This is a genomic window from uncultured Paraglaciecola sp. (genome assembly GCF_913058035.1).
Lineage (GTDB): Bacteria > Pseudomonadota > Gammaproteobacteria > Enterobacterales > Alteromonadaceae > Paraglaciecola.
The window spans coordinates 1-55,128 of record NZ_CAJXPA010000008.1; the positions used below are offsets into that span (position 1 = coordinate 1).

Consider the following 55,128-nt stretch of genomic DNA (forward strand, 5'->3'; position numbering starts at 1 on the left):
ATTTCGTACCTAGTTTTAAATCGGCTTATCCTGAAGTTAATAGTACTAAGCAGTTTAGCCAATTTCTTAAAAATAATTGTCACAAGCTAAGTGATGAAGTTAGTCAAGCCTTCAATTGTGGGAGGCTGTGGCCTAAGTTTGTTAAAGTGAATTATTACTTTGGCCTTATTCTGGTTAACCAAGAGCAACGTTTTAACTGGGTGAAGGTGACTTTTTTGGCGAAACTGTTTAAAAATTATAAAATTAAATTCGTGGTTTAAGAAAAAAACTGTTTATGAATTAACTGCCATTGTTCGGTAAAATTTTCGGTAGGCCTTTTAGTAAATTCACTGCGGATAAACTGATTAATACGCCCGTCGGCAAAACAGATTAACATGTTAGCAATTATGCTTTCGTCAGCAGGTAAGGTTTTGCCTTCGCGCAACTTACGTTCGCGTAACACTTGCTTCAATTGTGTTTCTAAGCGTTCAAATAATTGGGCGATACGTTGTCTTAATCTATCTTGTTCACCCATCAAAGCATCACCATTCAAGATACGCGTAATCCCTGGGTTTTTTTCAGCAAAACCCAATATAAGATGCAATATAAGTTGGCAGCGAGTAGCAGTGTCTTTTTCTTCATTTATAATTTTATTGATCCGGGAGAATAAAGTTTCTTCAATGAATTCAATCAAACCCTCAAACATTCGTGCCTTACTTGGAAAATGACGATACAGAGCCGCTTCAGATACACCAACATGTGCAGCTAGTTTGGCTGTAGTGATACGTTGTCCTGGATTTGTTTGCAACATACTCGCCAGTGCTTGAAGGATTTGCGCTCGGCGATTTGGACGTTTTGTAGCTGGCATTGTGGATTCCTAGGCGAAAGTGGCGTCAGCCGTTAGTGTCTTCGTTATATCTTTGGGCTACTAGTCGCATTAACTGACTTGCTAATAATTGTTTATCGGCAACATCTAGCTTTTTTTCACCCTTTGACCAAAATACTGTTAGCGCATTCTGTTCACTATTAAAACCGATTGTACTATCAGATACATCGTTTGCAGCAATCATACTCAGTTTTTTACGCTGTAATTTGCTTAACGCATGCTCGCGCAGTTTTTGTGTCTCTGCCGCGAAACCTACAGTAAAAGGAGCATTATCTAGATGTGCCACATCACTAAGAATATCAGGGTTTTTAATAAAAGTAAGTGTTAACTCACTTTCAGATTTTTTAATTTTTTGATTGCTTTTTCGTTGTACTCGGTAATCGGCTACTGCAGCACATCCAATGAAAATATCGCAATTATGAATAGTTTGCATCACAGCTTCGTGCATTTGCTGTGCACTGGATACCGATAATGTGTGTATTTTTGCCGGTGGAAGCAAATTAACAGGGCCACTGATTAAGGTGACTGTTGCCCCTAGTTGTTGAGCCGCGATAGCTAAGGCGTAACCCATTTTTCCAGAACTATGGTTAGACAAGTAACGCACGGGGTCAATTTCTTCACGAGTGGGACCAGCAGTGATAGTAATTCGTTTTCCAGTCAACAATAATTCGATCGTTTCTTGTTCCAGTAAATCTGCGATATCTTGTGGCTCAAGCATGCGTCCTGGGCCAACATCGCCACAAGCTTGTTGCCCTTGAGCAGGGCCTAAAAACTGTATCTTACGTTGCTCTAATATTTTTAAATTAGCTTGTGTTGCATCTGCAAACCACATCTGCTGATTCATTGCTGGAGCTATAATTATGGGTGCTGGTGTTGCGAGGCACAACGTGGACAGTAAATCGTCTGCTAATCCATGCGTTAGCTTAGCTATAAAATTTGCTGTTGCAGGTGCAACTAATAATTTATCTGCCCAACGTGCTAGTTCAATATGACCCATGGCAGCTTCTGCATCTTTATTTAACAAATCGTCAGAAACCATGTTGCCTGAAACAGCCTGTAAAGCTAATGGACTGACAAACTCCTTAGCCGACTGGGTCATGACCACACGTACTTTCGCGCCTTTAGCAACAAGTTTACGCACTAAATCTGGGGTTTTATAGGCTGCAATGCCGCCAGTAACGCCTAGGATAATATTGGTGTTTTTGAGTTGCATGGGCTCTTTTGGGTTTGTTGCTGGGCTCATAAAATACATTATTGGCTGGAATAGCATCTATTTGCTAGGCTTATTTTGAAGTTTGCACAGTATTAACGTCAAAACTGCAACTGATAATTAACATTAAGGCATGGATGCATGAAAATTACAGATTGGCCCAAATATGAACGTCCCAGGGAAAAGCTCTTAGCAAGAGGTGCTGATACACTTACTGACTCAGAACTTCTAGCCATCTTTCTGCGTACGGGTGTAAAAGGTTATAGTGCCATTGATATTGCTAGAAATCTACTCTCGGAATTTGGTAGTTTGCGAAGATTGCTAGGTGCTTCTGAACATGATTTTTGTCAGACAAAAGGTTTAGGTCAGGCTAAATTCGCTCAACTGCAAGCTTGTTTGGAAATGAGCCAACGATATATGGCTGAAACACTCGACAAAAGCGATGCATTTAACTCAGTAGAGCAAACTCAAGCATATCTAATCGCTAAATTAAGAGATGAACGACATGAAGTGTTTGCAATGTTATTACTCGACAGTCAACATCGACTCATAAAATATCGCCCAATGTTTCATGGCACTATTGATAGCGCATCTGTTTATCCACGTGTTTTAGTACAACAAGCATTACTAGATAATGCCGCGGCGGTAATACTCGCTCATAATCATCCTTCTGGTATCGCAGAGCCAAGCAAAGCCGACAAAAGTATAACCAAACGAATCATTGACGCCTTTAGTTTAATGGATATTAAAGTGCTTGATCACTTTGTGATTGGCGACGGAGTTGCGGTGTCGTTTGCGCAGAGAGGTTTGTTATGAATTAGTGGCTATTTTTAATAAACAGGGTCGTAGTGAGAAAATCAGCACCTCAATTTAGCTTGTTGCTCATTACTCCCAGATACAGTGAGATGATCATAGAACCTTTCAGTTAGATAGATAGAGGAATAGCGACACAGTATATATCAAGTATTAATATTTCATTAATCTGCATGTTTTAATATTATTTTTTAAACCTATTTGAACATCTTGCAAATAATCAAACTTAAATCTCTAAATTCAGTGATTTTACGCAAATACCATTTTGAGTCTTGACTTACAGTTAGGCTGCGTCGTTTTGATTTTTTATGCGGTACAAATTGAGTCTGTAGATGACATTAATGGCTTCAGAATGATTTGAAAACTCTTATTCTGGCTAAAAAATTGTACAATTATACAAGTCAGATGCATGTAATTATAAATATTTTAAAGTGTGATGATGCAGTTAGGTTGATTATTTAAGAGCTCAAACAGCGAATATTGGAAATGACAGAAAGTCTACATTGCCACAATAGTCTGATTGATAGGTGGAGAGACTTGCAGTATGCAGCGAAATCTTTTAAGAACTGACCTTACATTTTTACTGCAACAATAATCGTTCCGCTGTCCGGGCTAGAACATAAGTAAAACGGTTTGAGCATTTGACATTTTTATCATCAGGGAAGAGCTGCTAAATAATACCTACATATGGAAGTTGTATTCAAATTCACCAAGATTAAACAACTTTGGCGTTATACTAGATTGGATAAATCCACTATCAAGTAAATGTTTTTTGAATCAATGGACAATGGACAATGGAAATCGAAGAACCTATGATAGATACAGTCTAAAACCGGTGTGAAAATTATTAGTGTAGTTGGTGCTAAAATCAATTAAGGATGCCAATAGAGTTTGGTCGGTTTGAGGGTATTCAACATTGGTAGAAAAGTAATATTTAGGGATTTAGATTATAGCCTTATTCGTTCGAAATGAGCTTAAAAATAGTTAGTGATATTAAAATAAAGGCTATCGTAAAAAATCAAAAAAAAGTCAAATACTTATGTTGTAAAAACAAGCATTTTTCTATTTTAGAAACAAACAATAGACATCAATTTTAATTATGCGTAAGTAAATTTTTTTTTGAGGAAAACGCTACAAAGTCGAAAAAACAATGAATAGATAGCCTATTTGAGCTGTTAGGTACAAAAGAGTTGTTTTTCCGCACTTTATTCTTGAACTCACCCCTCGTTTACTGTATAAAATGCGCCCTCTTGTTAATAGCGTTAGCTGACACATAGATTGGTTAAAATTGATTGTGAATCAGAGCTAAATTTTTTTAGATTGTTTGGAGACAAAGGCCATGGCCAAAGTATGTCAAGTTACAGGCAAGCGTCCAGCGGTAGGTAATAACCGCTCTCACGCTAAAAATTCGACTCGTCGTCGTTTTTTGCCAAACCTTCAGTCCCACCGTTTTTGGGTTGAGAGTGAGAACCGTTTCGTGAAATTGCGTTTATCTGTTAAGGGTATGCGTATTATTGATAAAAAAGGCATTGATACAGTATTGTCTGATATGCGTGCCAACGGTTTCAAAGTTTAAGGATACAGATTATGCGCGAAAAAATAAAATTAGTGTCTAGTGCTGGTACAGGCTTTTATTACACTACAGATAAAAACAAACGTAATATGCCCGGAAAAATGGAGATCAAAAAGTTTGATCCTAAAATTCGTCAGCATGTTTTGTTTAAAGAAGCCAAAATCAAGTAAATTATTGTTTTTGTCTCCTTAAGAACCCGGCACCTGCCGGGTTTTTTGCGTTTACACCTTGTGTCATAATCCCATTACTTATTTATTGGGCTTTATTTTTTCATGATTAGGTTATCTCAACGAGCTTGGAACAATGTCATCATTGTCAGTATGTTAATACTGATTATGCTATTTAATTTCAGCAGTCATTTTTTAAATAATGGAAGCAATGAAGTGCTAAATTTGTCTTCTCTTGTGCCTGCCAATACGACCATTACCATCATGGAGTTTGACCGAGAAAAAGTTGAACGGATAGGACAAGGCTGGCGCACAATATCTGGGGTGTATAGCAATGAGAGGATTGCTAGCTTAGTCGAACGTTGGGGCAACGCAGAAGTTAGTTTATTTGAGCAAGGTCCTAATTGGCAGTCGCCATCACCATCCTCAACGGTAAAGCTCTGGTTTGCTGGGCAAGTTTTGCCCACCGAGTATCAGTTTATTCAACTGGTAGATAAAACCTTAGTGAAAATAGATAAAAAAATGTATCACTTAATTAGCCCCAGTTATCAAATGTTAACCATATCAGAGTAAAACATGCCTGAATTACCGGAAGTAGAAGTGAGTCGATTGGGTATTAGCCCCCACCTTGAAAATCAAATTATTCAAACAATCATTGTTCGAAAACGACAACTACGTTGGCTTATTCCAGAGGCCATACATCAAGCTGAAGGTTTAATGATCAACTCAATCCGTCGCAGAGCGAAGTATTTATTGTTAGATACATGTAAAGGCAGCATTGTTTTGCATTTGGGCATGTCGGGTAAGCTATGTGTGGTGAATTGCGACACCGAAGTAAAAAAGCATGATCATTTAGATATTGTTATGCAAAACGGGGTATGTCTGCGTTTTAATGATGCGCGAAGATTCGGTTCTTGCTTATGGCAAGGGTGCAATGAACCTACACTAAGTCTATTAGCGTCACTTGGTCCTGAACCGTTAACTGAAGAATTTGATGGGAACAGACTGTTTGAATTATCACGCAGTAAATCCGTAGCTGTAAAAAAATTTATAATGGATAACAAAGTGGTAGTGGGGGTGGGTAATATTTATGCTAACGAATCTTTATTTATTGCCGGTATAGATCCGAGAAAATCTGCTAATAAAGTGACCAAAAAGCGTTATTTGCAACTTGCAGACGTTATTAAAAAGGTTTTGGCTAGCGCTATCGAGCAAGGTGGTACTACTCTTAAAGACTTTGTGCAGGCAGATGGACAGCCCGGCTATTTTTCGCAACAACTGCTGGTCTATGGCCGGGCGGGTGAAAACTGCGATGCCTGCCTGTCACCCATTAAATCAGTGACCATTGGGCAGCGTAATACTTTTTACTGTGACACCTGCCAGCGCTAATAAAAGGCTCTTAGCGCTGTCTAGTTATTATGTAGTTTTTGTTGTAGGGCATCTATCACAGCTGGGTGACAAAATTCGTTTACACGGCCTCTGTGCAAAGCTACTTCTTTAACCAAGGTGGATGAAATAAACGAATTTTCTTCAGCAGGTGTCATAAATACACTTTCCAAATCTGGATTAAGCCTTCTGTTCATATTCGCTAGTTGAAATTCATATTCAAAATCAGAAACTGCGCGAAGACCTCGAATTAAAACACTCGCACCTTGACTCTCTGCAAAATCAGCCAGTAATCCTTTAAAACCTATTACTTCAACATTATCCAAATGTGCGGTTACTTGTTTAATGAGTTCGACTCGTTCTTCTAAGCTAAACAAAGGCTGTTTACTTGGATTAGAAGCCACGCCAACAATCACTTCGTTAAACATTTTGGCTGCGCGTTCAATTAGGTCTGCATGACCGTTAGTAACAGGGTCGAACGTACCTGGATATATCGCTTTTCTATGCATAATTGACCTTATTGCTTAATTTCTTTTAGGCTAACCCGATTAGGATGAATTTTGCTAATTTATTTGTATTAATGGTGTATATCAAAATTTGCAATAGCCTAGCTTTTTTCGCATTTTAAATTGTCGTAATGAGCTATGTGGTTTAGTTATCGACTCTGCGGATAGTGATTGGATTATTTTCTTTGCAACATCTAATACTCTGGCTGAAGACTTGTCATCAAAATTAGCGCGTATCAAGCTAGTATTATATTTGATTTTTTCTAACAATGATTGGGCTGCTTCAAAGGCTTTTTCCATTTAAAGCCATAGAACACAAATACTTTAACGCCTGAAATAAAAAAAGGCGCTAGATTACTAGGTGTAACTACTGCTCGAGGTTTTTAATCCATTTTTTGAGTTATGTTATCTAGAACACGTTCATTTGGATAAAAATAATCGAGATTGAATTCGTTACTTTTGACAAGCCAAGATACGTCATCCAAACGCCGACGTATTTCTTGTTGCAAAGGGTGTGAAATTTCAAAGTCGTAATTGTGAGCAATTTAAAATAGATAGTGCTTCATATTGTTTCCTTAATTATTTCAATAACTTCAGTGGTTGAAGTGGAAGGTATAACGCTTTACAGTATTCGTTTAAATGGTCAAACCAACTTTACTAGGCATCACCCATGAGCAAAATACCAGCATTTTTTGTGTCAATATATTCGGGTTTAAATCCATTTATCCTCGACGAATACTTCGTCAACAAACTTCAGTGAAGAATTATTTCCAATCGACTTTTTAATGAATAAATAGGTTATCAAGTCTTACAGGTTTATTAAACCACTACATCTACTATTAGATGGTTTTCTAATGATCTTGCGTGCTTGGGCATTTGATATAATCGGTGTGTATTGCATCATATGTATGGAATGTTATGACTCTACTCACTGCTCACCTATTTATTGATAAACTGACATTTTATTAAAGCCTTTACTTAGGCTCATTGTTCTTAGCATTCGTGCAATATATTCCGTATGATATCGGTTAGTTAAAGATTAGTAAAAGCCGCGGTTCGACAATGACTGAGTGACTTATATACTTGGTCATTTAATCAGTATGTTTAAAGATCGGTTATTTGCATGGGCAGTGCCCAAGAAAAAAAGATATTTTATTGGGGATAATGTTGATAAAAGTTAGGCAGGTACATCTTTACTGTTTTTATATTTGTATATTATGGTCAATTAAGGGGTGGTGTTCTCCTTGGATTGGTACACTTGAACCGCATTTGCATCAAGACTTGCAAGTGTTAGTGGAGTGGGAGGTGTTAGATGCATCAGTAAGCAGTTATCCTGTTCCTTGGAAAGGCATTACGGAGCAGTTAGAAAAACTCCAGGTACAAACTCTTCCTAGTATTCCTGCCATCTCCGCGCAGCGATTGAAGCATTATTTACAAGCCCTTAAAAAACAAAAAGGTCAGACTGTTATCAGCCTATATGGCGCAACAGACGACAGCAGATTTGTTGGGTTAAATGGTGTTCAAGCTGAAAAAATCAAACTCAATGTAACTAAAGAGTTTTATGCTGGTCGTTGGGCTGGGCAAGTATCTGCTAACCATGAACGGAGCGGAAAAAGTCACTTTGACCAAAGTTTTCTAGCTTATCAATTTGGTGATTGGAATTTACGAGTGGGCTCATTGAACCAGTGGTGGGGGCCAGCAAAATCTAGCAGTCTTATTATGTCTAATAATGCTAGACCGGTTCCCTCAATCAACTTTTCACGTTCCCAAGCCATACGTTCTGAAAATGAGTGGTTGGGGTATCTCGGCCCTTGGTTTCTGACTGCGCAAATTGGACAGTTAGAGAGTCAAAGAGCTGTGCCGGATACTAAGTTGTGGATGACGCGTTTTAATTTCAGTCCCATGTCTGGTTTAGAGCTGGGGTTGTCTTGGAGTGCAATGTGGGGCGGTAAAGGGCAACCTCATTCCATTAGTGATTGGTTTAAAGTGGTGACCTTTCAAATAGAATGTGAAAACGGTGCGGCGACTTGTGATAATGCCTTAGATTCTAAACTCGGTAACCATCTTGCAGGTTTGGATTTCAAATACAGCATGATGATGTTCGATCGGCCTTTTAGTATTTATGGACAACGTATTGGTGAAGATGCGGTTGATTATTATCGTGTAACTGATAATGCTAATTTGATTGGTCTATCAACCTACCTATGGGGCAATAAAGTGTTTATCGAGTCTAGTGATACCAATATCGCTTGCTCTAATGTCGGCACTAATGAAAAAAGTTGTTATTATGAGCATGAGACTTATCAATCAGGCTATCGTCGATATGGCCGCGCTATAGGCAGTAGTTTTGATAGTGATGCGAAGATGCTTACGTTAGGTATCAATAAAAACTTTCACAATGGCGCTCTTTTTGAACTGATTCTTAATCGCTTAATACTCAATAAAGATAAAGGCTCGCCTTCACCGGTGTTAAGTGGTCTGAGTGAGGAAGTGCTCAGGTTAAGCGGATTTTATCAAGCAGCCTACGGTGATTGGTTAGTCAAATTAGGTGCAAGCATTGAACATGGAAAAGTAGACGATGCTGATTCTAAAACCGATGTATTAGTATTTACTGAGATTAAATATCGACTTAATTAGCCATTGCCGCTTCGTTATAGGCAGATATTAGTATTTGCCAATCGGCCAGTTGCCAATAAATATTACGTAATCGTTTTTCTTTTTCAAACGATCGCTTTAAACGCGCCATGTTTGAGTTTTTCCAATTACTGCCTTGTCTAATTCCGCATTTATCAAAATCAATTAACCAAACCTCGTTTTCTATACCGAGCATAATGTTGTGGATATTTAAATCGTGGTGATAAATCTGATGATGATGAAATTTGGCAATGGTTTGCCCAATTTTTTTCCATACATCAGCGGTTAAGCTGTTTGCTAGTAAAATATGATGTAAGTCTTTAGCGCTGGGAATTTTTTTTGAAATGATATCGGCTTGGTAATATAAGCCTGTCTTCTTCAACATCGCTGCGATCGGAGTTGGACAATTTAAATCCATATTTTTCATGTGCTGTAGTAGCTTAAATTCTTGCCATGCTCGTGATTTTTCAATACCTGTATACATATATTGATCACTTAGTACTTTTCCAATCAAGCCACCGCGACGATAGTGCCGTAACACATATTCATTTTTGTTATGTTGAAAAAAATAGGTGGTGCCACGGCCGGTTGCTTGTCCTGTTATGGCATTTTGTGTCTTCCAATATTGACCCGTAAACATTTTTGGGACAGGTACAGGGAAATGGCCTGTATCAAACAACATGATGTGGGACTCAACTGCTTTTTGTTGTATGTATGCCATGTAACAATTTTGACTCAGAAATAATATGCGTATTGTATACATAATACTTAGGTAAGTGCAGATTCAGATAGCAGTTTTGTGTGTCAAAAAATTGAATAACTTTCAACTATGAATGGTCGTGTTTTTAGAAAACCACAGCTAGGCTGAGTTGGAATAATTATTAAAAACCAAAATTCGACTCGAAGCAATCGATCTGAAATAAAATAATTTTATTTTTAATCTTTTCAGCATGCTTCCTAGTCTAGTTTCATATCATTTTAATATTCAAGTTAGGTAAGAATTTTAGTAAAATAAATATCCTTTGATTTATCTTCAAGGGCATCTATTTTTGGCTTAAACGGATATTACTACGCACTTTAGACAATCGAGAATTTTCAGTATAACGTCCTTTTGTAACATGATGAATATGAAAAACACCATCAATATGCTTAGGCTCACCATCAGTGCCAAGTAGCCAGCGAAAGGCGGTGTCTTCATAGGTTTTACGCCAACGGTCAGATTCAGTTTGAAATATTGACAGTTTTTCACAATAACCGATAGCACGAGCAACGTCACCATGAACAATTTGAAATGGGCCGCGTGCTTTATCACGGGATTTACCACGCTCGTATAAACTGAAATTTTCTGTTTCTATATCGATAACTTGTGGTTGGGCATCATTTGACAATAATGGGTCATCATCTTTTAACATCTCAGTGATTTTTTCTTCTTTAGGAAAAAACAATGAACCTTTCTCGCCTTGTAAACTATCGGCGAGTGAGTCTAAGCAGTTCTCATGAAAGATAATGTCGCAATCTGTAAACCATATCCAGTCAGCTTCTGTTGACCGCGCAGCCATATTTCGGCCTATGCCACGTCTAAAGAGTTTTCCCTTGGAAAGTGGGTGGAAATTCCAAGTGATATTTGGCATGGTTATTTGACTAAAGAAGTCCAATGTAGCCTTTGTTTTAGTATCTTCTTCAGCATAAAAAACGGTCACAGTTAAATTTAGTTTTGTTGGTGGATAGTTTACAAACGAACTTAATTGATAGGTTAACATGTTGGCATAACCCCAACAGTGACTAACAATTTCTAAATCAAACCTTCCCTTTACTGCCTTGCGATCTACTTCAGCAGGTATTTTATCGCGAAACAATGACTGTGGTAAAATACGACCAAACACTAAACGATAAGCTTGTATAGCAAAGCTATTACAGCCATTTGGTGAAAATGTTTTTGTTTCTATCATGATAAATAAGTAAGCCAAAAAAAGGAATCTATTCTGATAAAAGGATACCATATTGCTTAACATTACTGCCAATCGAACTGAGCGTAGCGAGGACAATCGTGCCATGTTATCGGGATATTCAGCATGAGGGGTAGCAATAACTCCACAAATAAATGAATCTTGCTGCGAAGGTGCTCAAAGCTGAGTTAGATCCCAAGCCTAGTAGATTGTTTAAGGCAGTACGAATGCGTTATGGAAAAAGATAATGTTTGCTAGAGCAATAGTAAGTAGTATATGTGTACATAAATTAAAGTGTAGTAAATCTTGATGGCTAACAAGGTACTCATATTTTCCAAGCGTGTTTTGCCTTTGTCCAATACCTTTGTGGCGGCCCAAGGAAATAACCTTCCTAATTTTAAACCTATTTACATTGGGTTACGGAGTAACAAAAGCGGTATCGATTTAATTGATGGTCAATCTACCTGCGTGCAAGAACAATACGAAACACTTCCGGTTATATCAAGATTAATGCTTGATGGTATGCAGCATTTAATGCCTGCCTGGAAAACCGCACTTACCGATTTATCAGCAAACCTTATTCATGCTCATTTTGGGAAAGGGGGGTATTATTGTAGTCCAATCGCAGAGAAGTTGAACCTACCTCTTATTACTACTTTCCATGGTTCTGATATCACTCAAAGAGATAAATTTTCATATAATAAAAAGCACCGCAAGATAGTATTCCAACAGTCATCAAAAATAATTGCCGTGTCTAAGTTTATTGAAAACAAGCTATTAAAAGCAGGATGCCCACCAGAAAAAATCATCCAGCATTATATTGGCATTGATACTCAGTATTTTTCATCAGTGGGCCAAAAAAGTGAACAGCCGACTATTTTATTTGTTGGCAGATTGATAGAGCAAAAGGGTTGCCAGTATTTGATACAAGCAATGAAAATAGTTCAAGCACAATTACCTGAGGCTGAACTAATCATCGCGGGTGATGGCAACTATCAAGAAAAACTAGTGACATCAAGTGCGGACCTTAGAAACATCACTTTCTTAGGCGCGCAAAACAGAACTCAAGTAAAAGCGTTGATGTCTTCAGCTTGGTTAACTTGCTTACCTAGTGTTAAAATGGACAGAGGCAATGAAGAAGGAATGCCAACTGTTTGCATGGAATCACAGGCTATGGGAACTCCAGTGGTAGGGTTCGATACAGGTGGTGTAAGTGAAGGTGTCGAACATGGCGTTACAGGGCTATTGTCCCCCGAAAAAAATATCGAGCAATTAGCAAAAAACCTATTAACGTTATTGAAGTCAAATCCACTAAGAACTTCGTTTTCTAGTGCGGGTGTTGAACGCACAAACAGATTGTTTAATATTAAATGGCAGTGCCAAATCTTAGAGAGTATCTACCAAGAACTCTGTTAAACCGGTCTAGGGTTAAATAATTGACTGCGCCAAAGAAGAGAACACCGTTCTTATAAAAGTCTTCGTTATCACTTACGATTGCTGTCAGTTGAGTAGGGTATATTAGGGCCTTATTACCATTGAATATTAGGTTTTTTTCATTTGTACTCAGTTTCTAATAGACTTTTAATTAACGTATTAGGTGCCATCGACAAAATCATCCTAAATTTTTCAACAGGTGTTAGCGACGCTTTATAATAGCTAAAACATAGGTAGTCATATTTGTTGGTATTCTTTCATGTTGTGATTTTACTCTGAGGAATTTCTATTGATGAATAATCACGTTTTTTGTGAACTACACTCAGACGAAGTTATATTAATTATCGGTAACTCAAGTTCAAACTTTTCAGGTATAACATCGACTATGTTGCAAGTTATGTCTTATCAAAAAGAGCTGCTCAAGCTTTAGCTATCAGTTTTTGGCAAACAGCAAAAATGTGAAGAAAAATGGTAAATAGCTTATTTTTCATGGCCGCCGCGAAGATGAGATGGTCCAATATTTGTTACTAAAGTATTTTTAAGAGTGAAAATCAAGCTAGTGTTTAGTTCTGCCGCGCAACGTAAACATTCTGTGTCAATTGTATCGTTAACTCGAAAAATGGATGTTGTAATTGCAGTCAATAAAAGGTCAGGCGGGTTTTTGTGCGATCCCCTAAACTTAGTCAATCCTCATGGCGTGCAAGTTAATGATTATTTACTTGCCAAGGATAAACAACAAGCTTGAACCGATTTAGGCTTCGATGGTAAATATGGGGTGAGTATTTTAGGCCGTGTTAGAAAACAAAGAAGGGTGCATTTATTTATTAAGTCGTGTTCACAGTTGTTTGACAAGTACCTAGATTACCACTGTGTTGTGGTTGGCTCGATATCACAAAGCAACAAAGAATTTGTTGAGCAGCTAAAAGGGCAAGCCGCAGAGGTTAATATGACCGTTTGGATTATTTTTACAGGTGAGTTGCCATTTGAACAAATACCTAAAATATTTAGTGCTCTGCCTTTGGTGTCAGCACTGAGTGATAACGAGGGATTTGGTTTAACTGTTTTAGAAACTATGGGCACTGGCGCAGCAGTTTTGGCTACTAATGCCGGCGCTTGGGAAGAAATTATTCGACCTGCAGTAGATGGTTATATTGTGGCAGTAAATGTTCAGCAAGCTGTTATTTGACCATCAACGGCAAAAAAATGTGGATAGAGGGGCGAAAGCGAGTCGAGACCAATTATCGCGAAAAAGACGAAGCTACACGTTTAATTGAATTTTTTCGTACTTTACAATAGGGACCCACTAAGGTGTGAGTTAGGCTCGCTTTAAGGTTTATGAAATGAACTAAGAATTTCCAACGTTTTTCGTATGGCACCACTGTTGTGTGCTAATACATGTTTACCAGCATTAGCAGCATGCCTTTTCTGTTCAGGGTTATCTAACCACTTCTTACAAGCTGACTCAATTTGCTGAGCGTTTGACACTGTTAGCAAAGCGCCTTCGCCTGCTAAGGCATGACAAATAGCGGGATTATTATAAATCGAATTACCCATTAAAATTGGTACCCCCACGGCAGCAGGCTCTAGAGCATTATGGCCTCCCTTATCAGCGATACTTCCGCCTACAAAACTGATGTCTGCTAATGCATAGATTGAACGTAGTTTGCCCATTTGATCGCATAGTAGTACCTGAGTAGAAGGTCGGCATGACGTTGCTTCACTCATTAAGATTGTTTCAATATTCTGTTTTTGTAAAAGCTGATAAACCTTTGCAAAGCGCTGAGGATGACGAGGTACAATAATTAACAACAAGGTTGGATAAACTTCCATCAAAGCCAAGTAAGCGTTCAATAAGACCTGTTCTTCTGGTTCATGAGTGCTACCTGCTACTATAATTAAGCGTTGTTCTAAGGTGAAGTTTGTTTTTATGGATTGGCTAACTGCTAAATCATAATCAGAAATCGTCAAATCGAATTTAATGTTGTTAGTTAATGTCAGCTTATCAGGGTTAACACCCAGGGTAAGGTAGTTTAAGTAATCTCTTTGATCTTGAGCACAGACTGCGGTTATTTTTTCGAACATAGGTACAAATAAAGATGGGAACTTTTGATAAGTTTTAGTCGATTTTTCACTCATTCTACCATTTATTATAAAAACAGGAATATTCGAAAGCCAGCATTGATGACATAAATTTGGCCATAATTCCATTTCATTAATGAGCACCTTAGTGGGATGCTCTCTATTCAGAAAAAGCTTCAAAAAAAGTGGGAAGTCATAGGGAAGGTAAGTATGATGAACATTATCAGCAAACAATAATTTTACTCTATCAGCGCCTGTGGTGGTATTGGTGGTGATGGTGATACGTTGCTTAGTGTTTTGTCTTAATAGTTGTTCAACTAAATTTTGTATTGCCACTACTTCACCCACTGAAGCGCAATGGATTAGTAGGCCACTTTTCTGATTATTCTGATTTAGTGTGAAACCATAACGAGATAGACGGGTTTTTGTATATCCTGGTTTGCGCCTTATAAACTGGTAAATAAAGTGACAAAGGGCAAAAGGAATAACCGATAGCCATAATAATGAATAGCCAAGTAATACAATTTTTTGCTTAGTATTTGGATGAAAATCTGTAGTCATGGTTTATCGGGTGCAGGTTAGGGTAAGGAAGACGTAAGTCACTGTAGCAGACTTTACTAAATCACGAAGTAACATTAGTTTAATCTAGACTATAGTGTACTGAATCTAACGGACTGTATCGTAATTGATTTCTATTAAATTGTGGCCTTTTTTAAGCTCATTTATTATAAAAATCACCCCAACGGAGTTTGGTTTTGCATAAAATTTTTCAATCTTTTCGCCTGATTTTTCGAATATTTCTGGGCTGTTTATTATTTTTTGCCTTTTCGGCTGGTAGTCAGGTGCCTGCAGTGCTGGTTGTGGTGAATCCTTCGGTTGAGTCTACCGATGTTAGCGTTGCAAAAATTCGTAGAATTTTTTCTATGCGTCAAACCTTTTGGTCTAATGGTCAAAAAATTACTGTTTACGTTCTTTCAAATCGACACCAAACACACCAAATTTTTAGTACCAAAGTATTGCGTTTGTTTCCTTATCAATTAGATCGTATTTGGGATAAATTAGTGTACTCAGGATTAGGTGAGAGCCCTATCAAGGTGCAAAGTGAGAAGGAAATGCTTGAGCGTGTGAGTCAGAAGCCCGGCGCTATTGGGTACGTTATGCAGCAGTTTAATAATGCCAGTGTCAATGTTATTAAACTGTCGGAGGAGTAAGCAGATATGAAGCTTTTAACAACATTTATTTGCCTAGGGTTAGGATTAATATTTCAATCGGATTATGCAAATGCTAAATCTCTAAAAATAAATGGTTTTGTTGCACAGGGCATTATTCAGGCAAAAAAATCTAACTTTGTGACGGATGATGGTGATGTGTCTTTGAAGCTTACGGAAGTTGGGGTCAATAGTGCTTATCGGATTAACTCTACATTCAGAGTGGCAGGTCAGGCAGTCTATTTAGAAGGTGGGAATCGATACCCCGATGGTTTTAGAGTTGATTATTTATTTTTGGAGTGGCAATTATTTAATAGTCCTTATTGGCGTATTAAAACTCAGATAGGACGTAACAAAAATTATCATTGGTTGTATTCATCAACACGAGATGTGCCTCATACTCGGCCTACTATCGTTCTGCCTCAATCTTTATATTTTGATATTTTGCGTGACGTAGCCTTAGGTGTTGATGGCATAGCGTTGATAGCACAAACGCATAATAAGTTAGGAGAATGGGATCTTAATTTTAGCTACGGTAACTCAAGAATAAGCGCGGAACAGAAAAAGAATTTAGTAGGTCCCAACGCGACTGGAAAGTTGAAACATGATTTTGACACCCAATTTAGCCTATATTGGAGGCCTAAATTAACAAACTTTCAATTTGGCTTTGCTCTGTTAGACGCAGATTTTAGTTACCAACGTGGTGATAACGACACGTTGTTTAGTGGTGATGAAACATCACAAAGATTAATGTTTAATTTTTTATATCAAGGACAACATTGGGAAATTGCTTCAGAAGTGATGCGTGAGCGAACAATTGGCGAAAACATATTATTCTCAGGGTTCTATAGTGATATCACGGCAGAAGGTGGGTATCTTCAAGCGAGGCACTTTTTGTCTAATCAATTAACAGTGCTTGCCAGGTTGGATATATACGACCGAGATAGACAGAACAGAGACGGCCAGAATATTGAAACCTTAAGCCAGGGTTCAGTGCCAGGTTATTTTGGTCTTATGGATCAAGCGACGTTAGGAATTACTTGGAAACTGACTAAAAACACACAGCTACAAGCTGAATATCACAGAGTTAAAGGAACGGGTAGATTAGCACCTATATTTACCCCAGACACAATATTGAATAATAACAAATACTGGGATATGTGGGCTATGCAGCTTATGTACTGGTTTTAATCAGTGCGTAAATTTGTCAGCTTATCTACTAAAATAATGGGCGTTTTGATTGCATTCTTGTTATTTGCGAGTGTTTCAATAACTTATTTGTGGGTAAACAAAAATAATCAGGATTATGCTGTTCAACGACAAACATTACTGGATCAGGATCAAAAACAATTTGGGTTCATCCGAGGCCTTTTGCGGGCCAGAGTGGAGACTTGGTTTGAATCCTTTATTCACTTTCAAGCAAGTTACGCTGACAATATTGAGGCTACTGCTTTATTCTTCGAAAGTGAATTTGATTACTTGCAACTTAACTGGCAGATCAACAATTTATGGTTGTTTGATAACGATAATAAGTTACGTTTTAGTACAACTGAATATACTCAAAAATATGTTTTTGCAGATGTCGCAAAGGTCATCAACTCTCAGTCGTCAGTCTCTCATATTCGTTGTTATGAAGATTGCCAGCAACAAATTAGTATGCCGATTTTATCTAATTCAGGCGAAGTTGTTGTGTTATCAGTCAGTAGCTCGTTGTTGGAGGTCTTAGCGGCAGTCAATCGTTCTACATTTGCTAAGTTAGCAATTTTAAGTGCCAATAAACTAGCGTCTAAAACTTTAAACGTTCAAAGTTTAAAGTTGAAACCACCTATTAGCCTTGTAAATAAACAATTTATGCAAGAAATCCTTGCTGTTTTACCCAAAACTCTTCTCCTATCACAAATGCTTGATTCAGGTTATCGATTAGCAGTGAGGGATAACGTATATTTATTGAACTTATTACCTATCGATCCACATCTTGAAAGTTCAATTTACTTGATGTTTGTGCATGATATTAGCGAAGTTTCTCTAGCACATAAACAATATCAGACGCAGGTATTGGTGATATCTATTATTGTTGTCGTGCTATGTATTATTGCTTTATTTCTAATCACATGGCAATTTCGCCGCCGCTTGCTGCTAGTGGCTGAGCAGTTACCTCTTCTGGCACAAAAAAAATATCAAGAATTTCGTCTTCGTAAGTTTACAAAAGGTCGTTTCTTCGTCGATGAGATTGAACTATTGCAAGATTCTGCAACTCTGCTTAGTGAAGAGTTGGAGTTATTAGATGGAAGGATTGAACAGAATACTCGAGAGTTAGAAAATATTGCCATGTATGACCGCCTAACGAATTTGCCCAATTGTAATATGCTGAACTATCAACTAAAAAAATTATTGGCATCTATAAAACGAGATTCAAACAAGTTAACGCTTATGTTTCTGGATTTTGATAGGTTCCGTAAGGTTAACGACACCCACGGCCATGATGTTGGTGATGCATTTTTGATCAATGCAGCACAAAGAATACATGGATGTTTACGTGACTCGGATATGTTGTTTCGTTACGGTGCTGATGAGTTTGTAGTGATGTTTTTAGAAAAAAGTACTAGTGAAGGAGCACCTGTATTAGCAACCAAATTAATTGATAGTTTCATAGAACCAATTGCTGTCGACGACTTATTATTTTATACCTCTAGCAGCATAGGTATTGCAAGTACTGAAGACGCATCAATGTTAGTGGATGACTTGATCAGACAGTCAGACATGGCAATGTATGCCTCCAAAGATGCTGGGGGCGATAGGTACAGCATTTTTAGTGATGTTATGCAGAAGGCCGTATTACGTAAAGTTGAATTAGAAAATGAAGTACGTGACGCTCTTGAAAGAGGTGAGTTTAGTTTTGCTTTACAACCTCAAGTAGAAATTGCATCGGGTAAACTATTTGGATTTGAAGCACTTATTCGATGGTTTCACCCCGAACGTGGTTTTATTCCGCCAGATGAATTTATCCCACTGATTGAAAATACAGAAAACATGTTAAAAATAGGTTACTGGGGACTTAAAAAAGCATTCGAAATATTACAGCAATTAGATAAATTGGGCTTTGATAACCTAAAGGTAGCTGTGAATTTATCTGCGAGTCAGTTTTTGGATCCTGACCTTTTGCCATTCTTACGTGAGCAAGTCAAAATATTTAATCGTGACCCTTCACAAATTGAATTAGAGCTAACAGAGAGAACTGTGGTAATTGATATCGAACAAACACTTGATACCATGCGACAGCTAAAGGAGATGGGTTTTATATTTTCAATTGATGACTTTGGTACGGGCTACTCGTCGTTAGCTTATCTAAAACAGATGCCTGTTGATATTATCAAAATAGACAGAAGTTTTGTTTCTGGTATGAGTGATAATAGCGCCGATATGCAAATTGTCTCCTCGACGATTGCGATGGTACAAAAATTAGGTATGCAAGTGGTCGCAGAAGGTGTTGAAACCTCAGCACAAATGGAGATGCTACGAGGTTTACAATGCGAAATAGGGCAGGGCTATTTTATTTCTCGCCCAATACCTGAAAGCGAACTTTATTCTATCTTACCAGAGAAGCTACTAGGTGGTGTGTGGGACAAACTAGACCAATTACATACTAAATCTTAATTGGATTCGTAGTTAAGGTGTACAGTAAGATTTCCACCTGTGTATTACCTTCTGCTGTTAAAATTATCTTTCATCATATTGAATATATATGATCCGTTTTATTTAATTCTCATTCATAGGACTTCTGATGAAACATCACTTTTATAATCGTTTAGCTCAGCAAATTGAAGATACAAAAGCTCAAGGACTTTTCAAAAATGAACGCATCATTACGTCAAGCCAACAAGCTGATATCGAAGTTGAGCATAAGCAAAAGGTACTTAATTTCTGTGCTAATAATTACTTGGGATTAGCTAATCATCCAGAACTGATAAATGCGGCAAAAGCGGGTTTGGACAGCCACGGTTTTGGTGTGGCGTCGGTACGTTTTATTTGTGGTACACAAGATATTCACAAAGAGTTAGAAGCAAAGATAAGTGACTTTTTAGGTACCCAAGAAACCATTCTTTATCCTTCGTGTTTTGATGCAAACGGTGGGCTATTTGAAACTATTTTGGATGCTAATGATGCCATTATTTCTGACTCACTTAATCATGCGAGTATTATAGATGGGGTTAGACTGTCAAAAGCTAAACGTTATCGTTACGCAAATAATGATATGCAAGCTCTAGAAGCCCAGCTTATCCAAGCCGATGCAGACGGTGCGCGAACAAAGCTTATTGCCACAGATGGAGTGTTCTCTATGGATGGTGTAATTGCAGATTTGGCATCAATTTGCGATTTGGCAGATAAATATCAAGCTTTGGTCATGGTAGACGACTGTCATGCTACTGGATTTGTTGGTGAAAATGGTCGGGGTAGTCATGAATATTGTAATGTATTGGGAAGAGTTGATATTTTAACTGGCACTTTGGGTAAAGCACTAGGTGGGGCTTCTGGCGGATACACATCGGGTAAAAAAGAAGTGATTACTTGGTTACGCCAACGCTCTAGGCCATATTTGTTTTCAAACTCCGTGGCTCCGCCAATTGTTGCCGCATCCTTGAAAGTATTTGAAATGATGCAGGACGGGGAGCCACTACGTAAACAATTGGCTGCAAACGCAGCACATTTTCGTAAAAGAATGTCAGATGTTGGTTTTACGCTTTCAGGCAAAGATCATGCGATCATTCCTGTGATGATTGGTGACGCGCAGTTGGCTAGCGATATGGCGGATAAAATGTTACTTAAAGGGGTCTACGTAGTGGGATTTTCTTTCCCAGTAGTACCCAAAGGACAAGCACGTATTCGTACCCAAATGTCCGCAGCCCATAGTCTTGAACAAATCGATTTAGCAGTCGATGCTTTTATTGACGTTGGCAAAGAATTAGGAATTATTTGATGAAGGCATTAGCCAAGTTACATTCGAAGAAAGGCATCTGGATGACGGAGTGTGAAAAGCCCGCTGTTGGTCATAATGACTTGTTAATAAAAATCCATAAAACAGCAATTTGTGGTACCGATATGCATATTTACCAATGGGACGAATGGGCACAAAAAACTATTCCAGTGCCCATGGTTGTAGGGCATGAGTATGTTGGCGAGGTGGTTGACATGGGCCAAGAAGTCCGTGGTTTTTTAGTTGGTGACCGAGTTTCTGGTGAAGGACACATTACTTGTGGTCATTGCCGAAATTGTCGAGCAGGTCGTCGCCATTTATGTAGGAATACCACAGGAGTAGGTGTAAATAGGCAAGGTGCTTTTGCTGAGTACCTAGCTATACCTGCATTTAATGCTTTTAAAATTCCACACAATATATCCAGTGATTTAGCTGCTATTTTTGATCCATTCGGTAATGCAGTTCATACCGCTTTATCTTTTGATTTGGTTGGTGAAGACGTATTAATTACAGGTGCTGGCCCTATTGGTATAATGGCTGCAGCTGTAGCACGTCATGTTGGCGCAAGAAATGTCGTTATTACCGACATAAACGAATATCGTCTAGATTTAGCCTCTAAAATGGGCGCTACTCGTGCTGTGAACGTATCTCACATGGTATTGACAGACGTGATGAATGAATTGGGAATGACTGAAGGTTTTGACGTCGGCCTTGAGATGTCAGGTGTTCCATCGGCATTGCATGATATGCTCGACAAAATGAATAATGGTGGCAAAATTGCGATGTTAGGCATTCCAGCTAGCGATGTTGCAATAGATTGGAATCAAGTGATATTCAAAGGTCTGATGATAAAAGGCATTTATGGCCGTGAAATGTTCGAAACATGGTATAAAATGGCTAGCCTGATCCAAGGTGGGTTAGATTTGAAGCCTATGGTGACGCATCAATTTGCCATTGACGATTTTCAGCAAGGTTTTGATGTTATGGGATCTGGTCAATCTGGTAAGGTAATACTCAATTGGCAATAGTATTAAGATTAAATTTATGAGGAGAGTCGTCTAGATGGAGCAATTTGCCCATATATCAGTTCAAGAGACACAACAAAAACTGACTGAAGATAGTGTAAGAGTTGTCGATATTCGTGACGACGCAGCTTTTGCTGCAGGACATATTAAAAATTCCATACATTTAACTAATGGGTCATTGCATAGTTTTATGGCGGATGTTGAATTTGATATGCCCGTAGTTGTCTGTTGTTACCATGGGATAAGTAGTCAACAAGCAGCGCAGTTCTTAATTCATCAAGGTTTCGAAGAGGTATACAGTTTAGATGGTGGATTTGAAGCTTGGCGTAAAGAGCAGTCCTTTGAGGTTTCACAGCCTGATCTTTGAAACAATATAGGAAGTAAAATACGTTTGTCTACCCTGCTTAAGTTAGTCGCTTTTTCTAAAGAACAACCAGCAAGATTACTCACTGTTTACCTTGTAGAGCAAGGTATTCATGCAGAGTATCAATATTCAGCTAATGAGTATGCACATACTGTTATGTTACAGGAGTCATCTGATCAGAATGAAGCCAAAAAGCTAGCAGAAGAATTTGTGCTCAACCCAAGTAATACAAAATATCAAACATCTGCTTGGCAATCTGGTGAGACGGTGAAGTTAATTCCTGAGAAGACTTTTTCTTTAGATAAGACCATTGCTGATTTAAAACAGTCACCTTTTACCTCAAGCATATTAGTGATGTGTCTGATGATTTATTTATTAGCGATGATAGGTGTTTCATTCCCTTACTCGTGGTTAAAAATTCAGCCTTTGGCGACGCTTCAAGATACTGGCCAGTGGTGGCGAATATTGGGGCCGGCATTAATCCATTTTTCAGTCTTGCATATTGCATTTAATCTATTGTGGTGGTGGACGTTAGGCAAGCAAATTGAAAAAGCTTTTGGCCTTAGTAGTTTGCTCGTATTGTTTGTATTTTCTGCTGCTGCATCTAATGTTGCTCAGTTGGTAGTCAGTGGGCCTAACTTTGGTGGCCTCTCAGGTGTTGTCTATGCATTAGTGGGTTGTGTATGGTGGTTGGGATGGTTAAAACCAGCCTGGGGACTATCGTTACCTAAACCAATAGTAGGTTTTTTATTAGTTTGGCTAGTTGTAGGTTATCTGGATGTATTACCTGTAAGTATGGCAAACACAGCCCATACGGTGGGCTTAATTTGTGGTTGCCTATTTGCTTGGTTTTTAGTGACTAAAGCAAAAAATGCTGACAGGTAGTAATAATCTTTTAACTTTGGTGATAAAGGTATTTAGTAAAAATAACATCTTTAACCATTTCAAATCCTGTTTCTCTGAGCATGAGTACTCGTAGTTTTTTCAAGCAGTCCTGTCTAATTTCTTCGCGACCACTCAGCGACCTAACTTTTTCTTCTCGTTGGCTGCCGAATACCTCAATTGTTGCAGCTCTCATCAGAGGAGAGTGATGTTCAGCGGCTTCAAGAAACTCTGCATCTTCTAACATTAATTCAATTGTGACTCTAATAAAGCCTAAATTTTTTGCGCTAGAGCCTAAATAATTAGTGACTATATCTGGCTCAAGACTAAAATAAGCATAGTTTTTTCTGACCACATCTTGTGCGTAAACTAAACTTTGATAACTTAAAAGAGTCAGTATTATAGCGAGGTGATACATGTGCTTTTTTATCATTACTTTCTTTTTTCTTTTAACCTTTAACATAATTAAGTTTACCAACTTTTTTAATCAAAACGGTATTTAACTTTAGTCTAAGTCTCGCAGTTGTTATTATTGGTTTTTACTAATAGATAATGTTGTAAAATTGAAAACATCATATATTTTTCCGGTTGGTATCCCATCGTTATGGGCTGAACCAGACAAGTTTGTTATCCCTAATTCTTGTTTAAAGAATTGGTTGTTAGATACAGGCTCGTTAACTGAAAGGCTACAAACTCAATGTACGTCATTTCATTTGACTCTTATAGGTCAGCAGCAAGCAGAAATCACACCTGAAGAATTTCAGCGAGTATGCACTTTTCAACAGCAATTAAATCCGAAAGAGTGGCAGGTAAGAGAAGTAATATTGTGGGGTGATAATCAACCTTGGGTTTTTGCACGCTCAATCATCCCACAAAAACTATGTGAAAATGATTTTATTAACCTCAATAATAAACCTTTGGGCCAACTAATTTTTAATGATAAACGATTTGAACGTATGCCATTTGAAGTCACTAATATGAGTCCTAGCAACGCTTTTCAAGCACAATTACAGCTGTCCACTGAAATGGACTTGTGGGGACGCCGTTCTGTATTTAATTTTGAAAATCTTAAAATGTCGGTTAGTGAAGTATTTCTTCCAAATTCGCCAGCTTACCAAGAGATGCAATAAACTAATATGTACAACTCAGGCAAATTATCATCAACAAAGTTACATGCTTATTGGCGCTTAATACGTGCCGATAAACCTATTGGTATTTACTTATTGCTATGGCCCTGCGTAAGTGCATTATGGATAGCATCAGCAGGGATTCCAGACCTACACATCTTAGCTGTGTTTGTACTGGGAGTGATAGTGATGCGATCGGCTGGTTGTGTGATTAATGACTATGCAGATCGTAATGTAGACGGTTTAGTTGAGCGTTCATCGACCCGACCTTTAGTGACTGGGGAAGTAACTGAGAAAGAAGCTTTAAGTATATTTTTTATACTATTATCTTTCGCACTAATTCTGGTTTTAACATTAACTTGGCAAACAGTTTTTATGTCAGTTGGCGGTTTAACATTAGCTATCATTTATCCCTTCATGAAGCGTTATACTCAGTTGCCTCAGGTTGTACTTGGCGCTGCCTTTAGCTGGTCTATACCGATGGCCTTTGTGGCAACAGGACAATCCATCAGTTGGATAGTTTGGACATTATATTTTGCAAACTTAACATGGACTGTAGCCTACGATACACAATATGCCATGGTCGACAAAAACGATGATATAAAAGTGGGCGTCAAATCAACCGCTATTTTATTTGGTCAATACGATAAGTTGAGCATATTGTTACTACAAATAGTCAGCCTGTTGTTGCTTACTACGACAGCGCAATTGCTAAAATTAAGCTGGCCTTTTTATTTAGCGTTACTCATTAGTGTGAGTTTGTTTTTGTACCAACATTGGCTGATTAAAGACCGAGATCGAAGTCTATGCTTCAAGGCTTTTCTACATAATCATTTTGTGGGGTTAGTGTTTGCGTTAGGTATTATTGGGCACTACAGCATCTACCCAGCATAAGTCATAAGTCATAAGTCTGGTTAGTTTGGGAATATATAAGCCACGTTTATTACATAAGTGGCTTACAAGGCTAATAAATAATGAGTTTACCCTTCTGGCTTCTCTAATGTTGCGAGGCGCTTTTCTAGTGCCTCGAGCTTTTCTCTGGTGCGCATTAGTACTTGGCTTTGAATGTCAAACTCTTCTCGACTAACAAAATCTAAGCGACTTAGTTGTGATTGTAATACTTGTTTAACTTTGGCCTCAGCGCCTTCTGCCATAGTTTTCATACCTGGAGGCACAGCATCAGAGATTTGTTTAGCAATTTCTTCTAGTTTTTTAGGATTTAGCATTAGTGTCTGTCTACCTTTCAAGTTCAAATTAGTTTTTAAAACGAAACCTGGGTCCAAGTTTAAAAAAGTTATACTCTGTTAATCTACTTGGACTCACCAGTATATTCTCTTACAATCGAAGCCCCATCATCATTGGCTGTTTAATTTAGCATGAAACTTAATCCTGGTCAGAACGAAGCTGTAAATTTTATCTCTGGTCCATGCTTAGTTTTAGCTGGCGCAGGTAGTGGTAAAACTCGCGTGATCACTAATAAAATAGCTTATTTAGTCAGAGAGTGTGAGTTACCTGCTCGTTATATAGCGGCAGTCACATTCACCAACAAAGCCGCTCGGGAGATGAAAGAGCGAGTGGCGCAGACTCTGGGCAAGAAGGAAGCGCGTGGTTTAAAAATATCCACATTTCACACTTTTGGTTTGAATATTATTAAGTCTGAAGTTAAAACTTTGGGTTTGAAACCTGGCTTTTCTTTATTCGATAACAAGGACAGTATGTCGCTGCTCAAGGATTTAACCGAGGTAGAATTTGATGGCGACAAAGAGCTTTTGTCTGGGCTACAGAGTTGTATCTCGAATTGGAAAAACGATCTTATTTTGCCAGAAGATTTAAAAAATCGAACTTTATCTCCCAGTGACATTGAGCATGCAGAATTTTACCAGCGCTACTACAATCATCTGCGTGCGTATAATGCTCTAGATTTTGACGACCTGATTTTATTACCTACTGTGCTGTTAAAAAATAATGAGGCTGTTAGGAAAAAATGGCAGAACAAAATACGTTATTTGCTGGTGGACGAATATCAAGATACCAATACCAGTCAATATGAGCTTGTAAGGCTCCTAGTGGGTGAAAGAGCAAGATTTACAGTAGTGGGTGACGACGACCAATCCATATACTCATGGCGTGGCGCAAGGCCTCAGAACCTAGTGTTGCTACAAAAAGATTTCCCGAAACTAAGAGTCATTAAACTTGAGCAAAACTACCGTTCGACTGAGCGAATTTTGCACTGCGCCAACATTCTTATCCAGAACAACCCTCATATTTTTGAAAAAAAGTTATTTTCTGAGCTGGGTTATGGTGAGCCTCTGCAAGTTATTACCGCCAAAAATGAGGATCACGAAGCAGAAAGGGTGGTAGCCGAGTTGATGGCGCACAAGTTTATGCAAGCCACAAAATTTAAAGATTATGCAATTTTGTATCGAGGCAACTTTCAATCCCGAGTATTCGAAAAAGTGCTGATGAGTAATCGTATCCCTTATAAAATTAGTGGCGGTATGTCTTTTTTTGGACGTACTGAAGTAAAAGATATCATGGCTTATTTGCGCTTACTGGTAAACCAAGACGACGACAATGCGCTGTTGCGGGTAATCAATACACCGACCCGTGGTATTGGGCGAGTAAGTTTAGAAAAGCTTGGTAATTTAGCTAATCTCAATCGTAGTTCTATGTTTGAAGCTGCTTTCGATCCCAATTTACAGGATGTTTTAACAGGTAAAGCCTTGGTATCAGTAGAGCAATTTAGTCGCTGGATAGTAGAGCTTTCAGACAGAGCAGTCAGAGGTGATGGCATTGCGACTATTCGCGAGATGATTAAAACCATGGGATATGAAGAATGGTTATACGAGTCTAGTACCAGCCCCAAGGCTGCTGAAATGGGTATGGCAAATATCAGTACTCTGTTTGGCTGGATTAGCAACATGCTTGAAGGCAGTGAACTAGACCCTCCAATGACATTACAAGAGGTGGTTAATCGCCTTATTCTTCGTGATATGATGGAGCGTGGTGAAGATAGTGAAGAGACAGATCAAGTTCAATTAATGACCTTACACGCGTCAAAAGGGTTAGAGTTTCCTTATGTATTTATAGTGGGTATGGAAGAAGGATTAATACCCCACCAAAGCAGCATTGACGAAGACAATATCGACGAAGAAAGACGTTTAGCTTATGTGGGTATCACTCGTGCGCAAAAAGTATTGTTTATGACGTTAGTTAAAGAAAGACGTCAATACGGTGAGGTGAGTAATCCCGAGCCTAGTCGATTTTTGCACGAATTACCACAAGATGATTTAGTGTGGGAACACAAGAAGCCAAAAGTATCAGCACAAGAACGTCAGCAGAAATCTCAAGTGGGGATTGCTAACTTAAGGGATATGATGAAGAAGAGTTAATCACTTACCATTTTAATTTTTTTGCTTTCTGTAAGTACTTACCTTGGCCAAACTCGCAGCCAGCATCTATTAACGCCTTATACTGTTCTGCGGAATCTATGCCTTCAGCAATCAACTTAAACTTCAAATGCCCCGAAATAGATAAAACAGACTGAATTAATTTCAAATTACGCTCAGAATAAGGCAGGGATTTGATAAAAGAATGATCCACTTTGACGTAATCAAAAGGGTATGAGTATAAATAACTCAAAGAAGCTAAACCACTGCCAAAGTTATCTAATACTAATGTAATCCCCGCGCGCTTTAATATTTTAATTGTGGGCAAGAAAAACTCGGAACGACGATTTAGGGAACTTTCATCAAACTCGATAATTAATTTTTTAGGGTTAACCCCCGCTTCTTTTATTTGTTCAATTAATTGTATCGCTAGAGATATTTGCGTGAGGTGGTGGATGGATAAGTTGATCGCAATACGTTTATTCTGGTCAGTCCCATTGAGTTGCCAATATTGTAATACTTCACAGGCTTTTGTCAGCATGTACTTATCCATTTCTGCAGTGAAACCGAACTGTTCAGCAATTTGCCAATACTGTTTGCGTTTGATTTTACCTATTCTTGAATGCTCCCAACGAACGTAATACTCTGTGTATATTGTCTCTTGATTAGTAAGATTAAAAATTGGCTGTGAATAAATTTCAAATGTCTTAGCTTTAAGTGTTTTTCTAAACTCGTCTTCAATTTCCAATTCTTCGAGTAGCTGTTTCCTCATCGTCTTATCGAAGACGACATAACGTCCACGGCCTAATGACTTGGCTTGATACATGGCTGCATCAGAATCTCGTAAGACTTCGTCAGTTGTTTGATATCCACTTTCAATAAAGGCGATGCCTATACTGGCACCTGAATACATATCTTTATTTTCGATCCTAAAGGGTTTGGCAATAAAACTGATGATACGCGCAGATATTTCTTCAACATCGGTAGGGGAGTCAAAATTGTCAAACAATACAACGAATTCATCCCCACCTAATCGCGCAAGTAAATCATGCCCACGGATACAGGAGTTTATTCGAATAGCGACCTCTTTTAAAAATTGGTCTCCAGCCATATGGCCTAATGAATCATTAATTTGCTTGAATCTGTCTAAATCGATAAATATTACTGCATAATTACTTTTGGTATAACGTTGTTTGCTGGCTAGAGCCAGCTTGAGACGACGATTAAATAAAACACGATTTGCCAAGCCTGTTAGCGAATCATGTTGTGCGTCATATTCGAGTTGTTGTTGTGCCTGTAAGCGCTCTTCAATTTGTTTTTGTAAAAACAGATTAGTGCTATTTAGCTCTTCTGTTCGCTCTTGAACTTCTTTTGAAAGTTTTTGATTATAAGCTTTAATAGCATCGGTGGACTGTTTACGGCTTAAAGCCACAGCAATGTGATGAGAAACAAAACGTAAAAATTCAAGATCTTTAACGTTATATTGTTTTTTTTTGTTGTAACTTTGAACGGCTATAACGCCACAAATTTCACCGTCTAAGACAAGTGGCGATCCAATCCATGAATCCATCTTCTGGAACTTGCTTTCAGCCAAATTTATAGAAAGCTCATTGGCTTCAGTTAAATGTTGCACTCTAGCACCGTCTAAAAGTTCAGCCCTACCATGCCTAATAACATATTCGGTTAGGCCTAAACCCATTGGACGAGGTTCAATCTTAGATTGTATTTCGTCTTTATAATAAGGAAAGTGTAAAGTTTGTTTGGCATTATCAACTATTGCAACATAACAGTTAGGTGCACCAATTAAACGCGACAAGATGTCATGAATAGACGAATAAAAATCATACATGCCTCCTTCAGCTGATGCTGAGAGCTCGGATATTTCAAACAACGCTTGTTGTAAGGATTCTACTTTCTGTCTTTCAATGATTTCTTCTTGTAACTCATCGTTGATTTGTCTTAATTGTCTTGTGCGCTGGCGAATAGATTTTTCAGTTATTTCTCGACTCTTAACTCTATCGACAGAGTTGACTATGTGCTGAGAAACAAAAAGTAATATTTCCAAATCTTCCTGACCGTAACGAATTGATTCATCGTAGCTCTGAACAACCATTGCACCTATTACTTGCAAACCTCGTTTTAGAGGTACACCAATCCAATCAATAGGGTTGGCGCCTAAATCTTTAACTGATATATCAGCAAGTTTTTGTTGATAAGTCTCTTTGGTTAAAAATAAATGATTACCGGTGCGTAATATGTAACCAGTGATGCTATTTTTTAGATCGTCAGCTGAGACCTTCGAAACCACTTGTTCGTCATATTCATCAATAAAATAGGCAAAATCAATGATTTCATTTTCTTCTTCATAAAAGGCTACAAAGAAGTTTTTAGCGGGCATTAATTGACCAATTATGTCATGAATTGCTGGATAAAGACTGGATAACTCACTGATTGAGCTAGCTAACTCTGAAATATCAAATAGTGATTTCTGAATTGATTCAGAATGCTTATATTTTTGTGTGATCTTCTGCAATTGAGGGACAAGCTCTCGAAGCTCCTCTAAAGAAAGTTGATTGGGGTTACTTTTCGATGTCATCAGTTAACAAATGATTCTTTGATTTAATGCAATTGCAGAAATATTATTAACAAAACTAAACTATTCATACTAAAAAAACCACCCTGAAGTGGTTTTTTTAGTCAAACAATTAATCTGTAGTTCTTAAACTATATACCTTCAATCATATGTTCGATTGCAGCCTTGATGTCATCATTTGAACAATCACCACAGGTACCCATCGGTGGCATAGCACCTATACCATTAATTGCATTTTGCCATACTGTGTCAAACCCCTTTGTCATTCGTGAGTCCCATCAGCAACGTCTTGAAATTTAGGCGCATTTAAAACACCAACACTGTGGCATGCAACACAGGCTTTAGTGTAAATTTCTGAACCTGACCTCGGTCCTGAAGCCATCGTGGCTTTGGCACCCGCTACGTGTACTTTACCAACAGGTTGAATGCGAGCCCTAATATCATCTTCGCTCATTTCTTGTGCTTGCACCGCCAAGATGCTGAAGACACCCATAAAAATACATAAAAAGGCTTTAAATTTCACAAAACTCTCCAAATCAGGTTTTATTTACCCAAAAAAACTGGGACGGATTATAACTACTAATATTGTGTGAACAACTATTTAACTAACAAATCTAATAAAAATTGTGTTTTATATTGCAACAAAACGATTTTTGATTACTAGTAAAGTAGCAGGTTCATACTAGTTTGATCCAATTAACTTTTTTAGATGTTAATATCCATGTGTAGTAAAAATTCTCCTGAAGGGATCAGTAATGATAACAATAACGCGTTTTTTGAGCTTAATCGGTTATGTTGTTTTAATCGGCACAGCCTTCTCACAACAAGCAAAAACACCTATCCTAGACAACACTCAATCTTATGAATACCAGTTATTAACTAAGGGGGTAGATATTCCTTGGGGAATGGCTTGGCTAGATGTAAAAACCATATTGGTAACAGATCGCAAAGGTGAACTGCGGATTATTAGTAATGGCATATTATTAAATGAAAAAGTGACAGGCTTACCAAAAATATTTGCTGAAGGTCAAGGTGGCCTACTGGATGTTGTGGTAGATCCCAATTACGCTCAAAATAATATAATATATTTTTCTTATTCTGGCCTAGAAGGCGAGGGTGAGGGTGCACATACATCAGTAATGCGTGCTAAATTACAAAATTTTAGACTAATCGAACAAACTTTAATCTTTGAAGGTAGTCCTAACACAAAAAAAGGCCAACATTATGGTAGTCGCCTTGCATTCGATAAAAATGGTTATTTGTATATTTCTAGTGGCGACCGAGGAAACCGAGACGTTAATCCGCAACGCTTAGACCGAGATGCAGGTAAAATTCACAGAATTAACAGCGACGGAAGTATCCCTACAAGCAATCCATTTGTTGCACGAAAAGACGCAAACTCTTCTATATACTCATATGGTCACCGAAATCCACAAGGTATGGCAAGACATCCAGTAACAGGTGATATTTGGATTCATGAACATGGCCCTAAAGGTGGCGATGAAATCAATATAATCCAAAAAGGAGCAAATTATGGTTGGCCAGTGATCAGTTACGGGATCAATTATAGTGGTTCGTCTTTTACTGAACTGACTCAAAAAGAAGGCATGCAGCAACCTGCTTGGTATTGGGTGCCGTCAATTGCACCATCAGGTATGACATTTGTCACTAGTGATTTATATCCAGATTTAAAAGGCAAAATAATAGTAGGTTCGTTAAAGTTTGCCTACTTAGTTGCATTAATGTTGGATGGTGACAAAGTCATTAGTCAAGAAATCCTATTTCCCGGAATAGGACGCGTTCGCAATGTTGTGCAAGGTGCAGATGGATTTATATATGTTGCCACAGACGGTTCGGGCATATTTAAGATAGTGCCCAGTAAATAATCTTAGCTTGAAATAGGTGTTGGTATTACTTATACCAATTTGGGCGTCTACAAACTTTATTTGCGACTTCTTTACATCTGTATAGCTCAGCTAATCTCACATAAATTTATAGACATGAGTTTGCAGCTATGCATTCTGTAATATAGAAGAATCGAAGTGTTGCTAATATTTAATTTGTGTTCGACAAGTTGACTAAGGCAATTCAGGCGAAAACAATTCGCGGATATTGGGAAGGTATTTTTCTGCACTCCCTGTGTTAAAACACACAATGCTTTGGTTAGTGTCGACTAATCCAAGTAATTTGGCCTGTGCTAATGCTGCTACCGTTGCCGCACCCTCTGGGCTTATCCATATTCCAAATTTTTGATATAAGCCCTTAACATGCAGCGCAATTTGGTCTTCGCTTACCGAAATTGCGCCACCATTGCTTTGACGAATAATTCGTAATACTGCTTTGTGGCCAACACCACCTGGCACGTTTATCCCGGTGGCAATAGTCAGACCGCCATCAGTAGCAATGGTGTCTTCTAAACCTTGTTGAAAAGCGCTGACCACAGGTGCATTAACTGTGCTTTGTATGGCAATTATTTTTGGACGGTGTGAACCAATAATGCCAAGTTCCTCTAATTCATCAAAGGCTTTCCACATACCAAGAATACCCGTTCCACCCCCGGTAGGGTAAAGTATCGCGTCTGGTAGTGACCATTGTGGTTTGAATTTGGGCCAAGGCTCTGCCAGTTCCAACCCCATGGTTTTTTTACCTTCGATACGCCAGCCCGGCTCTTGAAAAGTTGCACAGTTAAAATAACCTTCAGGTAAATATTTTTGTTTCATTAACGCGCCGGCTTCACGAATAGTGCCTTTGACAAGATCGAGGCTGATGCCGTCATGTTTAAGACTGTAGGCGGCCACCTTTCCCATTATTGGCATAGGTGTGTCATCGGGCATGATCACCGCAACATCAAGATCATTGGCTACACCATATTCGGAAAGTGAGTCACCTGCATTACCCTGAGTTGGAACTGCCAACGATGATAAACCGTAATAACGTGCCATAGTGACTACTACTGACATACCACGATCTTTGAAACTACCTGTTGGATTAGCGCCATAACCTGCATAGGGTTGGCCCTCATCTTTTAGATAAACCTGCAAATTTAACTCAGAACAAGTGAGATACTGGCTAACATCAATTATGGGTGTATATCCTTCACCCAGTGAACAAACGCTATCTGGATCAGTGCTGATGTCAAAGGGTAGCAGTGGACCAAAACGCCACATGTTTTTCACATGTGGCTGATACCAGGTCATTGATGGATAATCCCGGGTAATAGCTGCAATATTCACCATCATCTTCACTGGTCGACCATCGTCTTCACATAAGTTCATAGGGGTGTCAGTCTTATAAGTCCTGCCACACTCAGTGCATTGATAGTGTTTTATATACTTCATTGCTATAGCCTTATATTTTGGGATCTAATGTAACGCACACTTAGTCTCAATCCAAACAGCTAATCAGGATGTTAATGATATAAAAAAACAAATATAGTGGTGTTTCAATCGAAAGCTAGGTATTGGCTAGTGGGGTGTTAATTGTAAGTTTGTATATTAAATTGATCATCAGGCGATAGTATAAAACACTCATCATTACAGATAAGGTGTTGTATACGCTGTGTAGCAGACTCATTTCTATCTATGGTTCAATGGTAAGAGTTCACCGATTATCAACTCATCTATGGGGTGGGCTAAAAAGTCACACCTTGAGATGAGATAATGTTGTTTAACTATGCGGATGTTCCAGTTAATGGGCCTATCTTAATTTTAACTTACGTATCGGTTGATACTAGAACACGCAGCAACTACCAAGTAGATCATGGTTTTTATACATATAATCTGTTCAAATTATTTTTTTAAGACAATGTGCTGACTCAGTCATACTCTAAATTAAAACCAAGTTCAGATTCTGTTTTCAACGTTCATCGAATGGTGCAGACAATATCTTATATTTAGGCGTCTCTGAGAGCCCGATACCAGAAAGCGCTTTATCGTTTTCTTCTTGTCAAAATGATATTGCAGCTTGTCAGCCATTAATACTGTAGGGAGTGAAACCTTTCAATGCCTTGTTGTCACTTACGAAACTAATTGATACCCGTTAATGCTGTAACGGCTTGGTATATTAGAAACTAAAAAGCCCCACAATAAATTGTAGGGCTTCTAGAATAATGGTGCCCAGACTCGGAATCGAACCAAGGACACGAGGATTTTCAATCCTCTGCTCTACCAACTGAGCTATCTGGGCATCAACTTAAGTTGTCTTCTTAGACCGCTTGTCTCGTTGAAGGAGCGTATTAAACGGATTTAGCGCTTTTAAGTCAACCCCTTTTTAGGGAATTTTTGCAGATTGGTTATAGATTGCGCAAATTCGCCACTTAATCGGCTCTGTTCACGCAAATATTACTTTATAACTCGTTGATTCTAGCTTTTTGGTGGCACATAACCTTCGATATCTGGTTCTTTACCCTCAAATAAATAGCCTTGCATTTGAGCCTCTAAGAATTGCCTTGCAGTAGGTTCCATCATATTAAGTTTATTTTCATTGATTAGCATGGTTTGCTTCTTCTGCCATTCAGTCCATGCTTCTTTGCAAATATTGTCGAAGATCTTCTTACCTAACTCACCAGGATAGAGTTGGAAATCTAGACCATCGGCCTCTTTTTGTAAACGTTGACAAAATACTGTTCTGCTCATAATGCTCCTGACTAAACTGAATAATTAAAATGATGAACTTATTGTACTAAATAGTTTCTTAGTTGGCGCGGCTAATCCAACATTTTGTGGTGCTGATAAGTCGTACCACATTTGTGTGTCTTCCATTATTTGCCCAACAGGTTCTTGTTTTAGATGCAGCACAACCGGCTGTATGTCTAAATGAAAGTGACTAAACGTATGCCGAAAAGGACTCAGTGTTTGGTGTTGTATATCGTTGAGTCCTAGTTTTAGTGCCTGTTCAATGATTTGTTGTTCTTGTTCAACTTCATAGAACCCCCATAAACCACCCCATAGTCCTGCTGGAGGGCGTTTATAGATTAAAAGTTGTTTTTGCCACATGGGGATCAGCATAAAAGTAAATTTTACTGGAATCGTCTTTTTTGGCTTTTTGTGCGGTAACTCCGCTTGCCGACCTTGCACAAATGCTAAGCAGTCAATCTGTACGGGGCAAATATCACATTTTGGTTTGCTACGAGTACAAAGTGTCGCGCCCATGTCCATTATGGCTTGCGTGTAATCAGCCGTTCTGTTTTTTGGAGTTAACCTATCTGCGAACTGCCACAATTTACCTTCAACTTTTTTATTTCCTGGCCAGCCTTCAACAGCAAAATAACGAGTGAGTACACGTTTTACATTGCCATCTAAAATACTGTGATGTTGCCCACAGGCTAAAGATAAAACTGCAGCAGCAGTAGATCGTCCAATGCCCGGTAAGGCGATTAGTTGTTGCAACTGGTCAGGGAATTTTCCAAGATACTCATCTCTGATGATCTGTGCTGATTTTTGCAAGTTACGTGCGCGAGCGTAATAGCCTAATCCTGTCCAGTGATGCAACACTTCATCTTGTGGTGCATCTGCCAGAGTATATACGTCAGGGAATCGTTGCATAAAAGCTTGGTAGTAAGGGATAACCGTCTTAACCTGTGTTTGTTGCAACATGATTTCAGATACCCAAACCGTATAAGGGGTCTTATTTAGCTGCCATGGCAGGTTTTTCCTGCCGTGTAGGTCAAACCAAGCTAGGACTTTTTCATTGAATAACTGTTTAATATTGTTTAGTCCCGAGTAAGGTTCTGTTGTTCTTGACGTAATTACCGGATAATACCTTATCAAACTTTAAATAGTTCATTTGAGAATAGATTGCCAAAAACAGACGATACCACTTATCAAATTAACCAACCTACAGTGTTTTTTCCTGGCACATCGTGTGATGAAAGAATATTTAGCTCATGTTGGAAATATCTAGACATACCGATGCGTGCTTTTGTTCCTTTGCAATGGGCAGAAGATTTAGAGCAAATGAAAATGTTGAGTGCAGACCGCCTAGATTATTTTGAACCGCCCGTGCATTTGGTGGGGTATTCAATGGGGGGATATATTGCTGCATTAACTGCTTTAAAAAATCAAAATCGTATTGCATCTCTGACTTTAATCGCTAGTGCTTGTGACGAATTACCAAAAGATGAGTTTTTGCAGCATCGAGAAGTGCTTGAGTTAATCAAAAACAAACAATATTTCGGTATGACCAAGAAGCGCGTAAGGCATTTTTTTCATGACAGCCATCATCAACATAGCGAATATCTAAATATCCTCAAACAAATGGAACAAGACTTAGGCTCGGCCGTTTTGGCTGCACAAATGAATGCGACTCATCCTAGAAAAGATCTACTTCCTGCTTTAGCCAAATGTGCTTTTCCCATCCATATTATTTGTGGTGAGCAGGACAACGTGGTGACTGGATCCATTATGCTGGCTATGCATAACAAACTACCAAACAGTGATATGACTCTTATTAAAAAGGCAGGACATATGCTGCCAATTGAACAATCTAAAGTTTTGGCAGAATATTTAGCGTCTAAAATTCAATAAATTAGGTAGTGTGCCTTGCAATCGGTTCGTGTCGCCGGATAATGCGGCACATGAAGTACTGGTCTTCGACCAGTAATATTTTTTGAGATGAGATCTAAATATGAGTCAGTTTAAATCTGAACAAGAAGCTGCCGAGTCAGGTGTGTATATTCGCAAAATTCAGAGTTTTGTGAAAAGAGAAGGGCGCTTAACAGCAGGTCAGGAAAAAGCTATCGCACAAAATTGGCCTACAATGGGTTTAAAACAAACTGATGGCTTACAAAATTTTTTAGATGTTTTTGGTCGTCAAGCACCGCTGGTATTAGAAATTGGTTTTGGCATGGGCAAGTCTTTGGTTGAGATGGCGTTAAATGAGCCAGATAAAGATTTTATTGGAATAGAAGTACATCGTCCGGGTGTCGGCGCCTGCCTAGGTGAAGCCGCTGAGCACAACGTGTCAAACTTGCGAGTTTATGAACACGATGCAGTGGAAGTATTTGCAGATTGTATCGCAGATAATATTTTGGCTCGTGTGCAATTGTTTTTTCCGGATCCGTGGCATAAAACGCGGCATCATAAAAGGCGTATCGTGCAGACTGAATTTGTGCAGAAACTTAGAAGTAAGTTAGCAATCGGTGGTGTGTTTCATATGGCTACTGATTGGGAAAATTATGCTGAACATATGTTGATCGTGATGTCTGAAGCCAAAGGTTTTAAAAATCAATCTGCCACTAACGATTATGTACCGAGACCAGAACAGCGACCGTTGACTAAATTTGAGCAGCGTGGGCATAAATTAGGCCACGGTGTATGGGACTTAATGTTTGAGAGGATATCGTGATGTTGTCTGCTTCCAGCCAATTATTAATGCGAAGTGAAGATACCTTTGCGCAAGGAAAATGGTTACTGGTTAACCCAACTGATAGCCAAATTGCTGAACAGTTAAACAACCCTGAACTTAAAGTGTTTCACCAATACTATGATATTTATCAGCAAAGTTGTGCTGCTGGAAAATCAGCGCAACACACTTTTGCTGCTGCTTACCCTACTGACGAAAAATTCGATGGTGCGGTCATTTACATGCCCAAGTCTAAAGACCATGCAAAAATGTTAATTGCCAATGTTGCAGCTTGCCTTAATAAAAATGGTAGTATTTTGCTTGTAGGCGAAAACAAAAGTGGCGTGAAAAGTGCGGCTAAAATACTCGAAAGTATCAGCTCTCAAGTGAATAAAGTCGATTCTGCTCGTCATTGTGCATTATTTGGAGCGCAAATCGATAAATCTGTAAAGTTATTTGAGCTGAGTGAATGGCAATGCGAAGTCGACATTTCTGTTGGTGGTTTAGAATACAAAATATGCTCGTTACCAGGCGTTTTTAATCATGGCGCTCTGGATCTAGGGACAATTGTGTTATTGGATAATTTGCCTGACATAAAAAAAGGGCGTTTATTAGATTTTGGTTGTGGTGCAGGTGCTATTGGTTGTTATCTTGGATTGAAGAGTCTAGAAAGTGAAGTGGTTATGAGCGATGTCAGTGCCTTAGCGGTGTATTGCTCAAAGGAAAGCGCCAAGATGAACAATCTTGATATTCGAGTTGTCGCATCAAACGGTATGATGGATGTGCAGGGAAAGTTTTCTGCCATATATACTAACCCACCATTTCATACCGGTATTCAGACTGATTATTCTGTTACTGAAGGGTTTATTGCACAGCTTAAACAATTCCTTGCTCAAGGTGGATCACTAACATTGGTGGCGAATAAATTTTTGCGTTATTCTGAATTACTTGAACAGCGTTTCAGTGCAGTGGGGTTAATTGCCCAAACCACTAAATTCAGTCTTTATCACTGTGCCCGTGTGAAATAAAGTCCCTGCGTTAAATAAAAAAGGTAAGCAGCTCGAATGAAAATATTGTTTGTTGTGTCTGAAGTAGAAGATCTGGTTAAAACAGGTGGCTTAGCAGATGTAGGCAAAGCCTTACCTTTGGCGTTAGCAAAATTAGGTCACGATGTGAAAATAGTGATGCCTTATTACAAACAATTAGCAGATAAATTTAATGCCGATGATTGTTGTACCAAACAACTCTTATATTCTGGGCAAAATTCCTACAAATTTGCGGTTAAGAGTTTGTCCTTAGAAGGGTTACAAGTATTAGCAGTGGACTATCCAGAGTATTTTGATCGTAAAGGCTTATATGCTGATGATTATCATGCTTATTCAGATAATGCAGAGCGTTTTGCATTTTTTGCAAATGCTGCATTACAAGCTTCAAAGGCAGTCGATTTTCAGCCCGATATAGTACACTGTAATGATTGGCACACAGCACTTATACCCTATTTTGTCAGTATTGATGACTCAGGCTTTTTTACTCAGGCAAAAACAATTTTCACTATTCATAATGGGGCTTATCAAGGGACTCATAAATTTAATGATATTGCTTTTTTGCAACCTCATTATCAATTGCAAAGCCAATTAGACGGTGACGCGTTAAATTTTGTACGCATGGGTATTCGTTACGCCAACAAAATTAATACAGTCAGTCCTAACTATGCGCAAGAGTTACTCACACCTTTAGGCTCTCATCACTTATTTAATGAATTTCAGAACCGACGCAATGACGTATCGGGTATTTTAAATGGGTGTGACTATAGCCAGTGGGACCCCATTAATGACCCCCATATTGCAAAAAATTATCATCAAGAGGATTTATCGGGCAAAAAGGCTTGTAAAACTTCGTTGCAAAAAGAGTTGGGGCTACCAAAAAAAGTGCGGGTACCTATTATTGGTATGGTATGTCGCTTAACTGAGCAAAAAGGGTTTGGCTTCATTTTACCTATGTTAGAAATGCTTATGCATCATGATGTGCAAGTGGCTATCGTTGGCACTGGCGACCCTGAAATAAGTGTTTTTTTGCGAGAGGTAGCTGACAAATATCCCAAGAAACTGGCATTTGTAGAAGACTTTAGTGTGCGTAAAGCCCACATGGTTGAAGCCGGTAGCGACTTCTTTCTAATGCCCTCTTTGTTTGAACCTTGTGGTTTGAATCAAATGTACAGTTTAGCTTACGGAACTTTACCTATTGTCAGGGCAGTGGGTGGGCTTAAGGATACGGTTATAGATTTAGCTGTCGATCCTGATAATGCAACTGGATTTGTATTTGAACAACCTGATAGCATTGCATTGTTGTCATGTATACAACGTGCTTTACTATTTTACCATGAAGCACCGACGGAACTTGAATTGACACAACAGCGAGCGATGCAGAGCCGCTTTGCTTGGGATGTCGCTGCACTAGACTATCAAGCTCTGTATTTGAGCTAAAAAACGCAATCTAGGATTGTTTATCATACTTTAGATTAATAACAGGACTTTACACACTGCCATATACACATAAATGTGTTCCCACATCTTAATTATAAAAAACGGCGTTGTTTGTGTCGTTATTGGATATGAATAATGATGTTACTTGTATCATTCTAAAATGATTTTAAAGCATTTAGGAACACGGTAACCAGAAAAATTCAAACGTTAGAACAACAATTTAGCCTAAAACGAATTAAAGAAAATACTGATTGAGTGAACAAAAAATCTTAACGACATTCATAAACTAGGATGTTTGAGAGAAGCGCAAAAGAGTCAAATCGAACGAGTACAGGCGAACTATCTGCCTAACTTCGTTGTTTATTTTGCGGAAATCACTTTGGCAAGCAAAGTGCGTGTAAATATATGGCCTCAGTATTGCCAATACAGCAAAGAAGAAACTTTCACTTGGCTTATTGCTCAAGAAAAAATCAAGTAAATTTAATCTGTTAGTTTCAATTGGAACGTTTTTGTATCAATATCTTTGTGAATAGTCGTTAGACCACGGAACACGTCACTACTAATATGGCTTTAGACACTAAATATTTATCAATTAAAAGCCTGATTATATGGGTATTCATGGCTATTACATCTTTGTCATTGATTTTGTCATCTGGTGTCAATTTGTATAGTCAAATCAATACTTATCAAGAATCATTGCAAGAAAACATTATCATTTTTGCGGATATGATTGGTCGCGGTGCATCACAAACTATAATGAGAGATGAACCTTTGGTTCAAGACCAAAACCTCAATGTATTGGCTGCATACGATCTCATTGAAAACGTGCATATCTATAAGCTTATTGATTCAAACACTCCAAGCTTTTTTGCCAGCTACAATAAAGTAGGAATAGCACCAGTTAAGACCCAATTTGAGCAGTTGCAAACATTGGTACAACTTAAAATGACAGGTAGTGTCATAGAGATTATTCAGCCAATTAAAGATAATGAAGACGTGCTTGGGTACGTTTATTTGCGCGCATCTGCAGAGGCTTTGGAGAATCGGATTTTTCAATCAATTATGATTACTGTAAGTGTGTTGTTTGCTTGTTTGCTTATATGTTTTTTTCTAACCTTAAAGTTGCAAAGTGCAATTACCGCTCCGATTAATGGGTTGGTTAAGCTGGTGCAGCGAGTTTCTCGGCAAAGAGATTATTCAAGTAGAGCTAAACTGCATGGTATTAAAGAATTAGATATATTGATTGAAGCTTTCAACAATATGTTACAACGCACTCAAGAACACATGGAACGGCAAACTAAAGCAGAAGCTGAACAAGTTAAGTTAAATTCGAGCTTAGAAGATAAAGTACGTCAGCGCACTATGGCTTTAAAAGAGGCGAATAGCGAACTAATCGAGACCCTAGAAAAACTTCACCAGTTTCAACGTCAGATGGTACAAAATGAAAAAATGGCGTCCCTTGGTGATATGGTTGCTGGCGTGGCTCATGAGGTTAACACCCCCATCGGTCTTGGCGTTACGGCTTCAACAATGATGTTGGATAGACTTTCTGATATGCGTAAAGCTTTTGAAGATAAAACACTAAAAGCCAGCTCTTTGACGAAGTTTATTACTGAGGGAGAAGAAAATCTTAATATCATTTATCGAAATCTGAACCGTGCAGCCGAACTGATTTCTAGTTTTAAACAAGTGGCCGTTGACCAATCCTCTGAGAATGCTCGTATTTTTTCTTTTACCAAGCTGCTCGACGAAATATTAATGTCGATGCGGCCTAAATTAAAAAAATTCAATCATCAGATTAATGTGAATTGTGAAGATAATTTTGTGGTCGAATCTAAGGCTGGACCAATCAACCAGATTATGATTAATTTAATCATGAATTCTATCATTCATGGTTTTGAGGATATGGATAATGGCCAAATAGATATCAGCATTGAGTCTGTAGATGACACCAAGGTTTGTATCGAGTTTAAAGACAACGGGAAAGGCATACCAGAACATCTTCGCAAACGTATTTTTGACCCATTTGTTACCACTAAACGTGGTCAAGGTGGAAGTGGTCTTGGAATGCATCTGGTTTTTAATTTAGTAACACAAGCTTTGAACGGGTCAATTTCTGTAGTCAGTGAAGAGGGTAAAGGCGTCCAGTTTAGAATTTTATTCCCTGTAAAAGTGGTTGATATTGACAAAGTACATACCCATTCTTTGATTTAAATGTACAAATTTCATCAAGACGTGCAATATTAAGTAGATAAAACCCTGATTATCAGAAATTTTCTGATAAACTTTTACACAAATTATTAACTAGGCCTGAAACATGCAGACCCCCAACGTACTAATTGTTGAAGATGAAGTGGTCACACGCACCACTCTTAAAAGCTTGTTTGAAGCTGAAGGATACAATGTATTTGAAGCCGAACATGGTGAACAGATGCATGACATTTTCGCAAACAACACTATCAACCTGGTTATTATGGATATCAACTTACCAGGTAAAAATGGCTTACTCTTGGCACGCGAAGTCCGAGGCCGTAAAAATATTGGTTTAATATTTTTAACTGGTAGAGACAACGATGTCGATCGCATTCTAGGTTTAGAAATTGGTGCTGATGATTACCTCACTAAGCCTTTTAATCCTCGAGAGCTTACTATACGTGCACGTAATTTATTGGTACGAACTTCTAACAGTAGCGAAGATGATGACCTACCAAGCCGTGTAAGTTTCAATGGCTGGATATTAGATGGCGACAGTCGAAGCTTGATCTCACCTAGCAGTAAAGAGTTTCGATTACCACGAAGTGAGTTTCGAGCTTTACATTTATTTTTGAATAATCCAGGGAAAATTCTGACACGTGAACAGTTGATTATGGAAATGACTGGCCGTGAATTACGCCCTAATGACCGCACAGTAGATGTCACTATTCGCCGCATTCGGAAACACTTTGAATCAGAAATTAATGCAGATGATTTGATTGTGACTATTCATGGTGAAGGTTATCGATTCTGTGGCTCTGTGGATTCATAATTACACGATGGCATATATGCTTTAAAAAGCTCTTTGGAGAGTTTTTTAATTGCCTCAGTAAAATCTTGAGATTACCTTCTAGAATGAAATAGTATTATCTAGAAGGTATATGCTTTGCATCTGTTACGTTTAAGTTTGTTTGTTTTTTCACTAGCTCTGTTGCGTGTAACTTAAGTTTTACTGGGGCGATACCAGCTCATTAATTTGTGATTTCCGCCACGTAGTTACCTAATAAATTATCTGTTTTAACCGAAAAGAAAGCTTATCATTATTTTGGGCTTGTTGGAGCAAACCATGTCGTCAGTCTTTTCTTTGGATGAATCAAATGCAGCAGAAGTATTCTAAACAAGGTTTACAGACTATTGCTATTAATTGTGCTTCTGAATAAGTTTTATCAAAGCTTATCTTAAAGATAAAATTCCCACGCCAATCCCCATTGTTTTTGACCAACAAGGCAAAAATTACTAGTGAACACAGACTATTAAGTATGCCAAGCAGCTATCAGATTGACAATAAAAGCTACATTAGGATTATTACAGGGGCAAATTCTGAAATCTTTTTACAGCAACGAGGAGTCAAATACTGGGGCTCCAAAAAATACTGATATGTTTGGTTGTTTATCCAATAAATCACCCTGCATTATAATGATGCTTTTTCTTTTTTTTACGCAGCTTTATCGGGCAATGTGTTGTTTTGTATGCGTTAAATGCACCAAGGTAATGCATGGAAAATAGATTTTTTAGATGTTTTGACAAACAGTTTTTAGCAAGGTAGATTTTGTTTTAAGGTAATCATAAGCTAATAATCAAAATGAAATTTACGACTTTAAACAGAACCATAATATTTGTAATCAGTTTCTTCATTTGCCAAATTTCACATGCGTCACCACCTGCTGACCTGGGCGAATATACCACTAAATATCCATATATTTTTCACCTTGTGCAGAAAGACTTGTGGGAGCAAGCTATCGCAGATAATAGTACTTACTATCCACCGACATATAGCCAAGATAAATTTACTCACGCTACAGCGAATCCAGATTTTTTATTAATAATAGGCAATCATTTTTATCAGGATGTTAAAGGTGATTGGTTATGTTTGAGGATGTCCGTAGACACATTACAGTCAAGTGGTGTGCAGACAATATTTGAAGGTACTGAGCCAGTTGGCGACAAACAACCAGACTTCCCTGGAACAGACAGCGAATTGTTTCCACATATATTAGGTGGTATTAACCCAAACGCAGTATTGCAAGTACATACAGTCTCAAGAGACGCAAAGGGCAGTTTCTTAGCAGTCTCTGATATTATTGAGGGTGAATAAGACGCAAATATGTAACTTTAAAATGACTAGCATACGTATTAGTAATGTTATTTCAAAATCGATAATTTTAATTATGTTTTTGGCCAGCATAATAGTTAGTGGAAGAGGGTTCGCTGATACCGTTTTGTATCATATTGTCAGTGAAAAACAATTAGCAAACTTAACACAAAATAATGTGTATACGCCGTTATCATTTGCAGAAGAGAGGTATATTCATTTTTCAAAGCTGTCTCTTATTCTGCCAATTGCCAATGACGCTTACAAAGATAAACAGGTATTATTTTTGTTGGAAGTGACATTCAGCGACAGTGATGATGATCTTAAATGGATAGGCGACAATCCTGATTATTATAAGGGTTTACATCTTTCTATGATTGGAAAAAAGCTAGAATTTACTCGAGATAACAATAATCAATGGGTATTACCAGTAATGTAAATGCGAGGTTAGATTACTTCTGAAATTAGCTGCGGTAGAGGGTCTTAATTAAGTGAAAACCAAACTGGGTTTTTATAGGCCCATGTACTGTGAGTATTTCTTTTTTAAACACCACATTGTCAAATGCTTTGACCATAGTGCCAGGGCTGAATTCGCCTAAATCACCGCCTTTTTTACCAGACGGGCAGATAGAGTGCTTTTTGGCTAGCTGGTGAAAGTTACCGCCTTTTACAAGCTGAATTTTTAGTTCGTCGGCGAGGATTTTGTCTTTAACTAAAATATGGCAGGCGCAAGCTTTCATTTATTTTTCTCAATGGTTCTTAACTTTTATTAGGGCTGTTGAGGATAACATTTAGCAAGGTTCAAGTGGATATCAAAAAAAGATAATGAGCCGAAGCTCCTTATCTCTTTTAGTAAAGGCTTATTCAGTCAAGGCTAGTTAAGTTATCTTATGAATAACATTTCTTGATACTTAGGTAGTGGCCATAAATCATCTGCCACAATGCATTCTAGTGCGTCAGCATGGCTTCGTACTTCTAACATCAACGGGCAAAGTGTTTTGGCACAATAATTCATATGTTTTTCGATACTAGCAAAATCTTCTACACTTATGGCTTTCTTCAGTTTCCTAACTGAAGCCATCATGGCATTAGCTTCGCTGGCAATCTCTTGAATACTATTATGGCTCATTTCAATGTCTAAGCCATTTAGGTTGGAAGCTGCGCTAGCGAGGCTGTCTAAATAGCCAACAGTTGCAGGGTAAATTCTGGTACTGGCCAAATCGACAACTAGATTGGTTTCCATCTCGATAGATAAAATATATTGTTCTGCGTAGACCTCAAAACGACTTGCAAGTTCAGCAGGTGAGAGCACCCCAGTTGACTTGAATAATTCCACCACAGATTCTTCTTTAAATGCAGGTAAAGCATCAGCGCTAGTAGGGATATTTTTCAAACCACGTTCTTCAACTGCAATTCTATGCCACTCACTTGAATAACCGTCACCACCAAAAATAACATTTCCATGTAGTTCCATTAATTCTTGCAAAACAGTAATAACTGCAGCTGTTTTGTCTTCACCGTTGGCCATACTTACTTCAAGCTTTTCAGCGATCCAATTAAGTGAGTCGGCTAACATAGTATTCATTGCAACAAGGGGGCCTGATACAGATTGAGATGATCCCACAGCTCTAAATTCAAAACGATTACCAGTAAAGGCAAAAGGTGAAGTACGGTTTCGATCACCTGGGTCTCTTTCAAATTTAAGAATTTGTGATAGACCCAAATCCATCAAGCCACCTTTGGCTTTTTCTAATAATTTACCGTCCTTAATGTCGTGAAAAACACTTTCTAATTGATGTCCTAAATAGACAGACAAAATTGCTGGTGGCGCTTCATTAGCCCCTAAGCGGTGATCATTGGCAGCAGACGCTATAACAGCTCTCAGGAGTGGTCCATGTAAGTGCACGCCACGTATCACTGCACCACAAAATAATAAGAAGTTGAGGTTGTCGTGAGGCGTACTACCGGGGTCGAGTAAATTACCTTGGGTTGCGTTGCCCACAGACCAGTTAACGTGTTTACCCGAGCCATTTACTCCAGCAAAAGGTTTCTCATGCAACAAACATAAAAAACCATGTTCTTTAGCAGTACTTTTCATGAGAGTCATCAATAATTGTTGATGATCGGCTGCAACATTGGCTGCTTCGTAATAGGGGGCGATTTCAAATTGGCCTGGCGCCACTTCATTGTGGTGGGTTTTAGCTGGAATACCTAAGCGATAGAGTTTGTTTTCAAAGTCCTGCATGAAAACCTGAACCCTAGCTGGTATGACACCAAAATAATGATCATCAAATTGTTGCCCTTTTGCGGGGGGGGCTCCAAAAAGTGTTCGTCCGGATAATAACAAATCAGGGCGTGCGTTGGCAAAGTGCTCATCCACTAAAAAGTATTCTTGTTCGGCACCACAACTTGAATTAAGTGTCCCTATGTCTGTTTCACCCATCAGGCTTAGTACTCTTTGCGCCGCTTTATCCATGGCTTTATTCGAGCGTAACAAAGGAATTTTTTTATCTAAGGCTTCACCCGTCCAAGACATAAAAACACTGGGGATCATCAGCGTGGCGCCGTTAGCTGTGTGCATCACGTAGGCTGGGCTGGTGGGATCCCATGCTGTGTAACCCCGAGCTGCGTTGGTCATGCGTAAGCTACCATTTGGGAATGACGATCCGTCAGGTTCACCTTTTATTAATAAACTACCAGTGAACTCAGTAATCGCACCACCATCAGAATTAGGTATGATAAAACCATCGTGTTTTTCAGCTGTAATATTAGTCATAGGGTAAAAGATATGTGAAAAGAATTTAACCCCTTTTGTTATGGCCCAATCTTTCATTGCCGCAGCTACTACATCTGCTTTTGCTGGATCTAAAGGTGCACCTGTTTGAACTGTTTTTTTGATCGCTTTAAAAGTGTTTTTTGATAATGCTTCTTCCATTGCGGCGAGATTAAAAACGTCTGTTGCCCATATTTTGTTCAATGGTCCAGGCATTTCACACACTTTTGGTGCACGATTTGTAATTTCGATTATTGCGTTTTTGCGAGATGTTAATCCACTCATGTCATATCCTTGGCTAGTTTCTTAGGGGGCCGCAGGGATTTACTAAGTTATCTTAGAATAAATCTCTTTAGGTCTAAGATATGAGAAAGCAGCTTTTAGGCCAGATATATTCAATTAATTATAACGATGGGTATAATTAAAATTCGTATTCTGATGCAAACCTTAGAGTGTGATCTTTAGAATCGCAGTTGAGGCCTGCAATAAAAGCCAGCTGCCATTTCGATAAAATTTTGCAAATTAGGTAGATACAGATATTTGACCCTTAATTCAGTTTCAAATAAATTTTGAATGATTTTATATCATTCATAAACTAACAATGCGCTAATCGTTAAACTAATTTGTGTAAATTATTTTTTGAATAAAAGGCCAGTTGTAAATCCATAGTTATCTTCTTTATGTTGTTTTTCAAGTTCGAACAATACCCCCAATCTGCTCACAGGTACTTTGGTAAGTTAACATTCAGCGAACCTAAATTTCATAGGCCTGCAGACCAAAATCGCCAATGTCGTCTCTTTCTGCTACTACACAACCTTAGATTATCAGATAATATGAAGTTACATGTCCGTAAGCAAAGCGTTGAGTCAACACATTACCAGTGTCGTTTTGCTTAAAGGTAAAACGTCATTCCAACTCCCGCTCATTAGCTCATACATAAAGGTGATAAACCTTGTCAACTGGGAAGCCTTCAGCACAACTTATTGACATGCACGATAAATTGTACAGAAGTGCGATATATGCCATAGAAGGCTTCATTGTTCGATACCTGAGTGGAAAGCTGAATGTAGCTTTAGCTAATAAAAATTCGCATACTAATAATTCTAATTAAGACCTATTGATTAATGTTATAAAATAGCTAAAAGCAACTTAGTTTAAAATATTAACGCTATGCATATAGTCGCTCTAGATCAAATCGATATTTAGAGAAACGAAAATTTACCTTTACGCCTTAGAATTTATTGGGTCAACTTTAGTTGACGAGGCAATTATAAAGCAGTGTAAAACTAGGAATTTAGCCAAACCATCGGAACCTAATTTTAGAAGCCCTAAATAAATAATTTATTGAGATTAATCAGGCTTTCTTAAGTCATCCTTAAGAGTTGGATTTGTAGGTTGCTTATCTTTATGTTCAAACTCACCTTCGATGATATCTTCAGATTGATCTGTTGAACTGGGGGGTTGTTGATGTTGAGAAAAGTTGCCATTAAAAGATGGGTTGATTACTTTGAGAGATAAATGTTTCACTAGCCCTTTGGCGATGAGTGGTCGTGTCATGGGTAAACTCAATAAAAAACCAATGCCGTCTGTGATAAAACCAGGCGTCACCAATAATACACCTGCAATCACTAACAATAAACCTTCAGCCATTTCTTGACCAGGCATAGTACCAGATTGCATTTTTCGCTGGGCTTGCATCAAGGTATTGATCCCTTGTTGCCTAACCAAGTGCGCGCCAGCAAAGGCAGTTATAATGACAATCGCTACGGTATACCAACCACCAATTTGGTCACCAACGTTGATTAATATAGCGATTTCTATAATTGGTAAAATAGCGAATAATAAAAATAATTTAAACAAAGGTGCCTCATTATTTGGGGTGTAAGCTGAATGCCTTGTGTACATACAACTTTTGCATTCGTGTCAATTATATTAATGGGATTTAAAAATTAAAATCCAAGATATGTATTGTTACAGAGTGTTGCCCGGTTTGTCTAAAAAGTTCGGTTATTAGAGCTAGTTAATCTTAAATTCAGGTTTAATAGTATAAAAATGAAATTTGAGTGTCTAAGTTGTGGTCTCTAAACAAATTGATATGCAATCTTAATAATTTGTTAAGATTTAAGCCTTAAGATTTTGTCAATATGCATTGGCCTGTTGGTATGATGTGTATAGTGCCAAGTTACCCTTAATATAAGAAGTGTTGTTAATGAATTTGAGTGTTAGATATTTTGTATTACTGCTTAGTTTTTGCTTTTTCTCATCAGTAACTATGGCGCAAAACTCCGATCTTTTAGCAGATCTGTTTGCCGATGAACCAGAGTTCTTGCAAGTAGACGATGCGTTTCAATTTGACTTTTCTCAGCAAGACGATCAACTCACTTTGAGTTGGAAAATAGCAGATGGCTACTATTTATATGAAAAGCAGTTTAAGACAGTTGTTAAACAAGCTGAGTTAGGTGTACTTATTTTTCCTGCCGCTGAGCAAGTTGAAGATGAGTTTTTTGGCTTATCTAATGTGTTTCGTGGAAAACTGGATATTACTTATCTGATAGTATCATCCGTGCAAGATGGCATGGTAAAAATTCGTTATCAGGGATGTGCCGACGCCGGCTTGTGTTACCCGCCCACCACCAAAGAGGTGTACCTGAATCAAGTGGATAATGCTTCAGCAACAGGGTCTGATCAAGCAACAAAAAAACCTGATATTGAATCAAGCCTTTTAGTAACCGGTTCGTCAACTAAAATCTCCATTTCAGAGCAGTTTGAGCTAGCCGATTTATTGTCAAGTGAACAAAGTTTGTTCATCACACTTTTATTATTTTTGGGCTTAGGTATCGGTTTAGCTTTTACACCTTGTGTGTTTCCTATGTATCCAATTTTATCTGGCATTGTGATCGGTCAAGGCAAAACCATTAGTACATCTCGAGCATTTATTTTGTCATTTGTGTATGTGCAAGGCATGGCCTTCACTTACTCGCTGTTGGGGTTGATTGTCGCCTTAGCTGGTGTGCAGTTCCAGGCCGGGTTACAACACCCGGCTATTCTAATCGTTTTGATTGTAATTTTTGTACTGTTGGCAGTGGTGATGTTTGGTGCCTATGAGTTGCAGTTGCCTTCCTCATGGCAAGAAAAACTTAATGCGATGAGTAATAAACAAACCAGTGGTAGTTATATGGGGGTGCTCGCTATGGGAGCGATTTCTGGTTTAGTAGCATCACCTTGTACTACAGCGCCGTTGACTGGAATCTTATTATTTATCGCTCAAAGTGGTGATTTAGTATTGGGCTTCAGTGCGCTATACGTGTTGAGTTTAGGCATGGGCATTCCGTTGATTTTATTTGGTATTACGGGTGGTAAATTATTGCCTAAAGCAGGCCATTGGATGAATGTTGTCAAAGTTACATTTGGTTTTATGATGCTAGCAGTCGCTATTATGTTCGTTGAACGTTTAATTAATCATGTTGCAACTGACATCGCTTGGTCACTACTTGGTCTCACCACGTTTACTTATTTTTATGTGATGAACCAAAATAGTCAAACGACTTTTTATAAAGGCCTTCGTGCATTATTGATTTTCATTGGATTGTTTGTTTCAGCAGGTTATGGCTATCAAGCTGTTAGTACAATTGGTAATGGTCACACTCAGGCTGATACAGGTGTCAAAATCTTAGCCCACCCAGAATTTCTTAAAGTCAGCAGTATTGAGGAATTCAATCAGGCGCTAAACAAGGCTAATGCTCAAGGTCAAAATGTTATGTTAGATCTCTATGCAGATTGGTGTGTAGCCTGTAAAGAGTTTGAAAAATATACCTTTCCAGATAGTCAGGTTGTAGCTGCTTTGAGTGGCTCAGTTTTAATGCAAATTGATCTAACTGAAAGTACTGATGATAACATCGCATTTCAGCAGCAATTTTCAATATTAGGCCTGCCGACTATTTTGTTTTTTGATACTAAAGGGCAGGAAATTAGTACCGCCAGAGTATCCGGTTTTATGCGTGCTGCGCCTTTTGCTCAGCATGTAAATAGTATATTTTCTGAATAAATATGTTTTGTTATTTCATTTACAAATTTATTAATAAACTTTTTACAGGTGTTTCTAGGGTTACTTTTACTACTCTTTTTGCAATTATATCCTGTATTTTTTCACCTGTAGTTAACTTTTAAATTTAAGTAATTATTGAATGGGTGGCTAGTCAAGTGCTGAAAAGATAGAGAAAAATAAGCAGGTTAGATATCGGCTCTGTAATAAGAAACCTCTTATGGTGACCATCACTTTAGAAATTGACACCAGTAATTTTAAAGCACCACTAAAAAATTGCGTTAACATATTGTTAGTAAAGTACTTCAAGGGCATCAACGAATTAAAGTGTGCGAACTGCAGCCAATCAATATTCTTAAAAAAATTGACATGACGGAGCTTTTATTGAACGCCCGGCAGTATTAGGGTTGTTCATCAAGACATGCGGTTGATTTTGGTATGCTCACCTCACCGGTACCACTTTACATGCAGCAAGGGCAGGGCAGTGGTCGATTTAATTGAACATCAGACACGTGGAGGGACCCGTCGCCGGTATTCTAACTATGCTAACTATCTGGTGGTTTTACAGAGTGATGACACCACTGGTGAATATGTTATACCGGGTCAAAAAATAGGTGATTCAGGCAATACTGGGTTTTCTTCTCTACCACATTTTCACTTTGCTGCTATCAAGCCAGGCCTCTTGACAAGTATCAACCATTGCCTTTTGTTTTAAATAATAGCCAAGGTTAAACCTTCCACGCTTTTTTTAGTAAAGCCGGTATATCGGCTGCAGGTACAGGTTCAGAAAAATAATAACCTTGTAAGTGCTGACACTTATTTTGCTTGAAAAATTCGACCTGCTGAATAGTTTCAATTCCCTCAGCTACACAACTCATTTTTAATTGTTTAGCCATACTTAAGGTGGTGAGAATAATAGCCTCATTATTTTGGTTTTTACCTATATCATCTACAAAGCTTTTATCCACTTTGATAATATTTATTGGAAACTCTTTGAGATATTTTAAAGATGAAAATCCAGTACCGAAGTCATCCAATGCGATTAAAAAGCCCTTTCGTTGTATTTGTGTCATGCATGTTAGAGCTTTGTCATAATCATACATTAATGCGCTTTCAGTAATTTCAAAACGAATCGCGGTAACTGGTATGTTATTTTTTTCTAAAAGTACAATAATTTTATTAATTGAAGATGGGTTGTCGAAATGTCTGGCTGATAAATTTACCGAAAGGTATCCATCAAAGCCATTCTGGCGCATTTCATTCAGCACTGGTACAGCCCGATCAAAAGCATCTAAAGTCATATGTTCTATTAACCCAAGCTCCTCTGAAACGGGAATAAATTTATCTGGAGGAACCATTCCATTGTCAGTTGACCATCGCATTAAAATTTCAAAGCCTTCTATTTTTTGGCTAAGAGTATTAAAAATTGGTTGATAGTAATTATCAAATCCTTTGGATTGATGGGTGTTTTTTAATTGGTTTTCCAATTTCAGCCTATCTTTTACCAGTTCGTCCATTTTTTGTGTAAAAAATTGAAAGTTACTTCTTCCTTGTTTTTTAGCATGATACATGGCGATATCTGCATTTTTGAGAAGATCCTCGGCGTTAAGGCCATCGCCCGGAAACATAGCAATGCCGATACTCGAAGACACGCTCACGATTTGAGAACTTAAGGTCACTGGTAAATCAATTAAATCGCTTATTTCGCTTACTAAAGTACTAATGGTTTCTGCAGATGTCACATCTTCTATCATAATAACAAATTCGTCCCCCCCTAAGCGCGCCACTGTATCTTCTTTGCGCAGTTTGGAATTCAAACGTTTAGCGATAACTACTAGTAACTCATCACCCGCCTTATGCCCCAAACTATCGTTTACCTGTTTAAATTTATCCAAGTCGACAAAAAATACGGCCATATTCTTAGTATTTCTTCGAGCGTGTTTAATACCTCTTTCAATTCTATCTAGAAGTAAGGTTCTGTTGGGTAAACCGGTAAGAGAGTCGTAATTCGCCAAGGCTAATAGTTTCGCTTCTGCCACTTTTTGTTCAGTAATATCAGAAATAATGACTAAAAAATGTTTTATCTTATTTTTATCACGCACGCTTGCTACAGCATGAATACGAACCATAATATTTAAAGTGTCGCCATTAGGTATGATGACTTTATCTTCTCCTTGCCATTGATGGCCTGCCTTAAAATTAAGCATTTTATTCCAAAACTTTGCCGTCTTAGATGTTTGCAATCGGTATATTTTGTCGATTTCCTTGGGAGCAGAAGCATCATCTATTATGTTAAAAAACTTTTTAGCCGCGTCGTTGAAAGCAATTGGATAATACTTATGATTATAAATGACGACCCAATCTAATGTATGTTTAAAGGCGTTCCCAAATAAACGCAGGTTTTCTTGATCTGCAACACTTTCAGTAATATTTGTGTAAGTGCCAGTGACCAGTAATGGTTTACCAAACTTGTCAGTCTGAACAACTTTTCCTACATCGCGAAACCATAACCAAGACTTGTCTCTGGTTGACATTCTATAGGTGATATCCAATCCAGAATCTTTATCAGCTAAAAAGTTATGCCATGCAGATTCGTATCTAGCTTTGTCTCTATTGTGAATAAGATATAGATGATCTTGAAAGCTCATTGTCTTTTTACTTAAAAGCTCGTTATTTAATTTAGATATATAAAATATGTCTTGCTCAGGCTGAAACTCCCAAATACCGCTGTTACTTGCGTTTAGAGCAAGAGTTAACTTATTTTTGCTGAGTATTGCTTCTTGATGCGCCTTATGGAGTCGTAAGTTCTGTGCATGACGGAACTGCCATAAAGACACCAGCCCAATTAAACACATTAACACATAAAAAGTGAAGGCGAGAGGAGAGGCCCAAAGAGCATAATTTACTTTAATATTGATGGTTGCAGGCTCGGATTTTGCCCCGTTTTCTGAATTAAATGCGAAGACTGAGAATACATACTGACCGGGATCAAGTTTTGGAAACATGACTTCAGGTCGAGTTGTAATCGGATAAACCAGGTCATTTTTACCACTTAGTTGATATTAGTATCGTGTACTTTTTTGGTCTTGATATTCTAAAGTAGAAAAACGTACAAAAGGGCTGACGTCATCATAAGAAAGTTCAATTGTCTGTTTGTCAAGATTTGAGAAAGGTATCACTAAATCATTAGATACCAGCATTACATCAGTAATAGCAACTTTAGTCTCATTGATTTCTTGCACATCTATTTTTAGAGGATCAAAAAAAATAAGGCCTTTTGGTGAGCCATAAACCATTCGACCATCCAATAGAGTCACACTGGTGTCAGAATTAAACTCGCTATTGGCTAGCCCTTGCCTTTGGTCGAATTTTTGTATGTGGTGGGTTTGAGTAGAAAATTTAATTAAACCAGAGTTAGAACCTAACCAAATATTGCCTTTTGTATCTTGTTGCATATCGAAAATAGAATTATTTGGTAGTAAGTTTTGTTTATTATAAAAAAACTTTTTTTCATATGTTATTGTTGTTTTTTATACACATTTCCAACCCCACGAGCCCGAACTAGATACGGTAGCCCGCCTTCTGCTTCAAAAAAAACACGTCATCCGTCTCCTGCCTCAAAAACAAACAACACACATACAACACATATACATACCACACTACTACCTACATCTCAACACTACCACACACACACACTTACAGAAACTTACACAGACACACACACCGACACATACACAGACACATAGACGCACACAGACACAGACACACATACAGACACACAGACACAGATACAGACACACAGATACACGCTTTCCCACGGGGGCGACCGGGGACATCATTTCTACACCTTCAGATCTGTGAGCTCCATCTTCGCGCAGCCGCACACTCTGTCACTTATACACCTCCGACCCTCCCGACCAAGCGCATCATGTCGACCGCCGCAGCCCAACAGCCCCATCACTACCCAACCA

45 protein-coding genes, 1 tRNA gene and 3 pseudogenes are annotated in these 55,128 nt (G+C 38.3%); 29 read left to right on the top strand and 20 right to left on the bottom strand.

The features are described from left to right. Positions 1-260 (top strand): annotated as a pseudogene (locus tag QZ562_RS02125) (hypothetical protein); the annotation flags it as partial. On the opposite strand, the gene slmA reads toward QZ562_RS02125, so the two are convergent. Then, the gene (gene slmA, locus QZ562_RS02130; RefSeq protein WP_293756295.1) at positions 257-847 is read right to left on the bottom strand and encodes a nucleoid occlusion factor SlmA; all 591 of its coding nucleotides are present in this window, start codon (positions 845-847) and stop codon (positions 257-259) included. The pseudogene QZ562_RS02125 and the gene slmA sit on opposite strands and share 4 nt — an antisense overlap. A 25-nt stretch (positions 848-872) precedes the next feature. Further along, on the bottom strand, positions 873-2,078 hold the full coding sequence (gene coaBC, locus QZ562_RS02135; protein WP_293756403.1) for a bifunctional phosphopantothenoylcysteine decarboxylase/phosphopantothenate--cysteine ligase CoaBC: 1,206 nt from the start codon (positions 2,076-2,078) through the stop codon (positions 873-875). A 138-nt stretch (positions 2,079-2,216) separates the two neighbouring features. Here coaBC and radC point away from each other — a divergent pair, with 138 nt between their 5' ends. From radC to mutM, 5 genes are all read left to right on the top strand, one after another. Continuing rightward, positions 2,217-2,891: a DNA repair protein RadC gene (radC, locus tag QZ562_RS02140; RefSeq protein WP_293756297.1), complete on the top strand. Its 675-nt coding sequence runs from the start codon at positions 2,217-2,219 to the stop codon at positions 2,889-2,891. Between the two features lie 1,336 nt (positions 2,892-4,227). Continuing rightward, positions 4,228-4,464, top strand: coding sequence for a 50S ribosomal protein L28 (gene rpmB / locus QZ562_RS02145; RefSeq protein ID WP_293756300.1), 237 nt, complete (start codon positions 4,228-4,230; stop codon positions 4,462-4,464). Positions 4,465-4,475: 11 nt separating this feature from the next. Continuing rightward, complete coding sequence (rpmG, locus tag QZ562_RS02150; RefSeq protein ID WP_007625402.1) at positions 4,476-4,631, top strand: 50S ribosomal protein L33; 156 nt, start codon at positions 4,476-4,478, stop codon at positions 4,629-4,631. A 102-nt stretch (positions 4,632-4,733) separates the two neighbouring features. Then, a complete protein-coding gene (locus tag QZ562_RS02155; protein ID WP_293756302.1) occupies positions 4,734-5,201 on the top strand; it encodes a hypothetical protein in 468 nt (155 codons plus the stop codon). Between the two features lie 3 nt (positions 5,202-5,204). After that, entirely contained in the window at positions 5,205-6,017 is an 813-nt protein-coding gene (mutM, locus tag QZ562_RS02160; RefSeq protein WP_293756305.1) for a bifunctional DNA-formamidopyrimidine glycosylase/DNA-(apurinic or apyrimidinic site) lyase, read from the top strand. Between the two features lie 20 nt (positions 6,018-6,037). On the opposite strand, the gene coaD is transcribed toward mutM, so the two are convergent. Then, a complete protein-coding gene (gene coaD, locus QZ562_RS02165) occupies positions 6,038-6,523 on the bottom strand; it encodes a pantetheine-phosphate adenylyltransferase (protein ID WP_293756308.1) in 486 nt (161 codons plus the stop codon). An 81-nt stretch (positions 6,524-6,604) separates the two neighbouring features. Next, positions 6,605-6,820 carry a hypothetical protein gene (locus QZ562_RS02170; protein WP_293756310.1) on the bottom strand — a complete coding sequence of 72 codons (216 nt, stop codon included), beginning with the start codon at positions 6,818-6,820 and terminating at the stop codon, positions 6,605-6,607. 864 nt (positions 6,821-7,684) lie between these two features. Here QZ562_RS02170 and QZ562_RS02175 point away from each other — a divergent pair. Further along, on the top strand, positions 7,685-9,157 hold the full coding sequence (locus QZ562_RS02175) for a capsule assembly Wzi family protein (protein ID WP_293756312.1): 1,473 nt from the start codon (positions 7,685-7,687) through the stop codon (positions 9,155-9,157). Here QZ562_RS02175 and QZ562_RS02180 read toward each other — a convergent pair. Together QZ562_RS02180 and QZ562_RS02185 are read right to left on the bottom strand one after the other, a co-directional pair. After that, positions 9,150-9,875: a 3-deoxy-D-manno-octulosonic acid kinase gene (locus QZ562_RS02180; RefSeq protein WP_293756315.1), complete on the bottom strand. Its 726-nt coding sequence runs from the start codon at positions 9,873-9,875 to the stop codon at positions 9,150-9,152. The genes QZ562_RS02175 and QZ562_RS02180 overlap by 8 nt on opposite strands. A 322-nt stretch (positions 9,876-10,197) precedes the next feature. Then, positions 10,198-11,103, bottom strand: a complete 906-nt coding sequence (locus tag QZ562_RS02185) for a glycosyltransferase family 2 protein (RefSeq protein WP_293756318.1) — start codon at positions 11,101-11,103, stop codon at positions 10,198-10,200. A 306-nt stretch (positions 11,104-11,409) separates the two neighbouring features. On the opposite strand from QZ562_RS02185, the gene QZ562_RS02190 reads away from it, so the two are divergent. Together QZ562_RS02190 and QZ562_RS21210 are read left to right on the top strand one after the other, a co-directional pair. After that, complete coding sequence (locus QZ562_RS02190; protein WP_293756320.1) at positions 11,410-12,516, top strand: glycosyltransferase; 1,107 nt, start codon at positions 11,410-11,412, stop codon at positions 12,514-12,516. Between the two features lie 310 nt (positions 12,517-12,826). Continuing rightward, positions 12,827-13,830, top strand: a pseudogene (locus QZ562_RS21210) (glycosyltransferase). 30 nt (positions 13,831-13,860) lie between these two features. Here QZ562_RS21210 and QZ562_RS02205 read toward each other — a convergent pair. After that, a complete protein-coding gene (locus QZ562_RS02205) occupies positions 13,861-15,174 on the bottom strand; it encodes a 3-deoxy-D-manno-octulosonic acid transferase (protein WP_293756328.1) in 1,314 nt (437 codons plus the stop codon). Positions 15,175-15,368: 194 nt separating this feature from the next. On the opposite strand from QZ562_RS02205, the gene QZ562_RS02210 reads away from it, so the two are divergent. The 7 genes from QZ562_RS02210 (at position 15,369) to glpG (ending at position 23,067) form a co-directional block, all read left to right on the top strand. After that, the gene (locus QZ562_RS02210; RefSeq protein ID WP_293756331.1) at positions 15,369-15,824 is read left to right on the top strand and encodes a hypothetical protein; all 456 of its coding nucleotides are present in this window, start codon (positions 15,369-15,371) and stop codon (positions 15,822-15,824) included. 6 nt (positions 15,825-15,830) lie between these two features. Then, on the top strand, positions 15,831-17,012 hold the full coding sequence (locus QZ562_RS02215; RefSeq protein WP_293756333.1) for a TonB-dependent receptor: 1,182 nt from the start codon (positions 15,831-15,833) through the stop codon (positions 17,010-17,012). 3 nt (positions 17,013-17,015) lie between these two features. Further along, positions 17,016-19,475 carry a bifunctional diguanylate cyclase/phosphodiesterase gene (locus QZ562_RS02220; protein WP_363315313.1) on the top strand — a complete coding sequence of 820 codons (2,460 nt, stop codon included), beginning with the start codon at positions 17,016-17,018 and terminating at the stop codon, positions 19,473-19,475. Positions 19,476-19,602: 127 nt separating this feature from the next. Continuing rightward, the gene (locus QZ562_RS02225) at positions 19,603-20,796 is read left to right on the top strand and encodes a glycine C-acetyltransferase (protein ID WP_293756336.1); all 1,194 of its coding nucleotides are present in this window, start codon (positions 19,603-19,605) and stop codon (positions 20,794-20,796) included. Next, positions 20,796-21,821, top strand: coding sequence for an L-threonine 3-dehydrogenase (tdh, locus tag QZ562_RS02230; protein ID WP_293756339.1), 1,026 nt, complete (start codon positions 20,796-20,798; stop codon positions 21,819-21,821). The genes QZ562_RS02225 and tdh overlap by 1 nt, the downstream gene beginning before the upstream one ends. A gap of 34 nt (positions 21,822-21,855) precedes the next feature. Continuing rightward, on the top strand, positions 21,856-22,185 hold the full coding sequence (gene glpE, locus QZ562_RS02235; protein WP_293756341.1) for a thiosulfate sulfurtransferase GlpE: 330 nt from the start codon (positions 21,856-21,858) through the stop codon (positions 22,183-22,185). A 24-nt stretch (positions 22,186-22,209) separates the two neighbouring features. Continuing rightward, positions 22,210-23,067, top strand: a complete 858-nt coding sequence (gene glpG, locus QZ562_RS02240) for a rhomboid family intramembrane serine protease GlpG (protein ID WP_293756343.1) — start codon at positions 22,210-22,212, stop codon at positions 23,065-23,067. A 10-nt stretch (positions 23,068-23,077) separates the two neighbouring features. Here the strand turns inward: glpG and QZ562_RS02245 are convergent, their stop codons facing one another. Further along, a complete protein-coding gene (locus QZ562_RS02245) occupies positions 23,078-23,497 on the bottom strand; it encodes a flagellar basal body-associated protein FliL (protein WP_293756346.1) in 420 nt (139 codons plus the stop codon). A 130-nt stretch (positions 23,498-23,627) separates the two neighbouring features. Here QZ562_RS02245 and QZ562_RS02250 point away from each other — a divergent pair, with 130 nt between their 5' ends. Both QZ562_RS02250 and ubiA read left to right on the top strand, forming a co-directional pair. Beyond that, a complete protein-coding gene (locus QZ562_RS02250) occupies positions 23,628-24,194 on the top strand; it encodes a chorismate lyase (RefSeq protein ID WP_293756349.1) in 567 nt (188 codons plus the stop codon). A gap of 6 nt (positions 24,195-24,200) precedes the next feature. Next, positions 24,201-25,085, top strand: a complete 885-nt coding sequence (ubiA, locus tag QZ562_RS02255) for a 4-hydroxybenzoate octaprenyltransferase (protein WP_293756352.1) — start codon at positions 24,201-24,203, stop codon at positions 25,083-25,085. Positions 25,086-25,171: 86 nt separating this feature from the next. Here ubiA and QZ562_RS02260 read toward each other — a convergent pair whose 3' ends face one another. Continuing rightward, on the bottom strand, positions 25,172-25,417 hold the full coding sequence (locus tag QZ562_RS02260; protein ID WP_293756355.1) for an accessory factor UbiK family protein: 246 nt from the start codon (positions 25,415-25,417) through the stop codon (positions 25,172-25,174). A 150-nt stretch (positions 25,418-25,567) separates the two neighbouring features. On the opposite strand from QZ562_RS02260, the gene rep reads away from it, so the two are divergent. Then, positions 25,568-27,583, top strand: a complete 2,016-nt coding sequence (gene rep / locus QZ562_RS02265; RefSeq protein WP_293756358.1) for a DNA helicase Rep — start codon at positions 25,568-25,570, stop codon at positions 27,581-27,583. A gap of 4 nt (positions 27,584-27,587) precedes the next feature. On the opposite strand, the gene QZ562_RS02270 is transcribed toward rep, so the two are convergent. Both QZ562_RS02270 and QZ562_RS02275 read right to left on the bottom strand, forming a co-directional pair. Further along, positions 27,588-30,176 carry an EAL domain-containing protein gene (locus tag QZ562_RS02270; protein WP_293756360.1) on the bottom strand — a complete coding sequence of 863 codons (2,589 nt, stop codon included), beginning with the start codon at positions 30,174-30,176 and terminating at the stop codon, positions 27,588-27,590. A 128-nt stretch (positions 30,177-30,304) separates the two neighbouring features. Then, positions 30,305-30,696 (bottom strand): annotated as a pseudogene (locus QZ562_RS02275) (c-type cytochrome). 232 nt (positions 30,697-30,928) lie between these two features. Between QZ562_RS02275 and QZ562_RS02280 the strand changes: the two are divergent. After that, positions 30,929-32,059 (top strand): PQQ-dependent sugar dehydrogenase, encoded by a 1,131-nt coding sequence (locus QZ562_RS02280; protein ID WP_293756363.1) that lies wholly within the window; start codon positions 30,929-30,931, stop codon positions 32,057-32,059. Positions 32,060-32,251: 192 nt separating this feature from the next. Here the strand turns inward: QZ562_RS02280 and QZ562_RS02285 are convergent, their stop codons facing one another. The 4 genes from QZ562_RS02285 to mutY form a co-directional block, all read right to left on the bottom strand. Then, on the bottom strand, positions 32,252-33,511 hold the full coding sequence (locus QZ562_RS02285; protein WP_293756365.1) for a threonine synthase: 1,260 nt from the start codon (positions 33,509-33,511) through the stop codon (positions 32,252-32,254). A gap of 771 nt (positions 33,512-34,282) precedes the next feature. Then, positions 34,283-34,358, bottom strand: a tRNA-Phe gene (locus tag QZ562_RS02290). A gap of 176 nt (positions 34,359-34,534) precedes the next feature. Further along, complete coding sequence (locus QZ562_RS02295; RefSeq protein ID WP_293756368.1) at positions 34,535-34,807, bottom strand: oxidative damage protection protein; 273 nt, start codon at positions 34,805-34,807, stop codon at positions 34,535-34,537. A 24-nt stretch (positions 34,808-34,831) separates the two neighbouring features. Beyond that, positions 34,832-35,878 (bottom strand): A/G-specific adenine glycosylase, encoded by a 1,047-nt coding sequence (gene mutY / locus QZ562_RS02300; protein WP_293756409.1) that lies wholly within the window; start codon positions 35,876-35,878, stop codon positions 34,832-34,834. A 90-nt stretch (positions 35,879-35,968) separates the two neighbouring features. Here mutY and QZ562_RS02305 point away from each other — a divergent pair, with 90 nt between their 5' ends. The 8 genes from QZ562_RS02305 (at position 35,969) to QZ562_RS02340 (ending at position 44,781) form a co-directional block, all read left to right on the top strand. After that, entirely contained in the window at positions 35,969-36,697 is a 729-nt protein-coding gene (locus QZ562_RS02305) for an alpha/beta hydrolase (RefSeq protein WP_293756370.1), read from the top strand. A gap of 100 nt (positions 36,698-36,797) precedes the next feature. Beyond that, positions 36,798-37,517: a tRNA (guanosine(46)-N7)-methyltransferase TrmB gene (gene trmB, locus QZ562_RS02310; protein ID WP_293756373.1), complete on the top strand. Its 720-nt coding sequence runs from the start codon at positions 36,798-36,800 to the stop codon at positions 37,515-37,517. Beyond that, on the top strand, positions 37,517-38,542 hold the full coding sequence (locus QZ562_RS02315; RefSeq protein WP_293756375.1) for a methyltransferase: 1,026 nt from the start codon (positions 37,517-37,519) through the stop codon (positions 38,540-38,542). Before trmB ends, QZ562_RS02315 begins: the two co-directional genes overlap by 1 nt. Positions 38,543-38,578: 36 nt before the next feature. Beyond that, a complete protein-coding gene (gene glgA / locus QZ562_RS02320; protein ID WP_293756378.1) occupies positions 38,579-39,997 on the top strand; it encodes a glycogen synthase GlgA in 1,419 nt (472 codons plus the stop codon). 564 nt (positions 39,998-40,561) lie between these two features. After that, positions 40,562-42,211 (top strand): HAMP domain-containing sensor histidine kinase, encoded by a 1,650-nt coding sequence (locus QZ562_RS02325; protein WP_293756381.1) that lies wholly within the window; start codon positions 40,562-40,564, stop codon positions 42,209-42,211. Between the two features lie 103 nt (positions 42,212-42,314). Next, positions 42,315-43,022, top strand: a complete 708-nt coding sequence (gene arcA / locus QZ562_RS02330) for a two-component system response regulator ArcA (RefSeq protein WP_293756383.1) — start codon at positions 42,315-42,317, stop codon at positions 43,020-43,022. A gap of 810 nt (positions 43,023-43,832) precedes the next feature. After that, positions 43,833-44,345, top strand: a complete 513-nt coding sequence (locus QZ562_RS02335; RefSeq protein WP_293756386.1) for a DUF952 domain-containing protein — start codon at positions 43,833-43,835, stop codon at positions 44,343-44,345. A 22-nt stretch (positions 44,346-44,367) separates the two neighbouring features. Then, positions 44,368-44,781 (top strand): DUF952 domain-containing protein, encoded by a 414-nt coding sequence (locus tag QZ562_RS02340; RefSeq protein ID WP_293756388.1) that lies wholly within the window; start codon positions 44,368-44,370, stop codon positions 44,779-44,781. Between the two features lie 25 nt (positions 44,782-44,806). Here the strand turns inward: QZ562_RS02340 and QZ562_RS02345 are convergent, their stop codons facing one another. The 3 genes from QZ562_RS02345 to QZ562_RS02355 form a co-directional block, all read right to left on the bottom strand. Next, positions 44,807-45,082 (bottom strand): peptidylprolyl isomerase, encoded by a 276-nt coding sequence (locus tag QZ562_RS02345; protein ID WP_293756390.1) that lies wholly within the window; start codon positions 45,080-45,082, stop codon positions 44,807-44,809. Positions 45,083-45,225: 143 nt separating this feature from the next. Further along, positions 45,226-47,400, bottom strand: a complete 2,175-nt coding sequence (locus tag QZ562_RS02350) for a glutamine synthetase III (RefSeq protein ID WP_293756392.1) — start codon at positions 47,398-47,400, stop codon at positions 45,226-45,228. 1,065 nt (positions 47,401-48,465) lie between these two features. Beyond that, a complete protein-coding gene (locus tag QZ562_RS02355; RefSeq protein ID WP_293756394.1) occupies positions 48,466-48,975 on the bottom strand; it encodes an FxsA family protein in 510 nt (169 codons plus the stop codon). Positions 48,976-49,324: 349 nt separating this feature from the next. Here QZ562_RS02355 and QZ562_RS02360 point away from each other — a divergent pair, with 349 nt between their 5' ends. Beyond that, positions 49,325-51,160, top strand: a complete 1,836-nt coding sequence (locus QZ562_RS02360; protein WP_293756397.1) for a protein-disulfide reductase DsbD — start codon at positions 49,325-49,327, stop codon at positions 51,158-51,160. Between the two features lie 725 nt (positions 51,161-51,885). Here the strand turns inward: QZ562_RS02360 and QZ562_RS02365 are convergent. Next, positions 51,886-54,162 carry a bifunctional diguanylate cyclase/phosphodiesterase gene (locus QZ562_RS02365; protein WP_293756400.1) on the bottom strand — a complete coding sequence of 759 codons (2,277 nt, stop codon included), beginning with the start codon at positions 54,160-54,162 and terminating at the stop codon, positions 51,886-51,888. 57 nt (positions 54,163-54,219) lie between these two features. Continuing rightward, positions 54,220-54,678 (bottom strand): two-component regulator propeller domain-containing protein, encoded by a 459-nt coding sequence (locus QZ562_RS02370; RefSeq protein ID WP_293756411.1) that lies wholly within the window; start codon positions 54,676-54,678, stop codon positions 54,220-54,222. Between the last annotated feature and the right edge of the window lie 450 nt (positions 54,679-55,128).

Excerpts from the sequence above, each read along its gene's own strand:
- slmA (WP_293756295.1), bottom strand. The coding sequence starts at position 847 with ATGCCAGCTACAAAACGTCCAAATCGCCGAGCGCAAATCCTTCAAGCA.
- coaBC (WP_293756403.1), bottom strand. The coding sequence starts at position 2,078 with ATGCAACTCAAAAACACCAATATTATCCTAGGCGTTACTGGCGGCATT.
- radC (WP_293756297.1), top strand. The coding sequence starts at position 2,217 with ATGAAAATTACAGATTGGCCCAAATATGAACGTCCCAGGGAAAAGCTC.
- rpmB (WP_293756300.1), top strand. The coding sequence starts at position 4,228 with ATGGCCAAAGTATGTCAAGTTACAGGCAAGCGTCCAGCGGTAGGTAAT.
- rpmG (WP_007625402.1), top strand. The coding sequence starts at position 4,476 with ATGCGCGAAAAAATAAAATTAGTGTCTAGTGCTGGTACAGGCTTTTAT.
- QZ562_RS02155 (WP_293756302.1), top strand. The coding sequence starts at position 4,734 with ATGATTAGGTTATCTCAACGAGCTTGGAACAATGTCATCATTGTCAGT.
- mutM (WP_293756305.1), top strand. The coding sequence starts at position 5,205 with ATGCCTGAATTACCGGAAGTAGAAGTGAGTCGATTGGGTATTAGCCCC.
- coaD (WP_293756308.1), bottom strand. The coding sequence starts at position 6,523 with ATGCATAGAAAAGCGATATATCCAGGTACGTTCGACCCTGTTACTAAC.
- QZ562_RS02170 (WP_293756310.1), bottom strand. The coding sequence starts at position 6,820 with ATGGAAAAAGCCTTTGAAGCAGCCCAATCATTGTTAGAAAAAATCAAA.
- QZ562_RS02175 (WP_293756312.1), top strand. The coding sequence starts at position 7,685 with ATGTTGATAAAAGTTAGGCAGGTACATCTTTACTGTTTTTATATTTGT.
- QZ562_RS02180 (WP_293756315.1), bottom strand. The coding sequence starts at position 9,875 with ATGGCATACATACAACAAAAAGCAGTTGAGTCCCACATCATGTTGTTT.
- QZ562_RS02185 (WP_293756318.1), bottom strand. The coding sequence starts at position 11,103 with ATGATAGAAACAAAAACATTTTCACCAAATGGCTGTAATAGCTTTGCT.
- QZ562_RS02190 (WP_293756320.1), top strand. The coding sequence starts at position 11,410 with ATGGCTAACAAGGTACTCATATTTTCCAAGCGTGTTTTGCCTTTGTCC.
- QZ562_RS02205 (WP_293756328.1), bottom strand. The coding sequence starts at position 15,174 with ATGACTACAGATTTTCATCCAAATACTAAGCAAAAAATTGTATTACTT.
- QZ562_RS02215 (WP_293756333.1), top strand. The coding sequence starts at position 15,831 with ATGAAGCTTTTAACAACATTTATTTGCCTAGGGTTAGGATTAATATTT.
- QZ562_RS02225 (WP_293756336.1), top strand. The coding sequence starts at position 19,603 with ATGAAACATCACTTTTATAATCGTTTAGCTCAGCAAATTGAAGATACA.
- tdh (WP_293756339.1), top strand. The coding sequence starts at position 20,796 with ATGAAGGCATTAGCCAAGTTACATTCGAAGAAAGGCATCTGGATGACG.
- glpE (WP_293756341.1), top strand. The coding sequence starts at position 21,856 with ATGGAGCAATTTGCCCATATATCAGTTCAAGAGACACAACAAAAACTG.
- QZ562_RS02245 (WP_293756346.1), bottom strand. The coding sequence starts at position 23,497 with ATGATAAAAAAGCACATGTATCACCTCGCTATAATACTGACTCTTTTA.
- ubiA (WP_293756352.1), top strand. The coding sequence starts at position 24,201 with ATGTACAACTCAGGCAAATTATCATCAACAAAGTTACATGCTTATTGG.
- QZ562_RS02260 (WP_293756355.1), bottom strand. The coding sequence starts at position 25,417 with ATGCTAAATCCTAAAAAACTAGAAGAAATTGCTAAACAAATCTCTGAT.
- rep (WP_293756358.1), top strand. The coding sequence starts at position 25,568 with ATGAAACTTAATCCTGGTCAGAACGAAGCTGTAAATTTTATCTCTGGT.
- QZ562_RS02270 (WP_293756360.1), bottom strand. The coding sequence starts at position 30,176 with ATGACATCGAAAAGTAACCCCAATCAACTTTCTTTAGAGGAGCTTCGA.
- QZ562_RS02280 (WP_293756363.1), top strand. The coding sequence starts at position 30,929 with ATGATAACAATAACGCGTTTTTTGAGCTTAATCGGTTATGTTGTTTTA.
- QZ562_RS02285 (WP_293756365.1), bottom strand. The coding sequence starts at position 33,511 with ATGAAGTATATAAAACACTATCAATGCACTGAGTGTGGCAGGACTTAT.
- QZ562_RS02295 (WP_293756368.1), bottom strand. The coding sequence starts at position 34,807 with ATGAGCAGAACAGTATTTTGTCAACGTTTACAAAAAGAGGCCGATGGT.
- trmB (WP_293756373.1), top strand. The coding sequence starts at position 36,798 with ATGAGTCAGTTTAAATCTGAACAAGAAGCTGCCGAGTCAGGTGTGTAT.
- QZ562_RS02315 (WP_293756375.1), top strand. The coding sequence starts at position 37,517 with ATGTTGTCTGCTTCCAGCCAATTATTAATGCGAAGTGAAGATACCTTT.
- glgA (WP_293756378.1), top strand. The coding sequence starts at position 38,579 with ATGAAAATATTGTTTGTTGTGTCTGAAGTAGAAGATCTGGTTAAAACA.
- QZ562_RS02325 (WP_293756381.1), top strand. The coding sequence starts at position 40,562 with ATGGCTTTAGACACTAAATATTTATCAATTAAAAGCCTGATTATATGG.
- arcA (WP_293756383.1), top strand. The coding sequence starts at position 42,315 with ATGCAGACCCCCAACGTACTAATTGTTGAAGATGAAGTGGTCACACGC.
- QZ562_RS02335 (WP_293756386.1), top strand. The coding sequence starts at position 43,833 with ATGAAATTTACGACTTTAAACAGAACCATAATATTTGTAATCAGTTTC.
- QZ562_RS02340 (WP_293756388.1), top strand. The coding sequence starts at position 44,368 with ATGACTAGCATACGTATTAGTAATGTTATTTCAAAATCGATAATTTTA.
- QZ562_RS02345 (WP_293756390.1), bottom strand. The coding sequence starts at position 45,082 with ATGAAAGCTTGCGCCTGCCATATTTTAGTTAAAGACAAAATCCTCGCC.
- QZ562_RS02350 (WP_293756392.1), bottom strand. The coding sequence starts at position 47,400 with ATGAGTGGATTAACATCTCGCAAAAACGCAATAATCGAAATTACAAAT.
- QZ562_RS02360 (WP_293756397.1), top strand. The coding sequence starts at position 49,325 with ATGAATTTGAGTGTTAGATATTTTGTATTACTGCTTAGTTTTTGCTTT.
- QZ562_RS02365 (WP_293756400.1), bottom strand. The coding sequence starts at position 54,162 with ATGTTTCCAAAACTTGATCCCGGTCAGTATGTATTCTCAGTCTTCGCA.